General features: G+C 44.0%; 40 protein-coding genes (1 of these 40 running past the window's edge). 37 read left to right on the forward strand and 3 right to left on the reverse strand.

The window, feature by feature from the left end:
• The first annotated feature begins 197 nt into the window (after positions 1-197).
• Together H8B06_RS19255 and H8B06_RS19260 are read left to right on the forward strand one after the other, a co-directional pair.
• Positions 198-578 carry a hypothetical protein gene (locus H8B06_RS19255; protein WP_190995831.1) on the forward strand — a complete coding sequence of 127 codons (381 nt, stop codon included), beginning with the start codon at positions 198-200 and terminating at the stop codon, positions 576-578.
• On the forward strand, positions 569-1,660 hold the full coding sequence (locus tag H8B06_RS19260; RefSeq protein ID WP_190995832.1) for a hypothetical protein: 1,092 nt from the start codon (positions 569-571) through the stop codon (positions 1,658-1,660). Before H8B06_RS19255 ends, H8B06_RS19260 begins: the two co-directional genes overlap by 10 nt.
• Before the next feature lie 547 nt (positions 1,661-2,207).
• On the opposite strand, the gene H8B06_RS19265 is transcribed toward H8B06_RS19260, so the two are convergent.
• Entirely contained in the window at positions 2,208-3,476 is a 1,269-nt protein-coding gene (locus H8B06_RS19265) for an ATP-binding protein (protein ID WP_190995833.1), read from the reverse strand.
• Between the two features lie 178 nt (positions 3,477-3,654).
• Here H8B06_RS19265 and H8B06_RS19270 point away from each other — a divergent pair, with 178 nt between their 5' ends.
• From H8B06_RS19270 to H8B06_RS19410, 29 genes are all read left to right on the forward strand, one after another.
• Positions 3,655-4,422, forward strand: a complete 768-nt coding sequence (locus H8B06_RS19270) for a DeoR/GlpR family DNA-binding transcription regulator (RefSeq protein ID WP_190995834.1) — start codon at positions 3,655-3,657, stop codon at positions 4,420-4,422.
• Between the two features lie 44 nt (positions 4,423-4,466).
• Positions 4,467-5,879: an L-fucose/L-arabinose isomerase family protein gene (locus H8B06_RS19275; protein WP_190995835.1), complete on the forward strand. Its 1,413-nt coding sequence runs from the start codon at positions 4,467-4,469 to the stop codon at positions 5,877-5,879.
• Positions 5,879-6,700: a transketolase gene (locus H8B06_RS19280; protein WP_223857794.1), complete on the forward strand. Its 822-nt coding sequence runs from the start codon at positions 5,879-5,881 to the stop codon at positions 6,698-6,700. Before H8B06_RS19275 ends, H8B06_RS19280 begins: the two co-directional genes overlap by 1 nt.
• Before the next feature lie 19 nt (positions 6,701-6,719).
• Positions 6,720-7,688, forward strand: coding sequence for a transketolase family protein (locus tag H8B06_RS19285; protein ID WP_223857795.1), 969 nt, complete (start codon positions 6,720-6,722; stop codon positions 7,686-7,688).
• 78 nt (positions 7,689-7,766) lie between these two features.
• Positions 7,767-8,687 carry a D-ribose ABC transporter substrate-binding protein gene (locus tag H8B06_RS19290; RefSeq protein ID WP_223857796.1) on the forward strand — a complete coding sequence of 307 codons (921 nt, stop codon included), beginning with the start codon at positions 7,767-7,769 and terminating at the stop codon, positions 8,685-8,687.
• Positions 8,674-9,330: a DUF2291 family protein gene (locus H8B06_RS19295; protein ID WP_190995837.1), complete on the forward strand. Its 657-nt coding sequence runs from the start codon at positions 8,674-8,676 to the stop codon at positions 9,328-9,330. The genes H8B06_RS19290 and H8B06_RS19295 overlap by 14 nt, the downstream gene beginning before the upstream one ends.
• Before the next feature lie 10 nt (positions 9,331-9,340).
• Positions 9,341-10,843 carry a sugar ABC transporter ATP-binding protein gene (locus H8B06_RS20920; RefSeq protein ID WP_190995838.1) on the forward strand — a complete coding sequence of 501 codons (1,503 nt, stop codon included), beginning with the start codon at positions 9,341-9,343 and terminating at the stop codon, positions 10,841-10,843.
• 10 nt (positions 10,844-10,853) lie between these two features.
• Positions 10,854-11,837: an ABC transporter permease gene (locus tag H8B06_RS19305; protein ID WP_190995839.1), complete on the forward strand. Its 984-nt coding sequence runs from the start codon at positions 10,854-10,856 to the stop codon at positions 11,835-11,837.
• A 1-nt stretch (position 11,838) separates the two neighbouring features.
• Complete coding sequence (locus H8B06_RS19310; protein WP_190995840.1) at positions 11,839-13,329, forward strand: FGGY family carbohydrate kinase; 1,491 nt, start codon at positions 11,839-11,841, stop codon at positions 13,327-13,329.
• Positions 13,330-13,361: 32 nt separating this feature from the next.
• On the forward strand, positions 13,362-14,024 hold the full coding sequence (locus H8B06_RS19315) for an aspartate/glutamate racemase family protein (protein WP_190995841.1): 663 nt from the start codon (positions 13,362-13,364) through the stop codon (positions 14,022-14,024).
• Positions 14,025-14,043: 19 nt separating this feature from the next.
• On the forward strand, positions 14,044-15,405 hold the full coding sequence (locus H8B06_RS19320) for a bile acid:sodium symporter family protein (RefSeq protein ID WP_190995842.1): 1,362 nt from the start codon (positions 14,044-14,046) through the stop codon (positions 15,403-15,405).
• An 8-nt stretch (positions 15,406-15,413) separates the two neighbouring features.
• Positions 15,414-16,667: a ribulose-bisphosphate carboxylase large subunit family protein gene (locus tag H8B06_RS19325; RefSeq protein ID WP_190995843.1), complete on the forward strand. Its 1,254-nt coding sequence runs from the start codon at positions 15,414-15,416 to the stop codon at positions 16,665-16,667.
• An 11-nt stretch (positions 16,668-16,678) separates the two neighbouring features.
• A complete protein-coding gene (locus tag H8B06_RS19330; RefSeq protein ID WP_190995844.1) occupies positions 16,679-18,058 on the forward strand; it encodes a four-carbon acid sugar kinase family protein in 1,380 nt (459 codons plus the stop codon).
• A gap of 124 nt (positions 18,059-18,182) precedes the next feature.
• Positions 18,183-20,924, forward strand: coding sequence for a family 78 glycoside hydrolase catalytic domain (locus H8B06_RS19335; protein ID WP_190995845.1), 2,742 nt, complete (start codon positions 18,183-18,185; stop codon positions 20,922-20,924).
• Between the two features lie 7 nt (positions 20,925-20,931).
• Entirely contained in the window at positions 20,932-22,032 is a 1,101-nt protein-coding gene (locus H8B06_RS19340; RefSeq protein ID WP_190995846.1) for a glycoside hydrolase family 130 protein, read from the forward strand.
• Between the two features lie 22 nt (positions 22,033-22,054).
• Positions 22,055-24,448, forward strand: coding sequence for a glycoside hydrolase family 2 TIM barrel-domain containing protein (locus H8B06_RS19345; protein WP_190995847.1), 2,394 nt, complete (start codon positions 22,055-22,057; stop codon positions 24,446-24,448).
• Between the two features lie 97 nt (positions 24,449-24,545).
• Positions 24,546-27,023 (forward strand): L-rhamnose mutarotase, encoded by a 2,478-nt coding sequence (locus H8B06_RS19350; RefSeq protein WP_190995848.1) that lies wholly within the window; start codon positions 24,546-24,548, stop codon positions 27,021-27,023.
• Positions 27,024-27,031: 8 nt separating this feature from the next.
• A complete protein-coding gene (locus H8B06_RS19355) occupies positions 27,032-28,105 on the forward strand; it encodes a Gfo/Idh/MocA family protein (protein ID WP_190995849.1) in 1,074 nt (357 codons plus the stop codon).
• An 8-nt stretch (positions 28,106-28,113) separates the two neighbouring features.
• Complete coding sequence (locus tag H8B06_RS19360) at positions 28,114-29,694, forward strand: sodium:solute symporter family transporter (RefSeq protein WP_190995850.1); 1,581 nt, start codon at positions 28,114-28,116, stop codon at positions 29,692-29,694.
• 50 nt (positions 29,695-29,744) lie between these two features.
• Entirely contained in the window at positions 29,745-31,103 is a 1,359-nt protein-coding gene (locus H8B06_RS19365) for a glycoside hydrolase family 88/105 protein (protein WP_190995851.1), read from the forward strand.
• A gap of 99 nt (positions 31,104-31,202) precedes the next feature.
• Complete coding sequence (locus H8B06_RS19370; protein WP_190995852.1) at positions 31,203-32,375, forward strand: ABC transporter substrate-binding protein; 1,173 nt, start codon at positions 31,203-31,205, stop codon at positions 32,373-32,375.
• A complete protein-coding gene (locus tag H8B06_RS19375) occupies positions 32,368-33,519 on the forward strand; it encodes a CaiB/BaiF CoA transferase family protein (RefSeq protein ID WP_190995853.1) in 1,152 nt (383 codons plus the stop codon). The genes H8B06_RS19370 and H8B06_RS19375 overlap by 8 nt, the downstream gene beginning before the upstream one ends.
• 1 nt (position 33,520) lies before the next feature.
• Positions 33,521-34,663 (forward strand): CaiB/BaiF CoA transferase family protein, encoded by a 1,143-nt coding sequence (locus H8B06_RS19380; RefSeq protein ID WP_190995854.1) that lies wholly within the window; start codon positions 33,521-33,523, stop codon positions 34,661-34,663.
• Complete coding sequence (locus H8B06_RS19385; protein ID WP_190995855.1) at positions 34,656-35,879, forward strand: extracellular solute-binding protein; 1,224 nt, start codon at positions 34,656-34,658, stop codon at positions 35,877-35,879. The genes H8B06_RS19380 and H8B06_RS19385 overlap by 8 nt, the downstream gene beginning before the upstream one ends.
• Complete coding sequence (locus H8B06_RS19390) at positions 35,876-36,952, forward strand: Gfo/Idh/MocA family protein (protein WP_223857798.1); 1,077 nt, start codon at positions 35,876-35,878, stop codon at positions 36,950-36,952. Before H8B06_RS19385 ends, H8B06_RS19390 begins: the two co-directional genes overlap by 4 nt.
• 26 nt (positions 36,953-36,978) lie before the next feature.
• On the forward strand, positions 36,979-37,431 hold the full coding sequence (locus H8B06_RS19395) for a MaoC/PaaZ C-terminal domain-containing protein (protein ID WP_190995856.1): 453 nt from the start codon (positions 36,979-36,981) through the stop codon (positions 37,429-37,431).
• A 13-nt stretch (positions 37,432-37,444) separates the two neighbouring features.
• Complete coding sequence (gene fucP, locus H8B06_RS19400) at positions 37,445-38,734, forward strand: L-fucose:H+ symporter permease (protein ID WP_190995857.1); 1,290 nt, start codon at positions 37,445-37,447, stop codon at positions 38,732-38,734.
• An 806-nt stretch (positions 38,735-39,540) separates the two neighbouring features.
• Positions 39,541-39,765 carry a hypothetical protein gene (locus H8B06_RS19405; RefSeq protein ID WP_190995858.1) on the forward strand — a complete coding sequence of 75 codons (225 nt, stop codon included), beginning with the start codon at positions 39,541-39,543 and terminating at the stop codon, positions 39,763-39,765.
• A 5-nt stretch (positions 39,766-39,770) separates the two neighbouring features.
• A complete protein-coding gene (locus tag H8B06_RS19410) occupies positions 39,771-40,229 on the forward strand; it encodes a type II toxin-antitoxin system VapC family toxin (protein WP_190995859.1) in 459 nt (152 codons plus the stop codon).
• 590 nt (positions 40,230-40,819) lie between these two features.
• On the opposite strand, the gene H8B06_RS19415 is transcribed toward H8B06_RS19410, so the two are convergent.
• Positions 40,820-41,428: a hypothetical protein gene (locus H8B06_RS19415; RefSeq protein ID WP_190995860.1), complete on the reverse strand. Its 609-nt coding sequence runs from the start codon at positions 41,426-41,428 to the stop codon at positions 40,820-40,822.
• 376 nt (positions 41,429-41,804) lie between these two features.
• Here H8B06_RS19415 and H8B06_RS19420 point away from each other — a divergent pair, with 376 nt between their 5' ends.
• Positions 41,805-42,602 (forward strand): IS110 family transposase, encoded by a 798-nt coding sequence (locus H8B06_RS19420; protein ID WP_223857799.1) that lies wholly within the window; start codon positions 41,805-41,807, stop codon positions 42,600-42,602.
• A 1,235-nt stretch (positions 42,603-43,837) separates the two neighbouring features.
• Here H8B06_RS19420 and H8B06_RS19425 read toward each other — a convergent pair.
• Positions 43,838-45,979: an RHS repeat domain-containing protein gene (locus H8B06_RS19425; protein WP_190995861.1), complete on the reverse strand. Its 2,142-nt coding sequence runs from the start codon at positions 45,977-45,979 to the stop codon at positions 43,838-43,840.
• A 330-nt stretch (positions 45,980-46,309) separates the two neighbouring features.
• Between H8B06_RS19425 and H8B06_RS19430 the strand changes: the two genes are divergently transcribed.
• The 5 genes from H8B06_RS19430 to H8B06_RS19450 all read left to right on the forward strand — a co-directional run.
• Entirely contained in the window at positions 46,310-48,469 is a 2,160-nt protein-coding gene (locus tag H8B06_RS19430) for an alpha-L-rhamnosidase-related protein (protein WP_190995862.1), read from the forward strand.
• Entirely contained in the window at positions 48,447-51,764 is a 3,318-nt protein-coding gene (locus H8B06_RS19435; protein WP_190995863.1) for a glycoside hydrolase family 2 TIM barrel-domain containing protein, read from the forward strand. The genes H8B06_RS19430 and H8B06_RS19435 overlap by 23 nt, the downstream gene beginning before the upstream one ends.
• 106 nt (positions 51,765-51,870) lie before the next feature.
• Positions 51,871-55,266: a glycosyl hydrolase gene (locus H8B06_RS19440; RefSeq protein ID WP_190995864.1), complete on the forward strand. Its 3,396-nt coding sequence runs from the start codon at positions 51,871-51,873 to the stop codon at positions 55,264-55,266.
• 5 nt (positions 55,267-55,271) lie between these two features.
• Positions 55,272-57,290, forward strand: coding sequence for an aceric acid hydrolase (locus H8B06_RS19445; protein WP_190995865.1), 2,019 nt, complete (start codon positions 55,272-55,274; stop codon positions 57,288-57,290).
• Positions 57,291-57,376: 86 nt separating this feature from the next.
• Positions 57,377-57,671: the 5' portion of a sialate O-acetylesterase gene (locus H8B06_RS19450; RefSeq protein ID WP_190995866.1), read on the forward strand. 1,124 nt of this gene lie beyond the right edge of the window; the window shows 295 of its 1,419 coding nt (coding positions 1-295); the start codon lies at positions 57,377-57,379; its stop codon lies off the right edge, out of view.

The following is a 57,671-nucleotide window of genomic DNA, read 5'->3' on the forward strand; positions in this document are numbered from 1 at the left end:
CCGAACCTCTAACAACGCTCAGATCCACCGCCATTATCTTAAATGAATCATCAAACTTTCTATGCATCTCTACAAATTTAAAATTACTTATTAAATCTGTCTCGCACTAAAGGTAGCAACTCCAATATCTCTATTTATGTACATTCAATAGACAGGCGTGGACACCTGTTTATTGGGGAAAACGAGACGGAGAAAATGTGGCTTTCAAGAATATGGGTCGGGGCATTCTGTATCTTCCTATGCGCTATAATTCTCCGCATATGGAAGCTGCTTCAAATCCATTGATTCTGCATCAGGACGGAGAAATTGAACAAATTAAACAGTCTTCATCAGCGTATATAAAGGTTGAATTGAAGAAGAAAAGCCCGCGAGGACCAGCTGTAACAAGCGGTGTAGAATATGAACTGTTGTATTGGGATAATCTTTGGGTTTCTGCTGGAAAAAAGATTGCGACGGAAAATAATAGGATTACATTTGAGAGCATACCGCAAGGGGCGTTATTTTGGATAAGAAGTTCGGACAAATCCTATCAAGAAAGACCTTTTTTATATAAAGACGGGGAGCAGATATGGTATTAAAAAAAATCCTCCCCCTGTTTGTTGTTTTTTTGGTGTCTTGCCATAATGACCAAAACAGTTTTATTGCCCCAACATATCGAGGGAAATCACCGCTTGGTGAAATCAAGAATCTACCCATTATCAGTGACGAAAGTAGGCCGTTCAGTCTGGATACTGCTTCTTGGATACAGATTTACGGAACGGGGGAGACGGATATTGGTCTGGCAAGCATCGATCCCACCTATTGGTACAAAGCAGATGAAGTTGAAATCTATCTACAAGATATAAGTGGAGAGAATATAAAGTTAAGTTTTCCGCTACACGATGAAAATGGTAAGAGTGTTGAAATCAAGCATGAGAAAGAAGACGTATTGTTCGTTGCGGGGTATGATAGCCAAAAGAGACTCTATCGTGCACAGATATCCATTCCGTTGCGGAAGTTCGCCAATTCGGTTCATAAAGAACAAAAACTTAAATTAAATGTGACCGTAGCAGACAACGATGATAAGATAAAGCAGAAAGCAAAGCTGGTTTGGGTTGGAGAAAGGGACCCGGGATATGACTCTTTGATTTCCTATGGCGAGATCGTACTGAAAGAAAAAATAGAAAATCCATTAGAAAATAGCGATAATAGTCCATTACAGAGTCTATATCAACCAATGAAAACAAATTTAATGGATCGTGATACAAATTTTGTGGATATTGCCAACCTTATTTTTGGCTTGGTGAATAAGGCGGAAGATTTCTCTGCGAGAATGTACTCTACATGGGATACGACTTCCCTCCATTTACATCTGATTATTTTGGATAACAGAGAGGGTGCGATAATGCAGGGAAATATAGAAAAAAGTGTTTACTTACACGATAGAGGCTGGATAGAGAATGAGGCGGGCAACACCATTTGGCAAATGACGAACTATCATACACAGCATGCTGGGGGAGCAGAGAAGAACCGGAAAGTGGATACAGCGATTTATTTGCCGAAAGGCAAATACGCTTTACGATACGTTACCGACGAATCACATTCCTGGGATAACTGGGACGACAAACCACCCGAAACGCCGTTCTATGGTATTGTTATTTTTAGAAAAGAGGCGTATTAAAGAAATATGTGCTGTGCTCCACTAGCTTACAGCTATATCTTTATCGCGAATGTCCTGGACAAAGCAATGAATACGCACAACAGGGAAATGCTGTTGCGGTAATGGTTTGTAAAGTACGGTGGAAGTTGTATAGATGCAGTTGCATTTGAACTCCTGCTACGTAACATGCGTTAAACGAAACACTAATTAAGTTCAAAGTCAAAGTTATTTAACACAAAGAATAATGAGGTGCGCGTATAGTTTGCTGACATAGGTCTCATGACTTCCGACATAGGAGCAGAAACAAATGACGTAGCCGTGTTTTTACACGAAGTAAGGTTAAAGTGCCTGAAAATCGTTGCTTTGTCCACCTATCCTATAAATATGTAAGCGAATTTCGATATAAAATCAACGGAGTTTGGTCATATTTCTCCTTATTTTATCAATATGTACAAGGACTTTACGACAATGAACATTGCGTTTGGCTCCATGTTACGTAGCAATAGGCCGGCTTAAAATCTGTTTTTTCTCATGATGATGCTTAAAAAAAAGCAGCTTTCCCCGGTTCTTATAGAAGCGTATGCAGTAGCCAGGCTTGGACGTGTTTAATACCCTTGTTCTGTGGTAACGTTATATCGTCAAGCGAAACCACTATTTTCTCGTAACTATCATTTATGCTTTCCAAGGATGCATATTCTCTTTTTATTGTTTTCTCATCAACCAACAGATATGCACTTTGCACATATAGTATTTTATCCGCTTTTTTGGCCACAAAATCCACTTCTTTATTTCTCATCACCCCTACAGAAACATCATATCCGTTACGCCGCAGTTCCAAATAGACGAGGTTCTCCAGCTTGTAGCCAATTCCATAACCAAAACCACTGTATAGATAATTTTTGTATGCTAGGTCATTCACATAATATTTTCCGTTTCCTGAAATAGTCTCTTTGCCACGAATATCAAAACGTTCCGCTTTATGGACTAAAAAAGTGTCTTCTATATAACTGATATAATTAGCAACGGTGTCATAAGTCGTTTTTCGACCATTGCTTTTCATATAGTTGGCAATGTTATTTATCGATAGTAAATTGGAAGCATTATTGACGAGATAAACAAAAAGATCCTCCAGTAACTTTGGGTCTTTGATACTGTAACGTTGTATAATATCCCGCAGCAGTACGGTGTCTTTTACGGCGTTTATATAATTTCGTTTAGTGTCTTCATTGGGTAATACAAAAAGCTCTGGTAAGCCTCCGCTTTCCATATAGTGGATATAGCTTTGTTTTGTAGTCTCGGAATGGGTAATACCTCTGTATTCTGCATAACTAAACGGAAATACTTCAAATGTTACATATCTGCCCGAAAGTAAAGTAGCCAATTCGCCTGAAAGCATTTTTGAATTGGAACCGCTGATAAACAATTCATAGCTGTCGGTGAAATCTTGCGCGTAAGAATTGGCAAATCGTTCCCATTCGACAATATTTTGTATTTCATCGATAAACAGATATATTTTACCTTTCGGGTTTAGCTTTGCTTTATATAGCTTGATGAGCTTGTCTAAATCTTTGTAATTGTGTACAAAGTCGAAATCTATAAATTCCTTATTGATGTAAAAAATATTTTCTGGATTTATGCCGCTGGTTATAAGTTGATGTGCTACTTGCCGTAAGATATAACTTTTTCCCGCGCGCCGTTGTCCCACCAATACTTTTATAAGCCTATTATCGGTATACTTGAAAATAGTGCTCGTATAGTGTTCTCTTAGAAAACCGAGCAAGGGTACATTTCCGTCCCAAAAATTATAATGCTTAAGTGAGTTAAAATTTTCTTCCATACTCGAAACTTTTATATGAAAATACAAAATTTTCTTCCATACTCGAAACTTTTGTGTATAAATATAGAATATTCATCTACGGTCGGAAGTTTGTTTTTCATATTTTTTGTTTTTTCTTTGTTTATTTCGTTTTATTTTCGATATTTAACATTAGTAAACAATACCTTGTTAAATAATTATGCTACCAATACAACGAAGAGAGAAGATACTGGGCTTGCTAAAAGAAGACGGGGCAGCCAAAGTCATTGATTTGGCCAGTCTTTTTAAGGTTACTGAAGCCACCATTCGCCAAGATCTCGAAAAATTGGAAAAGGAAGGTCTTATTTCGCGGGATCATGGAGGGGCCTACCTACGTAATATAGAGGATCAGGTTCGGAATTTTTCGCTTTCGCATCAAAATGAAAATATAGACAAAAAAGACCAAATCGCCTTAAAGTGTGTAGAGCTTATCGAAGACGGAGATACCATTATTCTGGACTCCGGTTCCACGACGACGGAGATCGCCCGTAAAATAAAGGGTCTGAAGAACCTTACCGTTATCACTAATGCTTTGAATATTGCCCTAATGCTGGGGGCCGAGCCGGGCATAGAGGTGATTATGACCGGAGGTGAGTTTAAACCGCCAACCTTGTCGCTTACCGGACAAAAAGCAGCTGATTTTTTTAAAGGTATCAATGTGCAGAAGCTTTTTCTAGCGACAGCAGGTGTGTCTTTAAAGGCAGGACTGACTTATCCTAGTATCAGTGATATTGTTGTCAAAAAAGCAATGGTTGAAGCGGCTGAACTAACTTATTTGGTCGCAGATTCTACTAAGATCGGGAAAACATCGTTTGCCAGTCTGGGCGCTATGTCGCTTATTGATTTTCTGATCACGGATGCAGATATACAAGAAGCACATAAAAACATGTTTAAAGACCATGAAATTGAAATCATAATAGCGAATTGAGGAGCGCTAGCATAAAAGTAAATTAATAAACATAGAGAGAAGAAATGAATACAGGAGCGCTAGGTGTTATTTTTGGGAACCGGGATTTTTTTCCTGACCATTTAGTGGGCACCGCAAGAAAAGAAGTGAAAAGTGTGTTGGATAGGTTGGGGTTGGCGTATAGAATGTTGGAGGAGTCTGACACGAAGTTGGGCGGTGTAGAGACATTTTCGGATGCCCAAAAGTGTGCAAACCTTTTTAAGGTACATCGGGAAGAAATCATGGGGATCTTGGTGGTATTGCCGAATTTTGGGGACGAAAGAGGTATGGCGGAAACTATTCGGTTGTCTGGACTAGATGTTCCCGTTCTCGTACAGGCTTACCCTGATGATCTGGATAAATTGGACGTTGCGCGTCGGCGAGATGCATGGTGTGGTAAGATATCGGTTTGTAATAATTTATATCAGTACGGAATCAAGTATAGTTTAACCGATCAGCACGTTATCCGACCGGATGATGAAGGTTTTGCACAAGAAGTAAAAGACTTCGCAGCCGTATGTCGTGTCGTTCGCGGATTGAAAGGTATGCGGATCGGTGCGATCGGTGCCAGACCGGGTGGTTTTAATACGGTACGATACAGTGAAAAAATACTGCAAAGAAATGGCATTACGGTCGTAACTGCTGACCTTTCTGAAATTTTGGGACGTGCTAATCGTATCAAAGACGGGGATACGAAGGTGAAAGAACATATAGAAACCATCACCAATTACGCGAAACGGGGACTGACCCCAGATGAGTCGCTGGTGCAAATGGCGAAGCTGGATATTGTACTCAAAGAGTTTGTAGAAGAACATGCGTTAGATGCTACCGCATTACAATGTTGGACGTCCCTACAGCAAAACTATGGCTGTAATGTATGTACCTCTATGAGTATGATGAGTGAGAACATGTTACCTAGTGCCTGCGAGGTGGATGTAACGGGTACATTGACCATGTATGCTATGCAGTTGGCATCCGGCACGCCAAGTGCTTTGGTAGATTGGAACAATAACTACGCCAACGATCCCAATAAAACGGTTTTGTTCCACTGTGGGAACTGGGCAAAGGCATTCCTACCGGAGATTGAAATTAGTAACGCGCCAATTCTGGGTTCGTCTTTGGGCGTAGAAAATACATGGGGAGCGCTGGACGGAAGGACACCGGCATCACCATTGACCTACGGACGGATCAGTACCGATGATGTGCAGGGTAAGATTAAAGTTTACCTGGGCGAAGGCGAACTGACAGATGACGAACTGAATACATTCGGTAACCGTGCTGTAGCGCAGATACCGAACCTGCAGGGGCTTATGCAATACGTATGTAGAAATGGTTTCGAGCATCATGTGGTCATGAATGCGTCTAAGACCGGCAAGATACTCGAAGAGGCATTGGGTAATTACTTCTCCTGGGAGGTATATAATCACGATAACAAATAATGAAAGAATCGTTAGCAAAAAAATCTATTGAATACCGTAAACGTATCTTAAAATACATTTATAAAGCAAAGGCGGGGCACACGGGAGGGAGCTTATCTTGTGTAGATGTATTGAACGTACTGTACAATAGAATTATGAATGTAGGGCCCGCCAATTTCGATAGCCCCGATAGGGATCGTTATGTCCAGAGTAAAGGGCATTGCGTGGAAGCTTTGTTTGTCGTATTGGCCGATCAGGGATTTTTCCCGGAATCGGAACTGGAAACGCTGTGCCAATATAATTCTCATTTTATTGGACACCCCACGCGGAAAGTGCCTGGTGTGGAGCAGAATACGGGCGCCTTAGGACACGGTCTTTCGCTGAGTGTAGGAATGGCTATTGCGGCTAAACTGGACAAGAAGGATTATCAAGTATTTACCTTAATGGGCGACGGTGAGCTGGCGGAAGGATCCAATTGGGAAGCGGCACTGACAGCCTCACACTATAAGCTGGATAATCTTTGCGCCATTGTGGACTATAACCGCCTGCAGATTTCGGCACCGACTAGGGATGTGTGCAATACAGATCCCGTGGCGGATAAATTTAGGAGTTTTGGCTGGGAAGTCGTGGAGGTTGATGGGCACGATGTGGATGCGTTGGAAGCTATATTCCGCAAGCTCCCCTTTGTGACCGGAAAACCCTCTTTGGTGATTGCCCATACGGTGAAGGGCAAGGGTATTAGTTATATGGAGAATGTGCTGAAGTGGCATCATGGGGTACCAAGTGAAGATCAGTATGAACAGGCACAAAAAGAATTGGATAGCGCTCTTTTAGCGCTTTAATATAGAATAGGCTTTGGATATGGATATGGATAGAGAGATAAACATGGGAAAGGCAAATTTAGAGGTTTTTTCAGAAACCTTGCAGCATATTGCGGAGAGCAACCGCGATCTATTAGTCGTCACCAGTGATTCCAGGGGATCCGGCAAATTGGTGCCTTTTGCACAACGTTTTCCAGATCAGTTGGTCGAGGTAGGTATTGCAGAACAGAATTTAGTCGGTATATCGGCAGGCTTGGCCTCCGCGGGGAAACAGGTATTTGCCGTTTCACCGGCTTGTTTTCTGACGGCGAGATCGCTGGAGCAGATAAAAAATGATGTGACCTATTCAGACAACGCGGTGACCGTGGTCGGGATCAGTGCAGGAGTGAGTTACGGAGCGTTGGGCTCAACGCATCACAGCTTGCACGACTATGCCGTATTACGAGCCATCCACAATATTATTGTTTGTGCGCCGGCGGATAATTTTGAAACGGAGGAAGCTGTTCGACAGGCGGCAGTATTAAACCAGCCGGTGTACCTGCGTTTTGGCAAACGCCCGATGCCCCTGCTGCGTAAGGATATACCTTTTGTGTTAGGAAAGGGACGCGTCCTGCAAGAAGGTAAAGATCTGGCTATTGTTGCGACGGGCGAAATGGTACACCCCGCGTTGGAAGCGGCTGCTTTGCTGAAGGAATCTGTAGATGTAGAGGTGACGGTGATTAGCATGCATACCGTAAAACCCTTGGATAAGGAATTGTTAACACAAGTGGCTGCTACAGGTATGCCGATATTGACGGTGGAAGAGCATAGTGTGTATGGAGGTGTGGGAGAAGCCTGTGCTTCGTTCTTGTTGCAAGAAGGCTTCCATAACCGTTTTCAGGTAATGGGTATTCCGGACGAATATACCGTAACCGGCTCACAGCAAGAAATATTTGACCATTATGGTCTGAACGGGCAAGGAATAATGGAAGTTGCCCAGCAGCTATTGGGTGTTTCCCAAGAAAAGTAATAGGGTGTAGCCCACCCCTAATTATAAACAGATAAATAAACCGATTTTATTATGCGCATCGTAAACAGGTGTCTATGGATGGGAATACTGTTATCGCTATTGATCGCTTGCGGTCGCGGGGTAGCAGACAAGACGCAACAGAAACAGATCGCTATTATCGTTTCCACGTTAAACAATCCCTGGTTTGTATTTTTGGCCGAAACGGCCAGGGAGGAGGCGGAAAGCCGAGGCTATGTGGCGCGGATTTTCGACTCGCAGAACAACACGTCGCTCGAGTCGGATCATTTTGAAAACGCTGTAGCATTGGGCTATGATGCGATTCTGTTGAATGCAACAGATTCGGATGGTTCTGTGGCTAATGCTCGAAAGGCGATGGAGGCGGGTATTCCCGTTTTCTGTATGGACAGAGAGCTAAACAACCCCAATGCGGCAACCTCACAGATCGTATCAGATAGTTATTCGGGCTGTGTGGAATTGGGCGGACTCTTTGTCCGGTCGCTTGGACAAAAAGGTAAATATGTGGAGCTGCTTGGTTTAGTAGGCGACAATAACACGTGGAACCGGTCGAAAGGATTCCATTATGTAGTCGATCATTTTCCGGAAATCAAGATGGTGGCGCAGCAAAGTGCGGATTTTGACCGAAATAAAGCGATGGAGGTACTGGAGTCTATTTTGCAGGCACATCCCGATATCGATGCTGTGTTCTGCGGTAACGACGCGATGGCTATGGGGGCCTATCAAGCGTTGGTGGCGGCGGGTAAAGATAAAAAGATCCAAGTGTTTGGATTTGATGGTTCTGAAGATGCGGTGAGCTCTATCCAATCTGATGGTCTTACCGCTACCGTGATGCAATTTCCGCAAAAAATTGCAGAAACGGCCGTTGCTTTCTCAGGCGAATATTTTGAAGGAAAAACCAGTTTCCCCCAAAAAACACTAGTCGATGTCGAATTGGTGACACCTGCAAACGTAAGTATATATTCGAGCTATGGTAAAGAATGATAAAAACATACCGTCTAAAAAACGTAAGGCGCTTAAATATGGACTGATTGGATTAATGGCTGTTTTTTTAATCTATCATTCTTTTTATGTGGTGTCCTTGGATTCGCGTAAGAAGGGTGGCGATGAGGAGGATGTTGCCCAATTAGCAGATGCATACTTCCTGCAAAGTTTGCCGGAGGTATTGGCAGATGCGCCCGAACCTTGTACGTTGCTGGCGACGTTATCGCAAAAAGACCAAGATTGGGCAAGCTACGGAAAGCAAACCAATATCGGGAATCGCTATTACTTTCTCATCCGGGGCGAAGGCAGTATACAGGAAATAAAAGACAGCTATGTACGGGTGGTTTTTGGTGAGGGTGAACAAGCTTGTTCCTTGCGCATCGCAACCGTATATATTTTCGGAAATGAAATTCGCGACGCCTCAGGTAAACTGGCGCTAGCGGATGTAGGGGAATTAACGAAGTTTAATGCGATCTCCGAACGACTCAACAAAAAGGTGCGGGAGGAAATTATACCCGAATTTCTGGAAAAGGTACAAGTAGGTCAAAAAGTACAATTAGCAGGCGCCTTTGCCTTGAATCGCCGTCTCGGTATAACGGATGATTTTGAAGTGATGCCTATACAATTGCGAATCGTGGATTAAGAAAAGAATCGTGGTCTCATTAAGAAATATAACAAAACAATTTAACGGTGTATATGCCCTTCGGGATGTAAACATCGAATTCCCGTCTGCCAAGGTCATCGCATTGGTGGGGGAGAACGGTGCTGGTAAATCGACCTTGATGAATATATTGAGCGGTGTGTATACCGATTATGAAGGAGAATTGCTGTATAAGGGAGAAGCGGTGCAGTTTCAAGGTCCGCGCGATGCGCAAGACCGCGGCATTACGATTATCCATCAGGAACTCAATCTGATTCCGTATCTCAGTGTGGTCGAGAATATTTTTTTAGGCAGAGAGTTGATGACCCCTTGGGGAGCTCTGGATACGCAGAAGATGAAGAACGTTGCCAAAGAGCTGCTTTCACGTTTGAAATTAGAACTTGATCTAGATACACCTGTGTCGCAACTGAAGGTGGGCGAATGCCAATTGATCGAAATTGCGAAAGCGCTGCTCGTAGAAAGTGATGTGGTGATCATGGATGAGCCTACGTCGGCCATCAGTGAGTCGGAGGTATATGCGCTGTATGATATTATTGCTGATCTGAAAGCTTCGGGAAAAACGGTGGTTTATATATCACACAAAATGAAGGAGTTGTTTACACTGGCAGACCAATATGTCGTGTTGCGCGATGGCCAAGTGGTAAAACAGGGGTTGATGACAGAGGTAGATGAACAGCAGTTGGTTAATATGATGGTGGGCAGGGCACTGGCGGAGCGTGTAAAATGCCAAGATCGGATTACCGATGCGACGGTCTTGCATGTGGATAACTTATCGCTTGCACACCCCTTAAAAGAGGGGATGTTGTTGGAAAACCTGTCTTTTGATCTTTGTAAAGGGGAGATCGTGGGTGTGTTCGGTTTGATGGGCGCTGGAAGGACAGAGCTATTGGAGACATTATTTGGTCTACGGGGAAAACCGACCTCGGGCAGCTTTTCTTTTGATGAGCAGGAAATGTCTTTTTTTACGTCACCCAACCAGGCGCTTCGATGCGGACTGGCACTGGTGCCTGAAGACCGGAAGGGCGATGGATTGGTGTTGGGTATGAATGTACGCGCAAATTTATCACTTTCGGTATTGTCGAGTTTGGAGAACCTAGGCGTGCTGGCGGATGTACAAGAAAAAGAACTTTGCCAGCAATATGTGGAGCGTCTGCGTATCAAAACGGCTACAGATCAGCAGCATGTGGGTAACCTGAGCGGTGGAAATCAACAGAAAGTCGTATTGGCCAAGTACCTGGCCACGAAGCCAAAAGTATTGATGCTCGACGAGCCGACGCGGGGCATAGATGTCTATGCCAAACAAGAGATTTATGATTTGATACGAGAGCAGGCAGCCCTGGGATTGGGCGTTATGGTGGTCTCCTCCGAATTACCGGAATTGTTTGCCATTGCTGATCGGATCCTGGTGATGTGCGATGGCCGCATTACCAAACAGTTTAAAACGGAAGAAGCTACCGAAGAAACGATATTACAGGCGGCGTTGCCTGATCAATAAAGTATGATATATGAACATGAGTATTACATCCTATAAAAAACAGCTACAGCAACTGCAACCGTTAATTGCGTTGTTTTTGTTGTGTCTGATTATCGCCATTTTTTCCGATCGTTTCATGACGGTAACTAACCTGTGGAACGTGATGCGGCAAATATCGGTTAATATCTGTATAGCGGTAGGCATGACGTTGGTCATCATCTCGGCAGGGATAGACTTATCCGTAGGTTCTGTACTTGCCTTTGCGGGAGCGGTTACCGCTTCCTTCCTCAGTATGGGGGTGGAACTGCCTTTTTTCGGCGTGTATGTAGGCTTTACAACTTTAGGCGCTATCCTGATGGGAATTGCTATGGGAGGAGTCCTAGGCTTGGTAAACGGCTGGGTTATTACCTATTTCAAGGTGCAACCCTTCGTGGCCACTTTAGCCATGTTGACGATTGCGCGCGGGCTCACTATGCTCTGGACGCAAGGCTACCCAATTAGTTCACTCGGAGCACCATTCGCGCATCTGGGTACCGGATGGTTTTTAGGCGTGCCAATTCCGGTGTGGATTGCCGCTATGGTTACCGTTCTAGCCGTTTTTGTCATGCGAAAGACCCGTTTTGGCCGCTATATCTACGCTATAGGAGGAAACGAGCGCGCTGCACGCCTATCGGGTATCAAGGTAAACCAGGTAAAAACATTGGTCTACATGTTGGCAGGAATGCTGGCAGCTGTGGGAGGTATATTGGTAACTTCCCGTCTAGACTCGGCACAGCCCAATGCGGGGATGGGGTATGAGCTGGATGCGATTGCAGCTGTCGTGATAGGTGGCACCTCCTTATCGGGTGGGCGGGGTTTGATTATGGGGACGGTACTTGGTGCCGTGATCATAGGCGTGCTGAATAACGGTTTAGTGCTTTTGGGTGTTTCGCCTTTCTGGCAGCAGGTTGTGAAAGGCATGGTGATTTTGATTGCGGTTATTATTGACCGCTCACAGCATAAAGAGAAAAAGTAACATGAGTAGCAAACCGTATATTTTAGCGATAGACCAAGGAACGAGCAGCACGAAAACGCTGGTGTTTGACGAATCGGGAAATGTAGCCGCCAAAGGAACGGCGAAGCTGGGCATTCGTTACGAGCATCATTTCGTTGAACAATCTCCGGAAGAGATATATAGCAGCGTGCTGCAAGCGGTGAAAGCCTGCCGCGACCATATGGCGCGGCAAGGGATACAACCCAACCAGATTGCAGGGGTAGGCTTAACCAATCAACGGGAGACCTTTGTGCTCTGGGATGCAGAGGGGAAGCTGTTGTATAATGCAATATCTTGGCAATGTAAGCGCTCTTCGGCGATATGTGACCGTTTAAAGGACGCTGGCAAGGAAGCTTTGGTGAAAGAGAAAACCGGCCTCCCTATAGATCCTTATTTTTCGGCTACGAAATTGATATGGTTGGTCGAAAATGTACCGTCGATTGCAGCAGAACTGGAGCGTGGCAATGTGTTTTTTGGTACGGTAGATACCTGGATACTGTATAAATTGACGGACGGGGAATGCTATATGACCGACCATACCAACGCATCTCGGACGATGCTTTTCAATATTTATGAACTAACCTGGGATAACGTGTTGTTGGATGAACTGGGCTTGCGTGGGCTGAAACTGCCGGAGGTACGCCCTTCGGCTTATGCATATGCCAGCTCTACGTTTGAAGGGACGTTTGCCGAACCGTTGACGATCTGTGCTGTGGTCGGCGATTCGCAGGCAGCGGCTTTGGGAGCAGGTTGTTTTCAAAGCGGAGAGGCGAAAGCCACATTGGGTACGGGTAGTTCGATTATGATGGCCGTAGGACAAGATTTACGCCATAAAGGCCAGGATACGGTCGATGCGATCTATTATAGTACGGACAACGGGGTGGTTTATGCTGCCGAAGGGATTATTGTCTCCTGTGGTGCGACCGTTACCTGGATGAGAGATCAACTAGGGCTCTTTGCAGAGGAAGGAGCCTTGGAACAGATGGTGAAAGATGTTCCGGCAAATCACGGTGTGACTGTCATACCGGCTTTTAGTGGAATGGGTACGCCTTATTGGAAAAAAGACGCTAAAGCTACTATTACTGGTCTGACCTTTGCCAGCGATCGCTCACATCTGATCCGGGCAGCACTAGAATCGGTATGTTTCCAAGTAAAGGACGTGATCACGGCGACAGAAACCGAACATCAGCTAACGCTGTCTCAATTGCACGTGAATGGAGGTATGTCGGAAAATACCTTCGTCGTACAGTTTCTGGCGAATGTGTTGAACAAGCCGGTGCTGTGTAGTGCCATGCCGGATGCATCAGCATTAGGATGCGCGCGTTTGGCGGCAGTAACGCTGCAGGCCGCTCCATTGGAAACACGATTACCACAACATCATGTATCGGTCCAGCAATATAACCCTAACGCAGATTGGGAGGCGGTACAATCAAGCTACCATAACTGGCTTGAGCACATTGATCGTATGCTTTAAATAAGATATAAACAATAAATAACGCAATAGATATGAAGAAAGTAGGACTTATACATACCTCAGCAACACTCGTTCCGGTATTTCAACAGTTGTTCAGTGAGAAATCCGTGCAGGCTGAAGTTTTTAATATTGTGGACGATAGTCTGATCAAAGATGTGATTCAGAAAGGACGATTGGAAGATAAGACAGCACAACGTGTTATAAATTATGTGACATCAGCCGAAGAAGCTGGTGCGGATCTGATTATGGTGACCTGCTCATCGATCGGCCGAGCCGTAGAGCAGGCAGCAGAAAAAGCAGGCGTACCGGTTCTTCGTGTAGATCAACCGATGGCAGACCATGCTGTTGCAGCAGGAACACGTATCGGTGTGGTTGCCACATTGCCCACCACCTTGGAGCCGACGGGTGATCTCGTTTTGCGCCGGGCGCAAAAAGCCGGAAAAGATGTGGAGTTGGTCAGCCGGTTATGTGAAGGTGCTTTTGAAGCCCTTATGGGGGGAGATGCGGCGAAGCATGATGAAATGGTAAAACAGGCGCTTCAAGAATTGTCAGAACAAGTTGATGTGATTTTGTTGGCACAGGCGTCGATGGCACGCGTTGTCAGTCAAATGTCGGAAAGCGATCGTAAGGTACCTATCTTAAGTAGTCCAGGAATCGCCGTGGATCATGTGGCAGGATTATGCCAAACGTCATAACCCTATAAATCGAGACACTATGGGTAAATGGAAACTATACAGTTTATACTTAGCAGCGATTGCTTTTGCAATCGCCGGTATAGGACTTGTCGTAGATGCATTTCCTTACTTCCGCCAGGCATTGTTGGCAGGAAGTATTCTAGGGGCATTAGGCTTGGGAGCCTTTGAGAAAACTAAAGGCTATCAGTACACGATGTGGATTGTTGTGGCGGTAGTTGCCGGTATGACTTTCCCCGAACGCATTTTGCATGTCGGCGAGTTTGATATGCGGAATAAGTGGCTTATCCTCGTGGTTATCCAGCTGGTCATGTTTGGCATGGGTATACAGATGAAAGTGCAGGATTTTACGCGGATCGGTGCTTCTGGTAAGGGGGTGGCTATTGGATTGGCTACCCAGTTTACCATTATGCCCTTGGTTGGCTTTTTGTTGACGAAGGTGTTTGATTTCGAACCCGAAATAGCAGCGGGTGTGATTTTGATCGGCTGTTGTTCCAGTGGGCTAGCCTCAAACGTGATGGCTTATATTGCAAAAGCCAATTTGGTGCTTTCCGTAACCGTAACAGCACTGACGACCATGGTAGCACCTATCATGACACCTTTCATGATGAAAGTGTATGCAGGCACGATGGTGGAAGTGAGCTTTATGGAAATGGCGATGGAAATTGTCAAGATTATGATCGTGCCCATTGGAGCAGGTTTGCTGCACGATTATCTCAAAACCGCTCCTCGCGCAACCTATCAGATGTTAGGGCGGTTGTCTGCTGCCATCGTGTTCTTGTTATTGGTACTGGTCGGTGGCTTCTGGTCGGCTTTTACCGGCTCGCTTACACCTGGAGCTATGACAGTCGTAGAGGCAGGCTGCTTTATATTGGGTGCCATACCGGTAGGTTTCGGCTATCATCTGTTAACAAAAAAGTTTCCATCGTTGGATAAGCGGATGCCCTATTTTTCGATGTTTGGGATCATATATTTTACTGCCGTAACTACAGCTGCTGGTCAGCAATATCTGCTAGAGATAGGTGCTGTATTGTTTCTGGCTGCCGTAATCCACAATGGAGCCGGATATTTCTTTGGGTATTGGTTCAGTAAATTGTTTGGCTTGAATGCGTATTCCGCCCGCGCCATGGCCTTGGAGATTGGCTTGCAGAATGGCGGGATGGCGAGTGGACTGGCGGGCAGCATGGGGAAATTGGGCACTGTGGGTTTGGCAGCCGCTGTGTTTAGCCCCTGGATGAATATATCGGGGTCAATATTAGCGAACTATTGGAGAAGAAAACAAGAAAGAGAAGATCAAAAAAACGTTCATGGTTCCGTCGAATCACTAACGAACATGGAAGTTCTTGATGACCATAAAAAAAATAAACACTTTCAGAAAAATTAAGGAAGAGTATGGATAGAATTGAAGCGACGTATTATGTAGAGACACCATACCCGCTGGCAGATGCCGCAGCGGTAATGGCAGGGGAGCAGTCATCGGGTACGTTTGTCGCGATACCGGGTGAAACGGAAGAATTGAAAATGCAGTATGCAGCGCGTGTCGAGCAGATCGAGGAATTAGAAACAGTGGCAGCGTCGTCGCTATCGGGCGAACAGCTGCATTTTGAAAAGTACCATCGGGGTAAGGTGACCATCTCTTGGTCGCTCGCGAATTTTGGCGTAAACCTGCCGGTTCTTTGCTCCACCCTAATGGGGAATTTATACGAGCTACGTCAGTTTACCGGTATTAAGCTGATCGATATTCAGTTGCCAGACAGTTATACAGCACATTTCCGCGGACCGAAATTCGGTATCCGGGGAACAGCAGAACTGATTTCTCTTGAAGCGAAAACACCTTTGGTGGGTACGATTATCAAGCCAAGTGTAGGCTTAACAATCGAGGATACGGCCGATTTGGTTCGGCGACTGGCAGAGGCCGGAATTGATTTTATTAAGGATGACGAGCTCATGGGCTCGGCACATAACTCCCCCTTTGGGAAGCGTGTGAATGCCATTATGGAGGTGTTGAATAGGTACCAGGATAAAACGGGGAAAAAGGTGATGTATGCGTTCAACATCAGTGATGAAATGGATAATATGCTCCGTCATTACGAGCATGTGGTAAAAGCAGGAGGAAGCTGTGCGATGATCAGCCTGTACAGCGTTGGGCTGACAGCTGTTAAGCGTATAGCCGATATCGGGCAGCTGACTATTCACGGGCACCGTAATGGATGGGGAATGTTAAACCGGCATCCTTTATTAGGTGTTACATTCGCTGCTTATCAGAAGTTGTGGCGACTGGCAGGCGTGGATCAATTGCACGTGAACGGTATCCGCAATAAATTCTGGGAATCCGATGAATCTGTCGTGAAGTCTATAAAAGCCTGTTTGACACCGATGGAAGGGGTGCTACCCGCACTACCGGTATTGTCTTCCGGGCAATGGGGAGGCCAAGCCATAGATACGTATAAACTGACGCAGGCGACCGATTATTTATACTTAGCTGGTGGCGGAATTATGGCACACCCGGGAGGCATCAGCGGAGGAGTAAATGGAATTAAACAGGCGTGGGAAGCGGCTGTTAGAGGATTGACATTGGAAGAAGCAACGCAAAAGTATCCGGCCGTAAAACAGGCTGTAGAGAAATTTGGGGGAGTCAAAGCTTAAGTAGAGGAATCATGGCATACGACATAGCTTTTTTTGGAGATGATTTTACGGGCTCAACCGATGCAATGGAAACGTTGGAAGAGATGGGGCTCGCCACGGTTTTGTTTACGGGAATTCCAACCTTAGCGCAGTTACAGGCTTTTGGTGATAAGCGTGCTATAGGTATAGCGGGTATGACCCGTACACTGCCGACCGATGAAATCGAAGAACAACTGAAAAAAGTATTCGATTTGTTTTCGACGATGAACGTAAGGCATATTCATTATAAGGTTTGTTCTACATTCGACTCGTCTCCCACAGTGGGCAGCATAGGAAAAGCGATCGATGTAGGCGCTACGGCATTTTCAGCACAGCTTATTCCACTGGTGGTAGGGGCACCCTACCTCGGCCGGTTCTGCGCGTTTGGAAATCTATTTGCACGGATGGGTACCGGGTCTGAAGGGGAAGTATTTCGGTTGGACAGGCATCCGAGTATGGCGAAACATCCAGTTACTCCGGCAGAGGAAAGTGATCTTCGGCGCCATTTAGCACAGCAAACACCTAAAAAAATCGGTCTGGTGGATGTCACGCAATTGGACCGCTCAGATGCTAGGGATATTATGCGCGAGATCGAAGGAGAACAGGCAGATGTTCTTCTGTTTGATGTCCTGACCGAACAGCATTTAGAACGAATTGGCGAGGTCTTGGACGGTCTTTCTATCCAGCACCAGCCGCTTTTTTCCGTCGGCTCGTCGGCTGTATCGAAGGCTTTATGCGCGGCATGGAAAAAGACAGGTACTTTGTCGCCTCGAACAGAATGGCCTTCCATTAAACCGGTGAACCCTTTGTTAGTGCTCTCGGGAAGCGGATCGGTCGTGACGGGAAAGCAGATTGATCACGCTATAGAAAATGGATTTAAGGGGGTGGCTATTGATGGCGAAGCCTTCGCAACAAGTCCAGATCAATACAACCTGTCTACCGTGGCCGCGGAAGTACTGCGATATTTGCGGGAAGGGAAAAGTGTTGTTGTCCACACCAGTATTGGTCCGGACGATCCGCGTATGGGTAATACGCGTCGTGTCTTGGAGAAACGGGGCTTGAACGCGCAGGGAATAAACGCGTACACGGCCACTTTATATGGAAAACTACTGGCGCAGATTGCAGATCTTGTCGCGCAGTCATTCGCACTAGGGCGGCTAGTGATAGCGGGAGGAGATACATCGAGTCTGTTTGCACGCCATTTCGGTATTGATGCGGTTGAAATGGTGGCTCCCGTCGTGCGGGGCGCACCGCTTTGTCGGATACATGCCCGAAAAGCACATATTGATGGTATGACGATCAATTTTAAAGGAGGGCAGGTCGGCGATTTAGATTATTTTTTACGGATGAAAAGTGGAACTGGAAGCTCATAAAACAGGACACTACAGGACGGCCGTTTAGAGACGTTTTGATAGTTTCACCAGAAACTGACATTTATTTTCTTCGTATTCGGAAAGTGTGATAAGATGATATAAATAAATGAAAATTTTATACAGGATGAAGGCTCTTAAAATTTATCAAAGCATTTTTTTTCACCTATTTATCACCTTTATTTTTATAGGCGTGTCTAGTTGTTCCGCGTCGAAGAAATTATGTGTTGAGCAGGTATTAATTGAAGGGCGGAAAAATCCCATGGGAACAAACACCCTAATCCCCTCCTTTAGTTGGAAACTGGGGAGTAAAGGTTATAATGTCGTGCAAACTGCGTATAGGATTAGGGTTAGCTCAAATGCAGATTTGTCAAAACAACAGGATATTCTATGGGACTCGAACTGGGTGTCTACAGATCAAGCGTTATATAATCGCTATGAAGGACAAGACCTTCTGGCTGGGACAACCTATTATGCAGGCGTAGAAGTAAAAGATAATCAAGGAAATGTTGCCAAGAGTATTGTACAAAGTTTTCATACCGGTCTGCTTACCGAAGCCGATTGGGATGGCGCCCAATGGATTACGAAAGAGAAACTGCCGGATTCTTTAGTGAACCCGCTGCCGCTAAGCTCCAGCAAACTCCGCATCGATAAAAATTATGAGCTACCGGTATTTCGAAAAAATATAGAAACCGGTAAAAAAGTAATATCGTCTATAGGTTATATCTCCGGATTGGGACATTATGAGCTATTGCTTAATGCTCAACCGGTAGATAGTGCCGTATTACAACCAGGTTGGACAAAATATGATAAAGAAGCATACTATGTCGTGTATGACTTAACGGAGCATTGGCATAACGGGAAGAATACGATCGCGGTCATGCTTGGTAATGGATTTTATTATATTCCGCCCATCAAGGGACGGTACCAAAAGCATAAAGTAGCCTTTGGACTACCGAAAATGAAAATGAAAGTGGTCAACCGATACGATGATGGTACGCAGGAAACGATCGTCAGTGATGCGAGCTGGAAAGTACATCGATCGCCACTCACATTTTCCAGCATGTATGGTGGGGAAGATTATGATGAGCATGTATTACCGGTGAATTGGAATGCCCCAGATTTTGACGATGCTACCTGGGATAATGCCCTGTTGGTCGACGGTCCGTCGCTTCGCGTACAGGAAACGGAACCCGTTCGTATCATCGAACGCTTTGCTCCCAAATCGGTAAATCATATCGAAAAAAATATCGTGATGTACGATTTTGGCCAAAATGCATCGGGTATTGTACATGTTACGATGAAAGGTCATCAGGGTGATACGGTTCGAATCTATCCGGCAGAGTTGCTTACGGATAAGGGACGTGCAAACCAAAAACACACGGGAAGTCCGTACTATTACGAATATGTATTTGCACAAGATGGAGAAGCAAGCTGGCGTCCACGTTTTACCTATTATGGTTTTCGTTATGCCGAAGTGCGCTTGCTGCCTGCGGGGGAGCAAGATATCCAGATACAAGAAATCACCGCTGAACATATTCGTAACGGCGCCCGCCAGATCGGAAGTTTTCAATCATCAGATACGTTATTTAACCAAGTACATACACTGATCAATTGGGGTATAAAGAGTAATATGGTGAGTGTATTTACCGACTGTCCGCACCGCGAAAAACTGGGTTGGTTGGAGCAACTGCATCTTATGGGGCCGTCTGTTCACTATAATTTTGATGCGGAGCGCTTGTTTGCCAAATCACTCAGCGATATGCGACAATCCCAGACGAAAGAAGGCTTAGTACCGGAGACGGCGCCAGAATACGTACATTTCGATTGGGGAGGTGATGTGTTTCGCGATTCCCCAGAATGGGGATCGAGCTCGATCTTATTGGCTTGGTACGCTTACCAATGGTATGGCAATAAAGCGCTTTTACGCGATAACTATGAGATGATGAAAAAATATATGCATTATCTCCAAGGGAAAGCAAAAGACAATGTACTCTATCATGGACTGGGTGATTGGTATGATTTGGGTCCCGAACGTCCGGGTTTTTCCCAGTTAACGACACCTGGAATTACCGCAACGGCGATATACTATTATAATCTGAAGACGATGAGTCAAATTGCGGACCTGTTGGAAGACAGCGCTTACAAAACTTATGCTGATTCGCTGCAACAGGAAGTATATCGCGCTTTCAACGATACATTCTACAACGAGGATGCCGGGATATATGGCTCCGGAAGCCAAACGGCGTTAGCCATGCCTTTGTACATGGGGCTAGTTGATGAAGTGGATAAAGACAAAGTGCTGGCGAATCTGATCAAGGATATAGTGGATAGAGATACCAGCTTTACCGCGGGTGATATCGGACATCGCTATCTGTTACAGGTGCTACAGCAGGCAGGGCGTGATGATTTGATCTATGCCATGCATAATGACGATACCCGACCGGGATATGGTTATCAGATACGGCAAGGCGCTACAGCATTGACGGAATCCTGGGCCGCTTTACCGACTGTTTCTAATAATCACTTTATGTTGGGGCACCTTATGGAATGGTTCCATACAAGGTTAGGCGGTCTCGGGCAGGAAGAAGGATCTATTGCCTATAAACATATACGCATAGCCCCTAAAATGCTGGATGTCGTGAAACAACGAGCGGTAGCTTACGAAAGTCCATATGGAACCGTGAAATTTGAACAGAAACAAGATGGTTTTCACGTCGAAGTTCCGGTGAACAGCAAATGTACATTAGTGCTTCCGACATCTTCAGATTATCAAATCAATGGAGAGAAGTTGGCCGCTTATGAACATAGGTTGACAGATGAAGGTACAGAAATTCAGTTGGGTTCCGGCATATATGATATTAAATAATAAGGTAATGAGAAGAATAGGGCTATTGCTGTGTCTACTGTGGATCGGAAAGATGGGTGCGGCGCAACCGGCAACGATTTCCGAAGCAGAAATGGAACGGATCTATCAAGAAGTAAAAACACCCTATAAATATGGGCTGGTATTGACACCGGATAAAAAGGGGGATTTGATGGACTGTCCGAGTATATATCGCATCGGGAAGAAATGGTATATGAGTTATCTCGTTTTTGACGGAGAGGGCTATGAGACCTGGCTGGCCGAGAGCACAGATCTTTTGAACTGGACGACCTTAGGGAAGCAAATGTCAACAGAAAACAGTGATAAATGGGACAGTAAACAACGTGCAGGATACAACGCATTAATAGACACCAAATGGGGAGGTAGCTATAAACTTCATACCTATAAGGGAAAGTATTGGATGTCTTATTTTGGGGGAGCATCGGTGGGGTATGAACCAGAACCTTTAGCGATCGGTATGGCTTATACGACGCAGAAACCGTCTAGACCAGCAGAATGGCAACGATTGGACAACCCTGTTTTAACGAGCGATGACGCAGATGTGCGTTGGTGGGAGAACCGACATAAGCTGTTTAAGAGCTATGTGGTAGAAGATAAGGAAAGAAATACCGGGCACCGTTTCATTATGTATTATAATGCGGTGGGTGATTCCTTGGAAAATAATAAGCCTACACGCTGGTACGAACGAATTGGTATGGCCGTTTCGGATGATATGCAAAACTGGAAACGTTATTTAAAAGATCCTGTTGTGCATCATCCCGTGGGGATTACAGGTGACCCGATGATTCAGCGGATCAATAATACCTGGGTCATGTTTTATTTCGGAGCGTTCTGGAAGGATCGGGAAGGAGCATTCAACAGGTTTGCTGCCTCTAAAGACTTGATCCATTGGACGGACTGGCAGGGCGACAGTCTGATCGAATCTACAGAAGATTTCGATAATCAGTATGCGCATAAATCCTTTGTCATCAAGCATAAAGGAACTGTTTACCATTATTATTGTGCTGTTGATAAGAACGGAAATAGAGGCATAGCCTTGGCTACCTCACAAGATAGAGGGAAAAGCAAAGTAAAGTTTAAATCGGAATAAGTAAAATCTCATCATCATAGTCATGTTTAATAAGTTAGTATCCTTTCTAGTTTTGTTCGTTACGGCTCTTCCCGGTATAGCACAGCCAAGGGAAGCGATTGATTTTAACGGAGGTTGGTCTTTTACGTTAGAAGATGATTTGCAATTTCGTCATGCGGATTTTTCGGCGGTAAACTGGAAAACGGTTTCCTTGCCACACGATTGGAGTATCGGTTTCGATTTCGGAGAACAATATCCAGCCGGAAATGCCGGAGGAGCACTTCCCGGAGGAGTGGGCTGGTATAGAAAAACCTTTCCATTAGCCGAAAAGGATAAAGGAAGCCATTATACGCTACACTTTGGCGGAGTCTACCGTTATGCGGAAGTTTGGATTAACGGAAAATATTTAGGTAAAAACATAAACGGATACCTTTCTTTTGAGCATGATCTTACACCCTACTTACGTTATGGAAACGAGCAGAACGTCGTCGCCGTGCGTGTAGACAATAGTTTGCAACCTAACTCTCGTTGGTATACCGGTTCGGGTATTTATAGGGATGTGCGATTGGAAAAACGTTCGCCGATTCACCTGCTAAGAGCAGAAACCTTTATCACGACGCCTGAGGTATCAGCCGATAAAAGTACGCTGCGTGTGCAGACAGTACTTAACCAAGCCGTGTCAGGAAAGGCCGGCAAACTGCAATTAAAATTGCAGGATAAAAATAAGAAACTCATTGCGGAACAAACCTTGGCTTTTTCGGGTAGTCAGTTCGAAGAGGAGATATCATTAGGTACTGTTGCGCTGTGGTCGCCTGAGCGTCCGACCTTGTATGATTTGAACATTAGCTTATTGGATAATAACGGTAAGATAATCGATGAATTGAACTATCAAGTGGGCTTTCGCTATTTTCATTTCGATGAACAGAAGGGATTCTCTTTAAACGGGAAGCCATTGAAGTTACGCGGTGTATGTTTGCACCATGATCTAGGTGCATTAGGAGCGGTGTTCAACAAATCGGCAGCTAAAAGGCAGCTATTGATCATGAAAAATATGGGGGTGAATGCGATTCGGACGGCGCATAATCCACCTTCAGAAGAATTTCTAGATTTATGTGACGAGTTAGGCTTCCTCGTACAAAACGAAGCGTATGATATGTGGGCAAAGCGTAAGAATAAATTTGATTACCATCTTGATTTTAAGGAGCACCATATCGATGACCTTGTTCGCTTTGTCAAACGGGATCGTAACCATCCTTCGGTGTTTATGTGGAGTATCGGAAATGAAATCCGTGAACAATTCGATAGTACAGGCATCGCGTTTACAAAGAATATGACGGAAGTGGTGAAAAAACTTGATCCGACTCGTCCGGTGACGGCAGCATTGACAGAAACGAATTATGAAAAGAATTTCATCGCACAGGCGCAAGCTTTAGATGTGTTGGGATTCAACTATAAGTATTTTGATTACGATAGACTACCCACGGAGTTTAAAGGCGTTCCATTGATCGCATCGGAGACTACTTCGGCACTACAAACCAGAGGGGTATATGACAGTGTACACGATACCATTCAATTGTGGCCAGCTTCATCTCAGGATAAGTTTGTGACCAATGGTAATTCCGATTTTACCGTTTCGGCCTACGACAATGTGGCTGCATATTGGGGTACCAGCCACGAACGTGCTTGGTTGGAAGTGAAGAAACGGGATTTCTTGGGCGGTATTTTCGTGTGGACGGGCTTCGATTATTTGGGAGAGCCGGTACCTTACCCCTATCCCGCGCGTAGTTCCTACTACGGCATTGTAGACTTGGCGGGGCTACCTAAAGATGTGTACTATATGTATCAATCGGAGTGGACAGATACAGAAGTGTTACATCTTTTGCCGCACTGGAATTGGAAAGAAGGAGAGTCTGTGGATGTATGGTGTTATTACAATAATGCAGATGAGGTAGAATTGTTTTTGAATGGGCGCAGTCTCGGGAAGAGGTCAAAAACAGACGATCAGTTGCACGCGGCATGGAATGTACTTTTTGAAGCAGGGGAACTGAAAGCTGTAAAAATAAAAGACGGCAAAGCTGTGCAGGAAGTAGTGAAGAAAACAGCCGGTAAACCTGTGGATGTAATCGTTGACACGGAGCACGACCGCTATGCGGTAGATGGCTTGACCGACCTCCATTTTCTCACGGTTTCTTTGGTAGATGAACACGGAACCATTGTGCCGGATAGCGATATGGAATTGTCGTTTATCCCGCAAGAGAATGTAACGGTTATAGGCACAGATAATGGTTATCAGGCCGATCTAAGTTCATTGAGTACCCCGAAACGGAATACCTATAAAGGATTAGCAGTTGGTATCATAAAAAAACAAGAGATCAACAACGTTGGAAAAATCTTAATAAAAACAAACATCATCGAAAAAGAGGTAATAATTAAGTAATAAACAGTAATGTGAATAGACCTATTCCGCAACAGTTTTTAGATGTTATCGCCAACCCGCAAGAGTTTGGTCAAAATGATGGGTATTAAAATAAAGTATGAAGATTAGTAAGAAGATCGTTTGGTTGATAGGTATGCTCTGCGTTGCGGTTTCGGTCAGCGCTGCAGATATCTATGTCGGGAAGAATAGTAGAAACGGGTCGCGAGATGGTTCGATAGAGAACCCTTATGGTTCTTTGGAAGATGCGATCCGTCATGCCCGGGAGCTTCGTCGACTGAACGATTCGAGTATTTCGGAAGGAATAAATATCTGGGTTAAACCAGGTATTTATTCCCCTGAGCAAACGATTCGGCTCCGTCCGGAAGATAGCGGTACGGCAGCAAGTCCCACGAGGATACGCCCGTTGGATGGAAAGGTTGTTTTCTCGGGTGGAAGATCGATCGAAGGGTGGAAAAAACAAGGAAAACATATTTATGTGGCTGATGCGCCTAAAGTGGGTGGAAAACGCATTAACTTCCGCCAATTATGGGTAAATAATAACAAAGCTATCCGTGCCGAAAGCCACGGTGATATGGAACTTCCCCGGATATTAAATTGGAACTTTGAGAAGCAAACTGCCATTATCCCGAATGTGTTTAAGACGTTCAAGTTTGTGGAGGGCATGGAGTTTTTTATCCATCAGTGGTGGGCGGTTGCCCAATTGCGCGTGAAAGATGCGGTGGTGCATAAGGATAGTATCGAGGTATATTTCTATCAACCAGAGAGCAAGATACAGAGTGAACACCCTTGGCCTAAACCTTGGCTGTCGGAAGAGTCTGGAAATTCCGCTTTTCGTTTAGTCAACGCGCTGCAGTTTTTGGATAAGCCAGGTGAATGGTTTTTGGACGAAGACGAAGGAAAAGTCTATTATTATAAACGTGAGGGAGAAGATCTAGCACATGCGGATGTTATATTCCCTTATTTAGAAACTATTCTGGCGATAGAGGGAACATTAGAAGACCCCGTAGCACACGTGCAGATAGAAGGCTTATCTTTCGAACATGCTGCATGGTTTAGACCGAATACACATGGGCATGTAGCGTTACAAGCCGGGCTATATTTTCATGAAGCGTATAAACTCGCTAAACCGGGTACGCCTGATAAGAAAGGCTTGGAAAATCAAGCTTGGGTAGGTCGCCCTACCAGTGCCGTTGTACTTAAAAATACACAACATATACATTTCGAACACTGTACATTTAACCATCTAGCAGCCACAGGTTTTGATTTTTGCGCAGGCAATTATCGCGATCGCCTAGAGGGGAATGTGTTTTATGATATCGGCGGTAACGCGGTATTAATTGGTACTTTTTCCGAAGACCAAGTCGAAGCACATCTGCCCTATAATCCCAAAGATGAAAGAGTGCTATCAAGAGAAGTTGTTGTGCGTAACAACGTGATTCATCACACCGCGAATGAAGATTGGGGGGCGGTGGGAATCGGTGCAGGCTTTGTGCAGGGCGTCGATATTTCGCATAATGATATCAGCGATGTAGCATATTCAGGTATCAGTTTGGGTTGGGGCTGGACGCCAACGGTTAACAGCATGAAGAATAATAGTGTGGAGAGGAACAGGATCACACGTTATGGTAAGTTCATGTATGATGTAGCAGGGGTTTACACGCTATCGGCGCAGCCCGGTACGAAGATTCGATGGAATGAGATCGATAGTATCTATGTATCGCCTTACGCACACATTCCGGATCATTGGTTTTATTTGTATACCGATGAGGGATCAGCCTATATGGACGTCTCTTATAACTGGTTTCCCGAAGACAAAATCTTAAAAAATGCAAATGGACCTGGTGTCGTTTGGAAAAATAATGGTCCTGAAACGGATAAAGCAACGCTGAATGCTGGCTTGGAAGAACCCTTTCACAGCCTGCTGCAGTGGAAGAAACCCGTTGGAGAGGGATATACCTTTAACCAGCATGTGCCTTTTACGAAGCCCGTATTTGTACAGGTATATGATCAGCAAAAATCGCTATCGAAAGATGCCTTTGCAGCGTTTGCGGAAGAGCAAGGAATAGAACAACCGCAGATATATCGCTGGGGTGATTATATGTTATTAATGACGGACGACGGACGTGCGAAGAAATTAACGAGTGCTATGCTCGCAAATTTTCCAACGGTTGCTGTCAAGATGTTCAATGATATATTCTACACCTTTGATCAACAACATTGTGACGTAACGAAGAAAGCAGATGAAGTGGATTTTGTGCTATTGACGACCCAGTTGGTGGACGACGAATCCAAACAAGCGGAATACTTCCGCTATCATGAAAAGCAATTTGCGGAATGGCCTGAAGTTGCTGCTGGATTTTGTAATGCTAGATTTCAGGAAGTATTACTATATAGGGCCGGCAGGCAACTGTTACTATACATTTCTTTCCCCAAAGGAAAGGACTTTACAGTGATCGATGCATTAACGACCAAAGATAATCCGAAAGTAGAAAAGTGGAACCAGTTGATGGGTAAGTATCAGGAAGGCATCCCGGGTACGGCAGCAAATGAAACATGGATTTTTTATAAGAGATAACATATAAAATGGAGAAATTAAGATTAGGTATTCTGGGGCTTGGTGAAGGCAGAAGTACCATGTCAGGCGCGTTGCAAAGTGAACATATCGAGTTAGTACAAATTTGTGATCTGAATGAGGAATTAGGACGTAAGCGGATGAAAGAGTTTGATTTTCATGCTTATACAAAACGTTATGAAGATCTATTGGAGAATGTAGATATCGAAGCCATTGCTATTTATACGCCCGATCACTTGCATGCTACGCATATTAAACAGGCGTTGGAACATGATAAACACGTGATCTGCACAAAACCTTTTATCGATAACCTGGCGGATGCCAACGAATTGTTAAGCTTGGTCGAACGGACTGGAAAGCGTGTTTTCGTGGGGCAGAGCTCCCGCTTTTTTGAACCGATGAAAAAGCAGCGAACAGATTTTGAGGCAGGATTGATCGGGGAGTTGATTACGATTGAAGGATACTACCATGCCGATCATCGTTGGTTCTTAGAAAAGCCTTGGTCTCTACAGTCCTCCTTTAAATGGTTGTACGGTGGATTGAGCCATCCTGTTGATTTTATCCGTTGGTACCTGCCTAATATTGAAGAAGTGATGGGATATGGGATGCTTAGTGCGAACGGACGCAAAGGAGGCTTGCAAAATCCGGATACGATGCATTTTATTTTGAAAGCAGCAGACGATCGGGTGGCTCGGGTGAGCGGAGCTTATACAGGACCTGTGCAGCCCGTTACACGTGATAGCGAGATGAGTTGTATTTTGCGCGGCACAGAAGGATGTAGCCAAGCAGATTATATGGATTTGCGTTATGCGATTACCGACCGTACAGGCGAGGAACGCATGCTAACCTGGGAGCATAAATTGAAACATTATTTCCGTTTTGAAGGCAAAAGCCACCACGCGGGCGAGTACCAGAATTATTTGGAACACTTTGCGAAAGCCATTCGGGAAAATACACCAGCATTCCCAGATATGAAAGAAGGAATTGGAACGATTGCGCTATTGCAGGCGATGGATGAATCGCTTAGTTCTGGTAAACCTGTCCGTCCAAAAGATTTATTGACCAAATATAGTGTAAACTTGTAATAGGAGACATGAACAACCTGTTAGACAAATTGACGATATACGATTATGCTATCGTTGTCGTATACCTCATTGCTTTAATTGTCATAGGTCTTGTTTCATCCCGGAAAAATGCAGAAGGGGCTGAGCATTTCCTGGCTGGAAAATCGCTAAGTTGGTACAGTATTGGGTTCAATATGTGGGCAACGAATGTCGGCCCGTCCATGCTGTTGGCTTTTGCTACGGTGGGTTATACGACAGGAATCGTTGCGGTAAACTTTGACTGGTATGCCTTCGTATTTCTTTTCTTATTGGCTATTGTCTTTGCACCGCGGTATCTAGCATCTGGTGTGCGTACGCTTCCCGAGTTTATGGGGGAACGATATGGGTCGGATACGCAAACGATTTTGGCTTGGTACTCCTTGGTTAAAATGATGATATCCTGGCTTTCCTTGGGCTTGTTTGCCGGAGGTTTCCTCGTGCGACAAATATTGGGTATTCCTATGTGGCAATCGGTTATTGTACTCGTGGCCCTAGCCGGATTATTTGCTTATACAGGTGGGTTACGAACAGTAGCAAAGATTAATATTTTCCAGATGATTCTGCTGATAGGCGTCTCTGCGTTATTGACATTTCTAGGCTTATCGAAGATAGGTGGGATACAGGCTTTAATGGGTAGCACGCCGGACGGATATTGGTCGTTAATTAAACCGGCTGGCGATCCGGACTATCCTTGGTATGCCATTGCTCTGGGATATCCTGTCGCCGCTATTGCATTTTTCTGTACAGATCAGGCAATGGTACAGTCTGTTTTAGGCGCAAAAAACTTAGAACAGGGACAATTGGGTGTAAATTTTATCGCATGGTTAAAAATCCTTTCTTTACCGCTTTTTATCTTAACGGGTATTATTTGTTACATCCTGTTCCCCGGACTGGATGATCCATCGCTGGCTTATATGACGATGGTTACTAACCTCTTTCCGACTGGCTTAAATGGGTTCGTTATTGTCGTACTAATTGCCGTGCTAGTGGGTACGATCGGCTCATCACTCAATTCGCTCAGTACGGTTTACACCATGGATATCTATCTGAAGCATATCAATCCTCAAGCAGACAGTCGCAAAGTAACGCAGATTGGACGGTATACAATTATTGTAGGTTGTTTGATTTCCGTATTGGTGGCTGTTGCTATTGATCAGATAAAAGGTTTGAACCTCTTTGATGTATTTCAGTCAATTTTAGGCTTTATAGCGCCACCGCTTGCCGTTATCTTTTTGATGGCTGTCCTGTGGAAACGTACCAATAAGGCGGCGGTTAATACGCTGTTGACTTTCGGTGCGGTATTGAGTCTCGGAACAGGTGTATGTTATTTATGGGTATTTCCAAAAGATGTGTATACTTTTTGGCCGCACTATTTGATGCTCTCTTTTTATTTGTTTTTGGTCTTACTGATATTGGGGGTAATCATATCCTTGGTAATGCCTAAATCTGTGTACGAAAAAGAAAATGAAATGGCGTTTCGTTTTCAGATAGAAAAACCCACAGGACGTGTAAAATGGGCGTGGGGAGCATTGTTTGTGGTTATGCTGTTGTTGTATGTCACCTTTAAATAATGTCTGTCGAATTATTGTATTTTAGTGGGAGATTTAATAAGAAGAATAACATGAAAAAATATTTAATACAGGCTATACTACCCTTCCTATTGATGGCTTGTGCCAAACAACAGGATAATGATACCGTAATATGGTCACAAAAGATGGTTGAATCACATGGTTTGGGAGATTTTTATTGCAACAGACACTACCAGCCGAAATTGGATTCTACAGGTTGGGACTACGTATCGGGGCTCGTAGCCGGCGCTGTGTTGGAAACATGGAAACAGTATCCCGAGAAAGAGGAATATTACCAATCCGTAAAAGCCTTCGCCGATTTGAACCTAAATGAAGACGGAAGTATGATTCTAAACAGCAAAGGGGGATCGGCTCTCCGCCCTAGTAATATTGATGATCTTCCGGCTGGGCGTATCTATTTTACCCTGTACGAGGAGGAATTGCGAAAAGGAAATACCAAGGATGCCCAACGGTACCGAAATGTGGTGGACTTGATCCGAAATACGCTAAAATATGACCATTCCCGGATTGCCGAAGGCCTGCCGGGTGCTGGGGGATTCTTTCATAAAGCCATATATCCTAATCAGATGTGGCTGGATGGCCTATACATGGGCTCGCCAATATACGCACAGTGGGAAACTACATTTGGCGTAACTGACACGACAATTTATAAAGAGAGCTGGGACGATATCGCCCTGCAATTTAAAACGATTCATCAGAAAACGTATGATGCAGAAAAGCAATTGAATTACCATGCATGGTCAGCCACGCCGGCAGATTCCAATTCTTTTTGGGCTAATCAGCAAGATCCGTTTGTCGGATGTAGCCAAGAATTTTGGGCGCGTGGTATGGGTTGGTATTTTGCGGCACTGGTCGATGTGCTTGAATTTATGCCTAAAAATCACGCCTCCTACCCCGAAATAGTAGAAATAGCTAATCAAGTAGCTTCGGGGCTAAAGCGGTGGCAGGATGATGAGTCGGGACTTTGGTATCAGTTATTGCAGTATGATGCCAGCATGACCGCCGATGGTCAGGGAGATCGTATGGAAGGAGAAGTCTATAATATAGGAGATGCCGCAAATTATCTCGAATCTTCGGCATCTTGTATTTTTACGTATGCTTACCTAAAAGGAATCCGATTGGGGATTTTGGACAAAGAATCTTACCGTCCTGTTGCGGAGAAAGCCTACCAGGGGATTCTGAAGGAATTTTTGACAGAGAATCCGGATGGAAGTCGAATCGATATCGTGAAGAGCTGTGCCTCGGCAGGACTCGGTCCCGCCAAAGATCCTTCCCGAACCGGAACAATCAATTATTACCTCGCCGGGAAGGATGTCACGGTCGTTGAAAATGAAGGAAAGGCGATAGGAACCTTTATCTTGGCTTCTCTAGAATACGAGCAACTAAAATAAACGACTTCATTATACTTTAGGAAGGGAGGCTAAACCTAGATTCCCTTCAATTTTTTTGCAGGTGAGTAATATAAAAGAAAATAGCAATAATTTTAATACATGAAGAAAGAGAAAATCCAACTGAAAGGGATTACATGGGGGCATACGAGAGGATTTGTGCCGATGGTTGCAACAGCGCAACGTTATGAAGAGTTACACCCGGAAATCGAAATCGTTTGGACAAAGCGTACATTACAAGAGTTTGCAGATAAGTCGGTGACCGACCTAGCGAAGGAATACGATTTGCTGGTCATTGACCACCCCTGGACAGGTCACGCAGCGGCACAACGAATGGTCATTCCTTTTGATGATTTTCTACCGTATACCTTTTTACTTGACCAGGAGGAAAATAGTGTGGGACAATCGTATGCCAGCTATAACTTTGAAGGAAAACAGTGGGCATTACCTATTGATGCGGCGACACCAGTAGCGGCAAGCCGTCCGGATCTTTTGAAAGAGCTGGGTGTTTCACTTCCCCGTACGTTTGACGACCTTTTAGCATTGGCGCAAAAAGGGCGTGTTGGATTTTCTCTTTTGCCTATTGATGTACTAATGAGTTTTTATATGTTCTGTTGTACATCGGGGGAAGCCCCATGTCAGAACGATGAAGAGGTTGTAAGTGAAGAAACAGGCGTTTTCGTGCTGAAACTTTTCAAGTCACTAGCAGATCATATCGATACGCGTTTTTATGAAAAAAATCCCTTTAAGGTATTTGAAGATATGACGCAACAAGATGAAATTGCGTATTGTCCGTTTGCGTATGGCTACTCCAATTATTCGCGTGCTGGATATGCGAGGAAGTTATTGCATTTCCATGATTTGGTGACGCTTGATGTAGGGGGAACACCGATGATCAGTACATTGGGCGGAGCGGGTTTAGCCGTTTCTTCTCAGGGTAAACATATTGATGTTGCGGTGGATTATGCCCGTTTTGTGGCCTCGCCGGAGATTCAGGAAACGCTATACGTAGAAAATGGCGGACAACCTGGACACTTGCGGGCTTGGGAGAATACAAGGGTTAATTTAGCTACCACTGATTATTTTAAGAATACCTTGCCTGCGCTACAACGGGCGTATCTCCGCCCGCGATATGACGGGCATCTATATTTCCAGGACCATGCAGGTGATGTTGTTGTGAATTATTTGAAAAATGGCGGAAATGAACAGGCTGTGTTGAGCGAACTGAATAGTATGTATCGGAATTCATTAACGTGGGAAAGTAATAATGGATAATAAACCTTTAGACGGCCTTTTAGTACTGGAATTCTCCCAATTTATGGCAGGACCTACTGCAGGATTGCGATTAGCGGATTTGGGAGCTCGTGTGGTGAAAATTGAACGTCCCGTTAAGGGGGAAGGAGGACGCCAAATTGCGATTAAAAACATCTTTGTCGACGATAGTAGCTTAGTCTTTCACACGATAAATCGGAATAAGGAATCGTATGCAGCGGATTTAAAAAACGAAAAGGATCTAGCGGATATCAAAGCGTTGATACAGAAAGCGGACGTCATTACCCATAATTTTCGTCCCGGAGTGATGGAAAAAATCGGCTTGGATTACGAAAGTGTCAAAGCGCTAAACCCAAAGATTATATACGCCACCGTGACCGGCTATGGAAACGAAGGCCCTTGGGCGAAAAAGCCCGGACAGGATCTACTGGTGCAGTCCATGTCTGGACTTTCCTGGTTATCCGGAAGCGAAGGGGATGGGCCGGTACCTTTTGGCTTAGCCGTAATCGATATGTATTGTGCTACCCATCTTACCCAAGGTATATTAGCTGCTCTATTGAAACGCTCCCGTACTGAGGAAGGTGTGTTGGTAGAAGTTAGTTTGCTCGAATCGGCATTGGATATGCAGTTTGAAGTGTTGACGACTTATTTTAATGATGGAAGAAAGCTGCCGAAACGATCTGCAGTTCGTGGCGGCGGGCATGCGTATTTAAGCGCACCATATGGATTGTACCAAACAGCGAATGGCTATCTGGCACTTGCTATGGGCGATTTGCAGAAGATAGCAGTCGTTATTGGACTGTCCGAAGAGCGCTATCAGGATCAGTCGATGTGGTTCTCGCAGCGGGATACGATCATGCGGGAATTGGGACAGACGTTCCGCGAAAAAACGACACAGGAATGGGTAACCTTATTGGAGACAGCGGGTATCTGGTGTGGATCGGTGCATGATTATCATACCTTTTTGCAGGAAGAGAATTTCGTAAAAACTGGGATGTTGCAAGAAATCACGCTGCATGACGGAACCGCGCTGCGGACAACCCGGAGCGTGTATGGCATTGACGGGCATTATTTGTACGCGGACAAACCTGCACCGAAAGTAGGAGAGGATAATGGAAAGATTGTGGAAGATTATTTAATACGTTGATATGTTACCCTTAGCAGGTTTTACAGTAATAGATTTTAGTCAATTTCTATCCGGTCCATTAACGAGTCTTCGTTTGGCAGATTTGGGAGCTCGGGTTATTAAAGTGGAAAAGCCGGGCACGGGCGATATATGTCGACAATTATATACCTCCGAGACCGTATTAAATGGGACATCTACCGTTTTTCATGCGATTAACCGGAATAAGGAAAGTATCGTGCTGGATATAAAAAGTGAGGCGGATTGTCGTGTTATTCGGGACTTGATTGCTAAAGCGGATGTGGTGATGCATAATTTTCGTCCGGGTGTTATGGAACGTTTAGGGTTTGATTATGCGCACGTTCGGGAAATCAACCCAACGGTTATTTATGGAGAGATTTCCGGATACGGAAAAGAAGGCACCTGGGCGACTAGGCCTGGGCAAGATTTATTGTTACAATCGCTCACGGGCATGACCTGGCTCAGTGGTGACGCTACAAACGGGCCTGTTCCCATGGGCTTATCTATTGTAGATATGTTTGCCGGAGGCAACTTGTGTAGTGCTATTTTGGCTTGTTTATACCGTCGGGCGATACAAAAAGTCGGCGCACACGTGCATGTTAGTATGCTCGATTCAGCGGTAGACATACAGTTTGAAGCCGTTACGACCTATTTTCGGGATGGTCAATTACTGCCGCAACGGAGCGAAGTGAGTAATGCACACGCCTATTTGGCCGCTCCATATGGGGTATATCGTACAGCAGACGGCTTTCTAGCCTTGGCGATGGGGTCTATTCCGCAATTGAGGCAATTATTGGATTGTCCCGAATTGGAAAACTTTACCGACGGCGAACAAGCATTTAAAGAGCGGGATGCTATTAAAAAGATTTTGATGCAGCATTTAATAACCAAGCCTACCACGCATTGGCTTGGTATTTTGGAAGCTGCAGATATATGGTGTGCGGATGTGTTAGATTGGAATCGATTGACGGAGCATAATGGTTTTAAAATATTAGATATGGTGCAGCAAGTAACGATGGGCGATGGATTTACGTATGAAACAACCCGCTGTCCGATCCGAATAGATGGAGAACTATTGGTTTCCTCAAAAGGTTCTCCGAAATTAGGGGAGCATACCACTAAAATATTGGAGGAATTATATGGATAAGTTACGTTTTGCAGTTCGGAAATTTGATCCTTTCGAAAACGCGTTGGAAAAGTGTTGGGAAGCTTATCAAAATCAGTATCCTTCGGATGTACAAATGGAATTTGTACCGTTGGATTTGGAACAATTAACGGATGCTTTCTTTGAACAGAAAGGTCTTTGCAATGGTGATTGGGACATCGTACATATCAATACGGATTGGGTAACACGAGCGTATGAAACGGACGGGTTGTTCGCGTTGGATGACTTTGTTCAAACGGCTCCCCCAGAAGATTACCCGAATGTTTGGTCGGATAGCTTAACGGGCTTGCAAAATTTTAACGGAAGTCTATATGGGCTTCCTTTTCACGACGGGCCGGAATGCCTTGTGCTGCGGAAAGACTTATTCGAAAATAAAGAAGAACAGCGGCGTTTTCAAGAGCGCTATGGCAAAGCACTGGAGGTTCCCAAAACTTGGGATGATTTTTTAAAGGTAGCCGATTTCTTTACCAGACCGGAAGACAATCTTTACGGGACGGTCTTCGCAGGATATCCGGATGGACATAATGCCGTGTTTGACTTTTGTATACAGCTGTGGTCTCGTGGTGCGGAGCTTTCTGTTGGTGATAAACCTATTCAGTTGGATCAACCAGCAGCGGTAGCAGCTTTGGATTTTTATAGAGCCTTATTTCAAAAGCAAACTTGTCTGCATCCGCAATCGGCAACCTATGAATCTGTCCAAGCAGGTCAAGCCTTTGCACGTGGAGAGGTCGCGATGATGGTCAATTGGTTCGGTTTTGCATCATGGGCACAAATAGATGATGCGTCTGCCGTGAAAGGAAAGGTAGACGTGGCACCTATTCCGGCGGCTAACACAGGCGTGTCCCCGTCGCTAAATGTCTATTGGCTGTATGCTATCCCAACAGGTAGCCGGTATAAACAAATAGCTTACGATTTTATCCGCTTTGCCGTGAGCAAAGCGAACGATAAACTTTTGACATTGGAGGGAGGAGTTGGCTGTCGTTATTCAACCTGGCATGATGTGGAAATAAATGAAACTATTCCTTTTTATAATAAACTTGCACAGCTGCACGAAACTGCTCGTACGTTGCCGAGATTGGCAAACTGGCCACAGATTGCACATATTATGGACGACACGGTCACGGCTGCGATTCAAAGCGAAGAAAGCAGTTTGTCCTTGTTGACAGAAGCACAACAAAAGATAAATACATGGATATGATACCTATTAACTATCAAACAGTATTGCCGAAATCTTCGTTGCCCATTGTTATTATTGGCGCAGGTGGTATTGTAAAAGATGCCCATCTGCCCGCTTATCGTAAGGCCGGTTTTGAGGTGCATGGCATTGTGAACCGAACGAAAGCGAAGGCAGAAGCTTTGGCGCAGGAGTTTGGTATTCCATATGTCTACGATTCGGTAGCCGATGCGGTAGCACAAGCGCCGGAAAATGCGGTGTACGACATTACGATTATGCCCAATAAATTTATCGAAACCTTGGAGGCCTTGCCTGATGGCGCAGCCGTTTTGATTCAAAAACCCATGGGCGATTATTATCCTGAAAGCGAAGCTATTTTGGATGTTTGCCAACGGAAAGGTTTAGTGGCGGCGATCAATTGCCAACTTCGTCAAGCGCCATTCGTTAACGCCGCACGTTGGCTCATCGAACAGGGGTATATCGGTGAGGTTTATGATATGGAGGTACGTGTAAACTTACATACACCTTGGCAACTTTTTCCGCATGTGATGGTACATCCACGTTTAGAAATTCTGTATCATAGTGTGCATTATATTGATTTGATCCGTTCGTTTTTGGGGAATCCACACTCGGTATATGCGAAGACATTGAAGCACCCAGCAAAAGATCTATCGTCGAGCCGAACGACACTTTTATTTGATTATGGCGATACATTACACGCCGTTGTCAATACCAATCACGATCATGATTTCGGGCCAAAACACCAAGAAAGCTATATTAAATGGGAAGGGACAAAAGGTGCCATAAAAGCTACGATGGGCGTATTAATGGACTATCCGCATGGTGTCCCTGATGTATTTGAATATTGCATTAAACCAACGGACGGAAGTGCACCACAATGGGTGAAATATCCGATCGAAGGCACCTGGTTTCCCGATGCATTCATTGGGAGCATGGGAAGTTTAATGCGCTATAAACTTGGCGAAATAACCGTGCTGCCCGCAGCTGTAGAGGATGTTATCCATACCATGGCGGTCGTGGAAGCCGCCTATAAGAGCAGCGAAGCCGGCGGACAACCAATCGATTATAAAGTTTAACTTTCTAACTCATAAAAACAAACATCATGCATTTTGAATCTATTTTTTTTGAAGACTATATAGTAGAAGATAAGCGGACGACATTAGGTCGAACCATTACGGAAACCGATTTTGTGGTTCATGCAGGGCACACAGGCGACTTTTTTCCGCACCATATGGATGCCGAATGGTGTAAAACACAGCCGTTCGGGCAGCGGATTGCACACGGCACGATGATATTTGCGATAGGCATAGGACTCACGGCTTCGGTGATCAACCCTGAAGCGTTTTCCAAAGGTTACGATCGTCTGCGGTTTGTGAAGCCCGTATTTATTGGCGATACGATACATGCGGAGGTGACGATCTCCGAAAAGTCAGACGCGAAAAAGCCAGAATTTGGAACCGTCGTGGAGCATGTGGAAATTATAAACCAACGTGGAGAAGTTGTTTTAGTAGCAGACCATATCCTGCTTGCTAAGCGAAAGGAAACCACAACTTAACGTATTACATCTCATGGAACTCGGAACAAAAGAAAATGTAAAGTTGACTGATGGGGGATCTAAAAATTATCTGCTTCCTTTTATACTGATTGTCAGTTTGTTTTTTTTATGGGGGATGGCGCACAATTTAAATGGCGTTTTGATTCCGCATTTGAAAAAAGCCTGTCAGTTGGACAATAGTCAATCCGCTTTAGTAGACACCTCTATTTTCCTCGCCTATTTTATCATGGCGCTTCCCGCAGGTTATCTCCTTCGCAGATGGGGATATAAGTTATCCATTATTATGGGATTGATCGCTTTTGCAATAGGGGCATTCCTATTCATACCTGCAGCAGACTACCGCATGTATGAGCTGTTTCTACTGGCTTTGTTTATTATTGGTTGCGGTTTGGCGGTGTTGGAAACAGCAGCGAATCCGTATGCTGCCATTTTGGGCAAGCCGGAAGCGGCTACACATCGCCTTAATCTCGCGGCATCGTTCAATGGTCTGGCAGCGCTGGTGGCGCCGATTATAGGAACAATGTTTATTTTATCCGGTAAAAGTTATTCCGAAGTTGAGCTGAATGCCATGGCGGAGGTCGAACGGACGGCGTATCTGATGGAAGAAGCATCATCCGTCAAAGCTCCCTATTTAGTGTTGGGCCTAATCTTGCTGCTTGTGGCCGTCGTATTCATGTTTGTAAAGCTACCGGAGATAAAGGAAAGTGTCCATACGGAGGAAACTGGTAAAAAAAGTGGTTTTTTTGCGGTACTTCGCCATAAACATCTGGCTTTCGCCGTTATTGCACAGTTTTTCTATGTCGGTGCACAGGTCTGTGTAACGAGTTTTTTTATCCGTATGGCACAGCAAGGAGCCGGTGTTGATGAGAAAACAGCGGGCTATTATTTGGGCATATATGGATTGCTTTTTATGGCGGGAAGATTTGTAGGAACATTTCTATTGCGCTATACAACGGCAAATCGTTTACTAGCATTGTATGCCTTGGTTTGTGCATTACTTGCAGCAATAGCCGTATTGGGATCCGGTATGGTCGTATTGTATGCCTTAGGCGGTTTGGGCTTTTTTATGTCGATTATGTTCCCAACCATTTTTTCGTTAGGCATTACTGGTTTGCGCGAAGAGACGAAACAAGCTTCTTCCTGGTTGATCATGGCCATCGTTGGGGGAGCAATCTTCCCCTATATGACGGGCGGTATTATCGACATCGCGCATGACAATACGCAGATGGGGTATATTGTACCCTTTGTATGCTATGTGGTTATTCTTTGGTTTGGACTGCGGGGGTATAAAACTTCATCGTAACGTAATGTAATATGTATTCCGGTAACCAGGATTGCAATATTAAAGAAAGCAAAAAATGCTTCATCGGAAAACTTATATCGTGTTAGGTGATCGGGTCTTCTGAGGCAGCTCGATATACTTTTATCCCAATAGCATATGTAGTTGACGCAACTGTATATGTAGTTGGTTCATTCGTACATACTTTTGTTGCATGCTGTATATGCTTTGGTTCATAGGACATTACTTTTGATCCGGCTTGTCCTAAAGATAGGCCATTCCGTCTTACTGCTGCGTTCTAAGTATATGCGGATACGTCATCTTAATATGCAGATGGCCGAAAGGTAATTGTTTTTGAGCCAAACGTATATGTGTTTATCCCAACGGTTATAACAAATGCGTCATCCTGATATACAGATGGTCGAAAGGTAAATGCTTTTACATCAAAAGTAATTGCTTTTGGTGCAAAGTTACGACACTTTGGTTAGTGTGCACTTACCAAAAAATAGACGTCTACTGCGTGTAGTCCCTGTTTTTCTGCTAAAATTCGAGGTAAGGGGGCTAATCGCGTCACAAGTATCCAGCGTTGGATGTAAAATTGACCCAAATAGCCCCCTTCTTAGGAGACTTGCCTTCCTATATTTGCGGCAGCTAAGATACTTTTTTCAGTTAGCTATGGTTACAGGGTTCAATTGAGGAAGTTTTCTCTTTTTGCTCGATACTTGTTATCTTCCTGATCATATTTTAGAATTAATCCTTTTGAGTATATTATTGTCCAATAGATGATTAATTAGTTAATTTTGTATTTTTGGTAAAAGAAAGGAGCAATAATGACAATAAAATTAAATGATATATCGAAAAAATCTGCTTTTAGAGATCGTAAATCATATTCTCCTGAAGACATTTGGGCGGCGGGGGGCACTTCTGCTTTTGGTAAAAAAGCTGGTCAAAGTAACACTAAAGTTATCGAAGCTTTAAAATCAGTGCCTGAAATTGAACCTTTCACGGAAGAAGAATGGAAGGAGACAGTTAAACACTTAGCTGACAATAAATAGTCCTAATGAATCTTCTTATTGATACAAACATTATTTTGAATATTATTCGATCAAGGGACTATCGTGGTATTATTGAGTTTATCAATCCTGAAAACCGGTCAATATATATTTCTGTTGTTTCAGAGGCGGAAATCAAATCTATTGCAAAACGTTCAAACTGGGGTTCTGCGCGAATAGAAAAGTTAGATAATTTTTTAGATACTGTTGCAATAGTTGAAATCAATCACCAATACATCAATAGTTATGTCGAAATAGATACTTATTCTCAAAAAAGCAACCCTTTGTTTGAAGAATACGGGTTTTCTACACCTAGAAATATGGGCAAGAACGATTTATGGATTGCATCCCTTGCCGGGCTTCTTGGTCTACAACTTATAACTACAGATGCAGATTTCGATCATTTAGATGGTATATTTTTTGAAGTGCGAAGAATAACTCCAACTGAACTTTCTAGATTTTATTAAATTCTCTTTTTTAGTAGATAAATCATTGGTCTTTGTCCTGCTCGATGCCTTCCTCGCCAAGAACAAGATGCAGGCAATATTAAAGTAAAAAACCCAATCCGATGAGGATTGGGCTAGATTTCATTACTAGAACCAGAGCGCAACTACATCCGTCTATACGAAAGATAGCCTCGATCTGTGACAAAAACGATGGTTTTAAGTTGTGGTATGTAAAGGATAACAGCTTCATCCGAAGTGTCATACCAAATATACTCCCAATTATCTATCAAATCACCCAGCCGCATTCTATCTACGCCACAATCTATGTCCCAGATTATATATACGTTATCATTATCATCAGTAGTAACTTGCGAAAAAACCGAAGATAGCAAAACACTATCCACACTATATTTGTAAATGATTTTTTCATCTATTTCCTGTTCAAGAAAAGGATAAAAAGCTTGGGTCGGAGTATTACCAATCTGTAATCCCCAATAGAGACAGAAGCATTCCTATAACTTTACCAGACTGAAAATCACTCAATGTCTCATACTTAAAGACTTCGTTTCCATCGTGTTCTGATAGATAAATATCAACTTTAAACTTTTCCATCAATCCAAACCTACTGCCCCTTTCTTCCTAGGCCCTAAACCATTATACTTGCCTTTTGTAAAATCCCAGTAATTGATATGCGGTTCCTTTTCCGCTGGAATAGTACTATTTGGATCCCCTTCATTATCCAGCCTATATCCCTTCTTGACATCTCCTCTTTGCGGACTTCCCCACTTACCTTGTTTTGTTTTAGGCAAAGGACCATCTATTCCCAATTCCTTATAAACTTTCTTGAGAGCTTCTTTAACTGTAGAAACAGCATATTTCTTCGCTGCTAGGCCAAATACTGTTCTTGCTGAAGATCCCGCGGCACCTATGGTTAATAATACATCAATTGCTGCAAATTCAGTTGGTGCTTTATCATGAACTTCGCGGACACCGGGTGTAGGGTTTTCTTCTTGTTGTTTAGGCGATGCGTTACCTATGCCCGAAGTGGCAATCTCGATGACATCCAATTCAACAGTTTGCAAACCCTCCGCTAATGGAGCTTTGTCCATATCGACCACTGTTACATAATCCGTCTCGTTCCTTCCTCGCGTTCCAGTCATCGTCACCTTCTCCACCTGCCCATTCCTGACAATAACTTCATATTCATTATCGAAAGCCATCGGGCCATACCATCCGGATCAATAAATCTTATCGGATTGCCAAACGCATAGCTATAAGGCGAGTGCCACGGAATCTGCTCCGCCAGCGGATCGACCACGTTCCACCTAACTATTTCAGCATCATCGTCGTAAGTTTGTAAGAACGAATTTGGGTTTTAGAGAACAGAATATAATTTTGTTCAACTAAAAATCCAGCAAAGAGAAGGAAGAAGACTTTTGTGCATCGTTGGTCTTTGCAGACCGTGTTCTATGCTAGTCACCTTCTCTTATTCTTTTCATAAACTTGAACAGTTCACTAGGACCAAGATCCTGTTTATACGATTGATAAGTTGTGATAAGAAGTTGCTGAACTCTTTTTTTAATAACTAATACAAAGATGGTAACAGGAATCGATTGTTCAAAGGATTATTTTGACTTGGTCGTCTTAAATGATGAGACTATTATATTTAGTGCTAGATTTGACAATAATAGTCAAGGATTTATGCAGATGCTTCCCACTATTACAGGAACTCACGTCAGTATGGAGGCTACCGGACCCTATTATTTTCAGTTAGCTAGGTTCATCGCTGAACGGGGTATCAGAATATCTGTACTAAATCCATTAACGGTAAAAAGATTTTCACAAATGAGTCTGTCCCGTGCGAAAACAGACAAAAAAGACGCCCTATTGATTGCTAAATTCACAGCGATGACAAAGCCTAAAGAATGGAAGGTACCAGCCGACGAAATAACACAAATCCGAAACCTGGAAACTTACATACGCGGACTCAAAGATCGAAAGCACATGATCGGCAATCAGAAACATGCAATAGAGGCTTCTGGAACAGTTTCGATCGAACTCAGCAACGAAATAAACGATGAAATTGAGTATTATCAAACTAAGATTACTGCTAAAGAAAAGCAAATTGAAGCACTCATTAATCTGAATTATAAAGATTTATATCAAAATTTACAAACTATACCCGGAATTGGACCCAGAAGTGCAACCCTGCTCATTACTTCGACCAATGGGTTTAATATGTTTGATGGATACAGACAGATCATATCTTATTTTGGCCTTGCGCCAAGGGTATATGAATCAGGAAGCAGCATCAGGGGAAAAAGAAAGATCTGCAAAATGGGCATGAGTCAGATAAGAAAAGTGCTGTATATGGCCGCAACTTCTGCTATTTGATGTAACAGAGCCTGCAAAGATCTATATCTTAGACTTAGGGCTAAAGGAAAACCTTATAAGGTTGCACTGATAGCAGCTGTAAACAAATTAATCAAACAAGCCTTTGCTATAGCTAAATCAGGAAAAAAATATGTCGAAACCCCACAATGACATCGAAATAACGATATCCTGTAAAAAGTTGTTCTAAAAAATTTTGAGCCTTAAAGCTCTAAAAATTTCTTTGGAAACAACTTTTGGTTACCATAAAACTTGCGTCAACAAAATATTATTTGGATAAACTTTAAAATAAATTTGCTTTTAAACACAGTTCATAGAACCTAGCCCCGTAATCGTAATGCCTTCCGCAACTTTTCCACTGTTTCCCGAATTTGCTGGCACCCCAGAACCGGTTTTTTCAAAGAACATTTCCAACCCAAAGATAATGTTTTCAGCGGATTGTGTAAGTGGTGTTTTACGGTTGGGTTGATCATCCGTTGCAGCAAAGGTAGCCTCCTAAGCAACTCGTCTGCAAAATGTTTTCTTTCTATAGCTACTCAGAGATTTATTTTTGTCATGAACTAATTGTATTGGACTACCAGCTTATATTCGGAACAGAAGCTCGTTAAACCAATAATTTCATATCTACTCCCGTCAAGACATAAACCATAGCTCTCAATACAGGACTGGATGAAAATTTTGCAAAATTAATTTCATTTAAGGTATTGACAAGAATTGGGTGAAGATACAGAGTATTTTGTTTTATTCTATTCATGTCGAACGTCACACCTTTAGTTAGCAAGTGTTATAATAAAAAGCGAGATTTTAGGATCATCAAAGTGATCGAAAGCACTATCGGAATAAATACAATGATTATAACTTTTAATTTAGACCTGTGTATACCATACTTGCCAATGAATGATTTTCTATTCGTATAAAACAGCATCCATATCGCACTCATTTCCAATAAAAACATGTCTATCATAGATGTATAGTATTCAAAAGAAAAATACCAAAGTGACACAACTCCAACAGCAGAAAAAATAATTCCAAACCACCATGGATCATTCTTTTTACCAACACGTAATATCCCCCATATCATTAGAACCGCATAAACACATTTCAAAACCAATAGTAACGGTGGCTTTTTTCCAAAATATGCTATAACATCAGCTGATCTGATCGGAAAGAAAATAATCGTATCCAATAGATATACACAGATAAATGCTATATTTAGCTTCAGCTGATAAGTCAGGTTGTTATAACCCCCACCCCTTAGTAGCCTTTTTATATTCATCTTTATGATCATAAATATCAAACGTAATGTTTTTGTCTTCATCCATACGAATAACCATATAATGGGTACTTGCGGATGTTTTAGACCAATTCGGTGTCTTTTTTCCTAATAATGTAGTATGACCTAAAGCAGTGGTCTTGGTATAGCTAAACCCGTAGCTTGTTTTATCTTTATTACTTCCTAGGGAAGTAAAATCAGATATTTTTTCACTGCTTTCGAACTGATTAAAGTTACCTTCCATTTCACCGTATCCTTGTCTTAAAGCATACAATGAATGAGAATCCCTTAAATAGTTCTCGAAACTTACAGCACGAGGCTCTATTACATTCAAGACAGAGGCATGGCTTTCTGAACTGAATACACCATTGCTATGGTCAAATGCATGAAACGATTCGTGTCCCATAGCAAGCATTGAATTAAATATGCCTCCGTCAGCACTTCTTTTCCATGGGTTTGCAACATAATTTATTTCACGGGTTCTATGATCATAATTACTGTTAATAGACCAAAATGTTGAATTCATGGTATATACTTCATTTTTTTGGATCAAATGGTTTAATATAGTACCTCCCATTCTTGTTGCAGCTATTTTTGCTATATTTTCAATTCCGCCCTGATAGTTGTCTCCTAATTTTATTTTCTTTCCATCAGGGTCAACAAATATGATTGGATTGTTTGCAGCATAATTATATGGTGACACACTTTCAAACATCTCCGCCAGCGAATCCACCACGTTCCACCTACCTATCTCCGCGTCGTAGAACCTCGCTCCGTAGTCCAGCTGGTCCAGCCCAAGTTCAACCTGCTTCTCCTTGCCGTTGTACTTGTAATGGTTAGAAGCCGAGCTCAGCCCTGATCCCGTGTTCATCTCCATACCAAAGGCATAGTAGTCCTGGATCTGCTTTACTGCCCCAGTATGGTCAACGATTGCTCGCGTATTGCCCAGATGGTCCTTCAGAAAATATTCATAAACAAAAGAACTGCCGCTCGGAAGGATTCTCCCCTCCTCTGTCTGAATGAATTCCAGTACACCGTTCTTGTACTGGATGCCGTCCACATAGTCCGTTACCGCACTGCCCAAGGTCTTCTTCAGCTTTTTGCCCGTAGCATCATACGTATAGACCAGCTGCTGGGAGCCCTTCACAAACTTCTTAGGTAAATTTAGGTAATTGTATTCAATATCCGTAATCCCCAAACGGGTATTTGTCTTCGCATTGCCATTTGCATCATAAATGAAGCTGTTACCACGGTTTGCACTCCCCGCATCCGCAACACTGTTCAATCTGTTGCCCGTATAACTGTACTTAAAATGTTTGTACCAGCCTGTACCGCCATTTGTCCGGCGAAGGGTATCGATATTACCCATAACATCATAGGCCAGTTCCTCATTGAACCAGTTGTTCTTATTGCTGGCGGTATACGCTGCCTTCTTCAGGCGGTTCAGCCTGTCATAGGTATACGTATAGGTCTGTAATGGCGTCTGTGTCTGTGGACTTGACACCTTTGTATTCCACTGCACCGAACCGATGTTGCCGTTGTAAGCCTGTGGGTTGTTTGCATAGTTCAGGTTCATCCCGAAACGCCGCTTGTCCGTAACTGCCGATGGATTGTTGATCGATGTTGTCCAGTCGCGTTCGTTGTAGCTGTAGATCACTTCCTGCATGGCATTGCTGCCGCTGACATGCAGTTTTTTCTCCTTCAGCTGGCCGATCTCGTTGTAGACCAGCTGGCTCTGGATGATCTCCACCTGGCTGTTTACCTTTTTCTTCGTTTCCACCAGGCGGCCTACATGGTCGTATGTGTTTGTGGTTAGGATAGTCGTTGCCGGAAGTGTCGTCAGGCTCGTCCAGTGCTCCCGCTTGCTTGTTTCCAATTCGCCAGTGAATAGGTAGGTATTGGTAACAATGTCCTTGCCGCCTAAGTGGTTCCGAGAGGCTGTCTGGATAACACGTCGCCGCTCATCGTAATAATACACCGTCAAAAGTGAGTCCGTACCGCTGTCGGTATACACACGGCTGCCCGTCAGCAGCGAACGGACCTTCTGGATCCTGGTGATACCACGCGGTGCCAGCTGTACTGTATCGACAGTGGCCTTTGCCGCCAATAAGTTTTCAGATAATACCTCTCATGATGGGACCTCATGAATGCTATCCGTGGAACACCCCAGCAAGCGCTGGATTATGTCCTTTTACCTATAGGAGTGTTTCATCTAATAGTGATGTTTCAGGCAATGCGATTCGATACATAATAAGCTAAAATAATATAATAGCTAGAGAAAATATTATAAGGTCTTAGTTTACTTTTACGGTATGTTTGTAATTGGTGCAAAATACACCAAAAGGCAAAGGCATTGTATAGAACTAATACCTAACATACAATGGTGTTCCTTATACAATATTAGCATAAATACGTTTTCAACCATTATAAAAATAGGATGAAGAAATTACTTTTAATTGTAGGTTGTTTAGTTGTAGCAGCTACGTCATTTGCACAACAGGCGAGTACTTGGATTTGGTATCCAGGAGATTTTGAGGTTTGGCTCAGTAATGATATGCAAAACCGAAGAACGGAAAGGGGCACGTTCTTTCCCCCCTTTTGGAAAATGGATAGCCATTATGTGCTTGTGGAGTTTAACAAAGCATTCGATTTGCCGGAAGCCGATGAGATAAGGATCTATACGGAAGGCAAGTATAATGTGAAGGTAAATGGTAAGATGTTGCCTGGCATGCCATCTAAGGTAAAACTGGAAAAAGGAAAACAACAGATTAATATCAAAGTATATAACCAAGCGCATGTGCCGGCACTATATGTTACCGGCAAGTATGTGCAGACCGATAAAGAGTGGCTGGCCACGTTTGAAGATAAAGAGTGGATTGATGAAACGGGAAAAGCTTCGGATGCATCCGGCACGACTTATGTTAAAGCAGGTTATTGGAATATGGGCGATCCAAACGAAAAGCCATCCCAGTTTAAACTACCTACCCGCCCAGAACGCGCTGTAAGTAAAACCCCACATGATAAAGGTTTCTTGGTAGATTTTGGGAAGAATACCTTTGGTTTCTTAACACTTCATAAGTTACAGGGAGAAGGAGACCTGGCGATTTACTATGGCGAGTCTAAAGAAGAAGCCTTGGCGACAGAAACCTGTGAAACATTGGATTTGCTGGCCGTGTCTACACATTCGGCTCAAGACAGTACGTTGGAACTCTCGAAGGCATTTCGTTATGTCTACATCGAGCCTAAGGGTGATGTACAATTCGATGAAGTCTCTATGCAATACGAGTACCTGCCGGTGGAAGATCGGGGGATGTTCCGAAGTTCGGATGAAGAGTTAAATAATATATGGGAAGTTGCCAAATACACGATGGAACTAACTTCCAGAGAATTTTATATTGACGGTATAAAACGCGACCGTTGGATATGGAGTGGCGACGCCTATCAATCGTACGCGATGAACTATTATCTAGGTTTCGATTCGGAAACGGTGAAGCGGACGATTCTGGCATTACGTGGTAAAGAGCCTACTATTACCCATATCAATACCATTATGGACTATACGTTCTACTGGTTTTTGAGTATATACGATTACTATCGTTATACCGGTGATAAAGAATTTATCGAATCCGTCTATCCTCGGATGCAAACGTTGATGGAATTTTGCTTAAACAGACGGAACAAGGATGGTTTGATGGAAGGCTTATCCGGAGATTGGGTATTTATCGATTGGGCAGAAGGACTGAGCAAAAAAGGAGAAGTTAGTTTTGAGCAATTACTCCTGTGCCGTAGTTTGGAAACCATGGCGTTGTGTGCCGATTTACTGCAAATCCCCGAAGACCAAAACTTTTACGCGAAAGAAGCTAAAAATCTAAAAGATAAGTTTTTTGACTTTTACTGGAATGATCAGAAAACGGCGTTTGTGCATAGCCGCATCGATGGTCAACAAAGTGATGAAGTGACACGCTATACCAATATGTTCGCCATCTTTTTTGATTACCTCTCTGCCGATCAACAGCAAGGTGTGAAGAAAAATGTATTGCTAAACGATAACATCAAGAAAATCATGACCCCCTATATGCGTTATTATGAGTTAGAAGCTCTCTGTGCATTGGGTGAGAAGGACTATGTGATGAATGAGATAAAAAGCTATTGGGGCGGCATGTTAAAACTCGGTGCAACGACCTTTTGGGAAGAATATAATCCTGAAAAAGAAGGTGCTGAACACTACACGATGTACGGTCGGGAATTTGGTAAAAGTCTTTGTCATTCCTGGGGCGCCAGCCCGATTTATTTACTTGGTAAATACTATTTAGGCGTAGAGCCTACATCGGCAGGTTACGAAACCTATACGGTCGATCCTTATCTAGCTTCTCAGGAATGGATGGAAGGAAAGATTCCAACACCGGGTGGAGAAATTGAGCTTTTTGTGTCTAAAAAGAAGATTAAGGTGAAATCGCCGATTGGAAAAGGAAAGCTAAAGATTAGCAGTAAATCTTTGCCACGTACAAATCATGGAAAGATTACCAAAGTGTCTGAGAATACCTATACACTAGAATTGGAAAAGGGAATCGATTATGAAGTGGAATATACGGGATAAGAAATATACGGACGTGAAAAAATCAACGCTTATCTTTGGTCTATTGTTCGGGTTGTCGTCTTTATCGGTGCAAGGACAGACAGTAGATGGGAAGCCTGCCGTTATTCCGCCGGTTCCTGATGGAAAGATTGCTACGGCATGGGAAGATCCGACGATAACAGCCATCAATAGGGAACCGGCTCGTGCAACGGCCTATTCCTATGCTTCGGTGGAGGAAGCGTTGAAAAACGATCGTGAAGCAAACAAACGTCTTTTATTCCTAAATGGCGAATGGAATTTTAAATTCGTCAGCAAGCCTTCGGACGCACCGAAGGATTTTCATCTTTCGGAGGTAAGTGGCTGGGATAAGATTTCGGTGCCGTCAAATTGGGAAATGAAGGGGTATGATATCCCTATTTACCGTTCGGCAGTATATCCGTTTCTACCGATTGATCCACCACGTATACCGACCGATTACAATGCGGTTGGTTCCTATCAGCGAACCTTTGATTTGCCGACAGACTGGGATGGGATGAATGTCACGCTACATTTTGGCGCGGTTTCTTCCGCTTATCATTTATGGATAAACGATCGATATGTTGGTTATGCAGAGGATTCCCATCTGCCATCAGAATTTAACGCAACGCCGTATTTACAAGCTGGGAAGAACCGTATCTCCGTGCAGGTTATTCGTTGGAGTGATGCATCTTATTTAGAAGATCAAGATCATTGGCGGATGAGCGGTATACACCGCGATGTATTCTTAATGGCGGAACCTACTGTGCGGATTGCAGACTTTCATTGGCAGGCGACATTAGATTCGGCATATCAAGATGTCAAGTTTTCTTTGCGGCCTAAGATTGATAACTTTTCGGGAGATAGCATAAACGGATTTACCGTGAAAGCGCAGTTATACGACGATGATCTTAACCCTATTTTACCGAAAGCGTTGGCACGTAGCGCAGAGGAGATTTTTGACGAGATATATCCTCGTTTGGACAATGTAAAATTTGGTCTGCTCGAAACACATATTTCCAACCCGAAGAAATGGTCGGCTGAAAACCCTAACCTGTATCGGTTGGTGGTTACGCTTTATGATCAGCAAGGGCGATTGCTGGAGGCTAAGACTACTCAGGTAGGTTTCCGAAGCATCGAAATTTCCAAAGAAACGGGTGCCTTTTTGATCAACGGAAAGCCGACGAAGCTCTACGGTGTCAACCGACATGACCATCATCCGGAACGTGGTAAAGCGTTAACGCGGGAGGATATGGAAGCGGATATCCGGCAGATCAAACAGTTTAATTTTAATGCGATACGGACCTCGCATTATCCGAACGACCCTTATATATATGAGCTTTGTGACCGTTATGGTATCATGGTTATGGATGAGGCGAATCTCGAAACCCATGGGTTGGGCGGAAAGCTGATGAACGATCCGGCTTGGTTGGCCGCGCATATGGAGCGGATCATCCGTATGGTAGAACGCGATAAAAACCACCCATCGGTGGTTATCTGGTCACTGGGTAATGAATCGGGTAGAGGGCCGACTACTGCTGCCATGGCGGCATGGGTGCATGATTTTGATATTACCCGTCCGTTGCATTATGAGCCGGCTATGGGAAGCCATCAGTTGCCAGGCTATATCGATCCTTCCGATCCGAGGTATCCCAAATCCAATGCGCATGCGTATCGCCTACAAAACATACGCGATCAATATTATGTAGATATGGTATCGCGTTTCTATCCCGGTATTTTTACACCACAGTTATTACTGGAGCAGGATAACGGGGATAACCGCCCGATCCTTTTTGTGGAATATTCTCACTCCATGGGGAACTCTACCGGAAATATGAAAGACTTTTGGGATATTTTTCGTTCCCACCCGCGTTTGATCGGTGGTTTTATCTGGGACTATAAGGATCAGGCGCTTGTTCGACAAGACTCGGTTTACGGTAAAGTATTGGCCTACGGTGGCGATTTCGGCGAAAAAATCCATAACGGAGCATTCAGTTTGAATGGTATTGTCGACGCGTGGAACCGACCGAAAGCGGCAATGTACGATAATAAGCGAATTTACCAACCGGCTGAAGTAACGCTCGTGAATGCAGAAAAAGCACGGGTAAAGATCAAAAACCGGGCAGTAGAGCATAACCTTGACTATTATCAGCCGGTGATGGTTGTCCGGGAGAATGGGAAGGTGGTGAGAGAAGTAGAGTTGCCGGGCATCGATTTGGCTGCTGGTGATTCGACCGAGATCGATCTACTTTCCTATATAGCCGTTAACCCTAAAAAAGGAAAAGAATATCAACTCGATATACAGTTTCGCTTGAAATCGGCAACACAATGGGCACCGGAAGGCTTTGTCGTATCCGCATCGCAGGTGCGCTGGAAAGAAATGGAAAGCCTATGGAAACCATTAAAGACTGCCGGAAAACCGTTGAAGGTTTTAGAAAATGATAGGGAATATCGCGTTGCAGGGGCAGGATTTGAGACGGTTTTTGATAAATCGACGGGGGCTTTACAGCAGTTTGTGTATCAAGGACAGGAAGTTGTCAAGGGTGCTGTATTACCAAACTTTGTACGGCCGGCAACGGAAAATGACCGTAGAGGATGGAAGCCAGATAGAAAATTGAAATACTGGTACGGCTATGCAAAACTGACAGAAACAAAAATGTCAGAAGAAGCGGACGGCGTACATGTCCTGTCAGGTTATACGCTGCCCCGAGATTCTGCTCGAATCCTTGTTCGTTATGTCGTGAAGCCACAAGGAATAGTATCTGTCAGTTATGATTTGCAGGTGAAGGATGGATTGCCCAATATTCCAAAAGTAGGTTTGCAGATGGGGATTAACCCAAGTTTCGATCAGATACGGTATTATGGGCTCGGAGCTATGGAAAATTATCCGGATAGGGCTTATGGATTTGATTTAGGCGTCTATGCCATGGACATTGACGCGTTTATGGAACCCTATTTAGTACCGCAGGAAAATGGTAACCGTATGGATGTACGCTGGTTCCTTCTTCAGAATAAAAAGAAAACAGGCCTTTTGGTTGTCGGCGACCAGCCCCTTTATATGAGTGCATGGCCTTTCTCCCAAAAAGCAATGGAAGAAAGCAAGCACTGGTTTAAACTCGAAAAAGAGGATAAAATAACGCTGAATGTCGATTTTAAACAGATGGGCGTAGGCGGAAATGATAGTTGGACAGATGTTTCAGCACCGTTAGAAAAATACCAGGTACCTGCGAAAAATTATAGTTATTCGTTTCATCTGATCCCGATGGACGCCAAATCGGATGTGGAACAGTATGTTAAGTGATGTGTAATGAGTTAGAAAGTTAGATAAGGTTAAAGAGTTAAGAAGTAACAACGTGATCAGTAATTGTATAGTTTGCTAGGTCGGTGATGAGTAATACGTGACAAAGATGAATTTTTTAAAATTATATATAGGAATAGCCATGTTGTGCGTGGCATTTTCAGGACAGGCACAGATTAAAGGCATTCCATCCCATATTGTTCCTTTTGGAGCCGATTCTTATGAAAAGGCCAAGCCTTGGGTCGTATGGTATTTTATGCACGCCAGCTATTCGAAAGAAGGCATTACCGCTGATTTGAAAGCGATGGCGGAGAATAATATTGCCGGGGCATATTTTACACCCATTAAAGCAAAAACAGATCCGCCGTTGTTTGAACCCGCTGCGGAAACATTGACACCCGAATGGTGGGAAATGTTTCGTCATTTGGTAGCAGAAGCTAAAAAATACGGTATACAGATCGCGATGTTTCCCAATGACGGTTTTGCTACGGCAGGTGGTCCTTGGATTACACCGGAAACATCCATGCAGAAAGTGGTTTATGCGGATACGACTATAACCGTCGATCGCAGCGGCAAAGTCAACATTCGTTTGCCACAACCGGAAAAGCTATATAACTATTACGAAGATATCCAGCTTTTTGCCATACCCGTTGCCCAAAAATATCGACGTAGCGATGAAGAACCCCCGAAGGTAACCAGCAGCTACGACGAAGATTTACAGCGATTAGCGCAGAAGGGTAATGAACAGCGTTTTGCAACATCTCAACCGGGATGGATACAATATGCTTTTGAGCAGCCTTTTCCAAGCAATGCCCTGAAGGTGGAGCGCCGGGCGAATAATTATGGAGCGAATAGGTTGAAGATATTGGTGAGTCATGACGGTGTCGACTTTGATGAGTTAACGCAATTATCATCTCCGCGAACAGGTTGGCTTGATTGGGATAATGGGGTGACACATACTATACCTTATACGACCGCTAAATACTATCGATTTGTATTCGACCCTGCGAATTTTGAACCGGGTGCGGAAGATTTAGATGCAGCAAAATGGAAGCCATCCATCAATATTTTAGGGATTACATTGTACGAAGAACCGCGCGTTCACCAGTTTGAAGGGAAAACAGGTGAAATTTGGAGAGTTTCGTTGCCAACCGATAAAGAAGACGTTAATCCTGCTTATATTATCGACCGTAAAAAAATGATTGCGCTAAATCCGACAGTTGCCCGAGGAGAGGAGCTAACGACTGAGCTGCCAGCTGGTACCTGGAAGATATTGCGGATCGGGCATACGACCACCGGACATAAAAACGAAACGGCAGGAGCGGGGAAAGGTTTAGAATGTGACAAATTAAATGCCGAAACAGTTGCTTTCCAATTCGAGCAATGGTTTGGAAAAGCATACGAAATGGTGGGACGGGAACTGGCAAAAGATGTCCTTACTGTCTATCATATCGATTCTTGGGAATCGGGTAGCCAAAACTGGACAAAGCAGATGCCGCAAGAGTTTAGCACAAGGAGAGGGTACGACCTCACGACCTATCTCCCTGTATTAGCCGGATATATTGTTAATAGTGTCGAAGAATCCGAAGCTTTCCTGCACGACTTCCGCGAGACGATCGCTGATCTGTTGCAGGAGAAAGGTTATCAAACGCTGCGCCAGAAGTCGGATGAGTATGGGGTGGAATTTACCGCGGAGATGACAGCTCCCGTGATGTTGAGCGACGGTATGGAGCATTTCGGCTGGACGGACAGACCGATGGGCGAATTTTGGTTCAGAAGTCCCTCGCATGATAAACCTAATGATATCTTAGACGCGATCTCCGGCGGACACATCTATGGAAAGAATAACATCATGGCAGAAGCGTTTACGCAGATCCGCATGGAATGGGATGAGCATCCGCGCTTGTTAAAATCGCTTCAAGATCGAAACTTTGCATTAGGTATCAATAGTTTAGTTTATCATGTTTATGTGCATAACCCTTGGATGGATCGTAAACCGGGAATGACATTGGATGGTATAGGGCTTTATTTTCAGCGCGATCAGACTTGGTGGAAGCCTGGAAAAGCGTGGGTCGACTACGCCATACGTGCACAACAGTTATTGCAGGTAGGTAAACCGCAACGGGATATCGCCGTATTTATAGGGGAAGAAATGCCCCGAAGATCACTGCTGCCAGACCGGTTGACAACAACGCTGCCGGGGATTATTGGACAGTTCCGGGTGAAACGGACAGACTCATTGATGCTTAACGAAGGCTGGCCTACACAGAAGATCGCCAGTGTGACGACCAGTGCAAATATGTTTAATCCGGCAGATTGGGTGGATCCCTTACGGGGATATGCCTACGATTCGTTTAATCCGGATGTTTTACTGAACCAGGCGAAAGTGGTGGATGGGAACGTTGTATTTGCTGATCATATTGCCTATCGTTTGCTGGTGGTACCTGGGCAACATCTTTTGAATCCTACGCCAAACCATTTCTCACTGGCCGTACTACAGAAGTTTGCGGATTTAGCGGAACAGGGAGCAAGCCTGTTGTTTAAAGAGAAACCTATGCATATACATGGTATTGCTGCTAAACAAGATTCTATCGCTTTTCAAAAGATAGTCGATAAACTCTTTGGCGATATGCAGATGGCGGATGGTTTACACTATAAATCCCTCGGAAAAGGTAAGGTTTATCTTGGCGTATATCATGCGGATAGTTTTGCCCCATTGGGCATAAAAGAGGATGTGATCATTGATAACAAAAATAATGCATCCATTTCTTGGAACCATCGACATTTTGACGGAGGAGACAGTTATTTTGTCGCGAATCAAGATAGTCTACAGCGGGAAGCTTCTTTATCGTTTAGAGCAACTGCATCATACATCTATTTGTATGATGTTCTTCAAGATAGATTATTGCCAATTTCTTCAGTACAAAAAGATAATCGTACCGAGCTAAATATAGCATTTGAGCCGTTCCAGTCATTTTTTGTATTATTTAGCGAAAGCCAGCTAAATCTTCCAGATTGGGAGGTCGCGAAAGTAGAGACATTAAAAGGCGAATGGGATTTACAACTGGCCGGTGTGAAACACGAGCCCATAAAGCAACAACAGCCAGATTTCTGGACGACATCGGCAGTGGATGATGTCCGTTATCATTCCGGGATGGGCAGCTACTCCTTAACCTTCGATCAGCCTAAGAAAATCGGTAAACAACGCGTAACCTTGAAACTAGAAAGTGTGGAAAGCCTTGCAGAGATCGTGTTGAACGGGAAAGAGGTCGGTGTTATATGGACAAACCCGTTGGAGATTGATGTAACGGACTATTTGACACGTGGGAAAAATAAACTGGAGGTGCGCGTATATAATACCTGGGGTAACCGTTTTGGCTATGAAAGCCGTCATGAACCGGCAGAAAGACTTATTCAAACGATAGCAACACCGAAATATTTGAAAGACTTGCAGGAATCTGGATTGCAGGGAGATATCCAATTGATATGGTATCATAAAAAATGAACAACATGAAAGCAAAAAACAGTCTACTTATACTTGCTTTGTCTGGTTTGCTAACCGGACAATTATATGCGCAAGAAAAAGCGATTACAAATACGGGAGAAAGTCCTTTCGCCGTACAAAATGCCGTAAATATGGGGGATGTGTCTTGGACAAAAGGTTTCTGGGCAGAACGTACGAGCGTTTGTTACGAGCGTATGGTACCCCACCTTTGGGATGTATACACGCGTGCAGATATCAGCCACGCTTACCGTAACTTTGAAATCGCTGCGGGCCTAGCGGAAGGAGAACATAAAGGGCCTTCGTTTCATGATGGCGATTTTTATAAAACATTAGAGGCCGTTTGTGCATTGTACGCGCAGACGAAAGATGAGCGTTTGCTGCAAATGATTGATGAAGTGACGCCCGTGATCGCAAAATCGCAACGCGAAGATGGATATATCTACACAAAAGCAACCATCGACCAACGTAATTCTGGTGAGAATATCGAATTTCAGGACCGTTTAAGCTTTGAAGCCTATAACATCGGACATTTGATGACCGCCGGATGCATACACTACCGGGTAACGGGAAACAAGAACCTCTTGAATATCGCGATTAAGGCGGCCGATTATCTCTACGGTTTCTATAAAAAATCGAACCCTACCTTAGCACGAAACGCTATCTGCCCATCGCATTACATGGGGACAATTGAGCTGTATCGCACGACGAAAGATCCTAAATATTTAGAATTGGCACAACACCTGGTCGATATTAAAGGGGAAATTGAAGACGGTACAGATGACAACCAAGATCGTATTCCGTTTCGTCAGCAGAATAAAGCCATGGGGCACGCGGTGAGAGCAAGCTACCTTTACGCCGGAGTAACCGATTTGGTTACAGAGATACAGGATACCACGTTGAGCAATCGACTTTTTGCTATTTGGGACGATGTCGTTAAGCACAAGATGTATATCACGGGGGGGCTAGGCTCACTTTATGATGGAACTTCTCCCGATGGTACATCATATGATCCAGCAGATGTACAAAAGGTACATCAGGCATTCGGGCGGGATTATCAATTGCCCAACCTAACGGCGCATAATGAAACCTGTGCGAATATAGGCAATATGCTCTGGAACTGGCGGATGGCAGGCTTGACAGGCGATGCGAAATATATTGATGTACTCGAGTTAGCGCTATATAATAGTGTGCTGTCCGGAATTAGTTTGGATGGCGATAAGTTTTTATATACAAATCCGTTAAGCTATTCGTCTAACCTGCCTTTTCAGCAACGTTGGTCTAAAAAGCGCGTGCCTTATATTTCCTTGTCTAATTGCTGTCCGCCGAATGTGGTACGTACGATTGCGGAGGTTAGCAGTTATGCCTACAGTGTGTCCGATGACGCGGTATGGGTGAACCTGTTTGGTGGAAATATCCTCAATACCGAATATAAAGGCCAAAAAATTAAAATTTCACAAGAGTCGAACTATCCATGGGATGGTGACGCGTCGTTTGTTGTGGAGGAATTGCCCGCAAATTACGCTTTAAAATTACGTATACCGGGCTGGGCAGATGATGCCAAGATTATGAAAAACAATAAGGAGGTTGCCTTTCAGACAGAAAAGGGGTACGCGATATTGTCTGCCGGACTAAAAAAAGGAGACCGTATCACCCTTCAGCTACCCATGAACGTTACATTTATGGAAGCAAATCCATTGGTAGAGGAAGCACGAAACCAAGTAGCCGTAATGCGTGGGCCGGTAGTTTACTGCCTTGAAAAAGCGGATGTTCCGGAAAATACAGATATATTTGATTTGAAGATTAATGCATCGAGTAGCTTTGAACCTGTAGAGGAATCGGTTCTTGGACAATCGATTGTATTCTTACAAGGCAATGCTTACACCGATAATACCGAAAAGTGGAACACACTATATAGGAAAGTATCAGCCGACGAACAAGAGGCTGTGTCGGTAAAGCTTGTTCCGTATTTCGCATGGGGAAACCGTTCGTTTGGAGATATGTCCGTGTGGTTGCCGCGCAAGTAGCGTATAAGAATAGGCTTTTTCGGAGGGCAGGAGATAATCTGCCTTTTAACATTGAAAATGTGATAAAATGGGAAAAAAATAAATAGATGAAAACTATAATTACTGTATTCCTCTTATGTATTTCCCTCGGGCTGCATGCCGAGGTACGTCTTTCTACCATTTTTACCGACGGTATGGTCTTGCAGCAGAAAAAGCGTGTTCCGATTTGGGGATGGGCGGGTAAAGCTGCTACGATAAAAGTGGAAACCTCCTGGGATCAGAAAGAATATCAGGCGAAAGCAGATGAAAAAGGTGTATGGCGTCTGTTCATCCAAACACCGGAAGCAGGAGGTCCGTATAGCGTAACGGTCTCGGAAAAGAATACGATCGTGTTGGACGATG

Source organism: Sphingobacterium micropteri (assembly GCF_014692515.1).
In the GTDB taxonomy this organism is placed as follows: Bacteria; Bacteroidota; Bacteroidia; order Sphingobacteriales; family Sphingobacteriaceae; genus Sphingobacterium; species Sphingobacterium micropteri.

Bases quoted from the DNA above. Each gene is read 5' to 3' on its own strand.
- H8B06_RS19260 (WP_190995832.1), top strand. From the start codon at position 569: ATGGTATTAAAAAAAATCCTCCCCCTGTTTGTTGTTTTTTTGGTGTCT.
- H8B06_RS19265 (WP_190995833.1), bottom strand. From the start codon at position 3,476: ATGGAAGAAAATTTTAACTCACTTAAGCATTATAATTTTTGGGACGGA.
- H8B06_RS19270 (WP_190995834.1), top strand. From the start codon at position 3,655: ATGCTACCAATACAACGAAGAGAGAAGATACTGGGCTTGCTAAAAGAA.
- H8B06_RS19275 (WP_190995835.1), top strand. From the start codon at position 4,467: ATGAATACAGGAGCGCTAGGTGTTATTTTTGGGAACCGGGATTTTTTT.
- H8B06_RS19280 (WP_223857794.1), top strand. From the start codon at position 5,879: ATGAAAGAATCGTTAGCAAAAAAATCTATTGAATACCGTAAACGTATC.
- H8B06_RS19285 (WP_223857795.1), top strand. From the start codon at position 6,720: ATGGATATGGATAGAGAGATAAACATGGGAAAGGCAAATTTAGAGGTT.
- H8B06_RS19290 (WP_223857796.1), top strand. From the start codon at position 7,767: ATGGGAATACTGTTATCGCTATTGATCGCTTGCGGTCGCGGGGTAGCA.
- H8B06_RS19295 (WP_190995837.1), top strand. From the start codon at position 8,674: ATGGTAAAGAATGATAAAAACATACCGTCTAAAAAACGTAAGGCGCTT.
- H8B06_RS19305 (WP_190995839.1), top strand. From the start codon at position 10,854: ATGAACATGAGTATTACATCCTATAAAAAACAGCTACAGCAACTGCAA.
- H8B06_RS19310 (WP_190995840.1), top strand. From the start codon at position 11,839: ATGAGTAGCAAACCGTATATTTTAGCGATAGACCAAGGAACGAGCAGC.
- H8B06_RS19315 (WP_190995841.1), top strand. From the start codon at position 13,362: ATGAAGAAAGTAGGACTTATACATACCTCAGCAACACTCGTTCCGGTA.
- H8B06_RS19320 (WP_190995842.1), top strand. From the start codon at position 14,044: ATGGGTAAATGGAAACTATACAGTTTATACTTAGCAGCGATTGCTTTT.
- H8B06_RS19325 (WP_190995843.1), top strand. From the start codon at position 15,414: ATGGATAGAATTGAAGCGACGTATTATGTAGAGACACCATACCCGCTG.
- H8B06_RS19330 (WP_190995844.1), top strand. From the start codon at position 16,679: ATGGCATACGACATAGCTTTTTTTGGAGATGATTTTACGGGCTCAACC.
- H8B06_RS19335 (WP_190995845.1), top strand. From the start codon at position 18,183: ATGAAGGCTCTTAAAATTTATCAAAGCATTTTTTTTCACCTATTTATC.
- H8B06_RS19340 (WP_190995846.1), top strand. From the start codon at position 20,932: ATGAGAAGAATAGGGCTATTGCTGTGTCTACTGTGGATCGGAAAGATG.
- H8B06_RS19345 (WP_190995847.1), top strand. From the start codon at position 22,055: ATGTTTAATAAGTTAGTATCCTTTCTAGTTTTGTTCGTTACGGCTCTT.
- H8B06_RS19350 (WP_190995848.1), top strand. From the start codon at position 24,546: ATGAAGATTAGTAAGAAGATCGTTTGGTTGATAGGTATGCTCTGCGTT.
- H8B06_RS19355 (WP_190995849.1), top strand. From the start codon at position 27,032: ATGGAGAAATTAAGATTAGGTATTCTGGGGCTTGGTGAAGGCAGAAGT.
- H8B06_RS19360 (WP_190995850.1), top strand. From the start codon at position 28,114: ATGAACAACCTGTTAGACAAATTGACGATATACGATTATGCTATCGTT.
- H8B06_RS19365 (WP_190995851.1), top strand. From the start codon at position 29,745: ATGAAAAAATATTTAATACAGGCTATACTACCCTTCCTATTGATGGCT.
- H8B06_RS19370 (WP_190995852.1), top strand. From the start codon at position 31,203: ATGAAGAAAGAGAAAATCCAACTGAAAGGGATTACATGGGGGCATACG.
- H8B06_RS19375 (WP_190995853.1), top strand. From the start codon at position 32,368: ATGGATAATAAACCTTTAGACGGCCTTTTAGTACTGGAATTCTCCCAA.
- H8B06_RS19380 (WP_190995854.1), top strand. From the start codon at position 33,521: ATGTTACCCTTAGCAGGTTTTACAGTAATAGATTTTAGTCAATTTCTA.
- H8B06_RS19385 (WP_190995855.1), top strand. From the start codon at position 34,656: ATGGATAAGTTACGTTTTGCAGTTCGGAAATTTGATCCTTTCGAAAAC.
- H8B06_RS19390 (WP_223857798.1), top strand. From the start codon at position 35,876: ATGATACCTATTAACTATCAAACAGTATTGCCGAAATCTTCGTTGCCC.
- H8B06_RS19395 (WP_190995856.1), top strand. From the start codon at position 36,979: ATGCATTTTGAATCTATTTTTTTTGAAGACTATATAGTAGAAGATAAG.
- fucP (WP_190995857.1), top strand. From the start codon at position 37,445: ATGGAACTCGGAACAAAAGAAAATGTAAAGTTGACTGATGGGGGATCT.
- H8B06_RS19405 (WP_190995858.1), top strand. From the start codon at position 39,541: ATGACAATAAAATTAAATGATATATCGAAAAAATCTGCTTTTAGAGAT.
- H8B06_RS19410 (WP_190995859.1), top strand. From the start codon at position 39,771: ATGAATCTTCTTATTGATACAAACATTATTTTGAATATTATTCGATCA.
- H8B06_RS19415 (WP_190995860.1), bottom strand. From the start codon at position 41,428: ATGGCTTTCGATAATGAATATGAAGTTATTGTCAGGAATGGGCAGGTG.
- H8B06_RS19420 (WP_223857799.1), top strand. From the start codon at position 41,805: ATGGTAACAGGAATCGATTGTTCAAAGGATTATTTTGACTTGGTCGTC.
- H8B06_RS19430 (WP_190995862.1), top strand. From the start codon at position 46,310: ATGAAGAAATTACTTTTAATTGTAGGTTGTTTAGTTGTAGCAGCTACG.
- H8B06_RS19435 (WP_190995863.1), top strand. From the start codon at position 48,447: ATGAAGTGGAATATACGGGATAAGAAATATACGGACGTGAAAAAATCA.
- H8B06_RS19440 (WP_190995864.1), top strand. From the start codon at position 51,871: ATGAATTTTTTAAAATTATATATAGGAATAGCCATGTTGTGCGTGGCA.
- H8B06_RS19445 (WP_190995865.1), top strand. From the start codon at position 55,272: ATGAAAGCAAAAAACAGTCTACTTATACTTGCTTTGTCTGGTTTGCTA.